The organism is Prevotella sp. P3-122 (assembly GCF_002251365.1).
Lineage (GTDB): Bacteria > Bacteroidota > Bacteroidia > Bacteroidales > Bacteroidaceae > Prevotella.
This window is the reverse complement of record NZ_NPJH01000006.1, coordinates 1-57,671: the sequence shown is the minus strand read 5'-3', so window position 1 is coordinate 57,671 and position 57,671 is coordinate 1. Positions and strand designations below refer to the sequence as shown.

Annotated in this window: 35 protein-coding genes, 2 tRNA genes and 2 pseudogenes (1 of these 39 running past the window's edge); 21 read left to right on the top strand and 18 right to left on the bottom strand. The window is 49.3% G+C overall.

Features of this window, described 5'->3' with window-relative positions; translation table 11 throughout:
- Nucleotides 1-1,614, bottom strand: the 5' portion of a protein-coding gene (locus CIL02_RS01050; RefSeq protein WP_170934974.1) for an AAA family ATPase. The gene continues 888 nt to the left of window position 1, outside the view; only the first 1,614 of its 2,502 coding nucleotides appear in the window; the start codon lies at nucleotides 1,612-1,614; its stop codon lies beyond the left edge, outside the window.
- 527 nt (nucleotides 1,615-2,141) lie between these two features.
- Between CIL02_RS01050 and pyrE the strand changes: the two genes are divergently transcribed.
- The 10 genes from pyrE to CIL02_RS01000 all read left to right on the top strand — a co-directional run bounded on the left by pyrE (nucleotide 2,142) and on the right by CIL02_RS01000 (nucleotide 11,040).
- The gene (gene pyrE, locus CIL02_RS01045; protein ID WP_094398633.1) at nucleotides 2,142-2,774 is read left to right on the top strand and encodes an orotate phosphoribosyltransferase; all 633 of its coding nucleotides are present in this window, start codon (nucleotides 2,142-2,144) and stop codon (nucleotides 2,772-2,774) included.
- 7 nt (nucleotides 2,775-2,781) lie between these two features.
- Complete coding sequence (locus tag CIL02_RS01040) at nucleotides 2,782-3,192, top strand: polyketide cyclase (RefSeq protein ID WP_094398632.1); 411 nt, start codon at nucleotides 2,782-2,784, stop codon at nucleotides 3,190-3,192.
- A gap of 27 nt (nucleotides 3,193-3,219) precedes the next feature.
- A complete protein-coding gene (gene argH / locus CIL02_RS01035; protein WP_094398631.1) occupies nucleotides 3,220-4,563 on the top strand; it encodes an argininosuccinate lyase in 1,344 nt (447 codons plus the stop codon).
- Nucleotides 4,564-4,587: 24 nt separating this feature from the next.
- Nucleotides 4,588-5,169 (top strand): hypothetical protein, encoded by a 582-nt coding sequence (locus CIL02_RS01030; protein WP_240513482.1) that lies wholly within the window; start codon nucleotides 4,588-4,590, stop codon nucleotides 5,167-5,169.
- 108 nt (nucleotides 5,170-5,277) lie between these two features.
- A tRNA-Gly gene (locus CIL02_RS01025) sits at nucleotides 5,278-5,350 on the top strand.
- Nucleotides 5,351-5,372: 22 nt separating this feature from the next.
- A tRNA-Leu gene (locus CIL02_RS01020) sits at nucleotides 5,373-5,458 on the top strand.
- Nucleotides 5,459-5,481: 23 nt separating this feature from the next.
- Nucleotides 5,482-7,158 carry a lipopolysaccharide assembly protein LapB gene (locus CIL02_RS01015; protein ID WP_094398630.1) on the top strand — a complete coding sequence of 559 codons (1,677 nt, stop codon included), beginning with the start codon at nucleotides 5,482-5,484 and terminating at the stop codon, nucleotides 7,156-7,158.
- 10 nt (nucleotides 7,159-7,168) lie between these two features.
- Nucleotides 7,169-8,170 carry a DUF4369 domain-containing protein gene (locus tag CIL02_RS01010; RefSeq protein ID WP_094398629.1) on the top strand — a complete coding sequence of 334 codons (1,002 nt, stop codon included), beginning with the start codon at nucleotides 7,169-7,171 and terminating at the stop codon, nucleotides 8,168-8,170.
- Nucleotides 8,171-8,240: 70 nt separating this feature from the next.
- Nucleotides 8,241-9,788 carry a YifB family Mg chelatase-like AAA ATPase gene (locus CIL02_RS01005; protein ID WP_094398628.1) on the top strand — a complete coding sequence of 516 codons (1,548 nt, stop codon included), beginning with the start codon at nucleotides 8,241-8,243 and terminating at the stop codon, nucleotides 9,786-9,788.
- A 241-nt stretch (nucleotides 9,789-10,029) separates the two neighbouring features.
- Nucleotides 10,030-11,040 carry a bile acid:sodium symporter family protein gene (locus CIL02_RS01000; protein ID WP_170934973.1) on the top strand — a complete coding sequence of 337 codons (1,011 nt, stop codon included), beginning with the start codon at nucleotides 10,030-10,032 and terminating at the stop codon, nucleotides 11,038-11,040.
- A gap of 150 nt (nucleotides 11,041-11,190) precedes the next feature.
- Here CIL02_RS01000 and CIL02_RS00995 read toward each other — a convergent pair.
- Nucleotides 11,191-11,432 (bottom strand): annotated as a pseudogene (locus CIL02_RS00995) (IS1380 family transposase); the annotation flags it as partial.
- Nucleotides 11,433-11,707: 275 nt separating this feature from the next.
- Between CIL02_RS00995 and CIL02_RS00990 the strand changes: the two are divergent.
- Both CIL02_RS00990 and CIL02_RS00985 read left to right on the top strand, forming a co-directional pair.
- Entirely contained in the window at nucleotides 11,708-14,533 is a 2,826-nt protein-coding gene (locus tag CIL02_RS00990) for an ATP-binding protein (protein ID WP_170934972.1), read from the top strand.
- A gap of 80 nt (nucleotides 14,534-14,613) precedes the next feature.
- Nucleotides 14,614-15,102, top strand: coding sequence for a hypothetical protein (locus CIL02_RS00985; protein ID WP_094398626.1), 489 nt, complete (start codon nucleotides 14,614-14,616; stop codon nucleotides 15,100-15,102).
- A gap of 62 nt (nucleotides 15,103-15,164) precedes the next feature.
- Here the strand turns inward: CIL02_RS00985 and CIL02_RS00980 are convergent, their stop codons facing one another.
- From CIL02_RS00980 to CIL02_RS00950, 7 genes are all read right to left on the bottom strand, one after another.
- A complete protein-coding gene (locus CIL02_RS00980; RefSeq protein ID WP_141210072.1) occupies nucleotides 15,165-17,771 on the bottom strand; it encodes a hypothetical protein in 2,607 nt (868 codons plus the stop codon).
- Nucleotides 17,772-17,785: 14 nt separating this feature from the next.
- Nucleotides 17,786-18,457 (bottom strand): hypothetical protein, encoded by a 672-nt coding sequence (locus CIL02_RS00975; protein ID WP_141210071.1) that lies wholly within the window; start codon nucleotides 18,455-18,457, stop codon nucleotides 17,786-17,788.
- Between the two features lie 35 nt (nucleotides 18,458-18,492).
- A complete protein-coding gene (locus CIL02_RS00970) occupies nucleotides 18,493-20,742 on the bottom strand; it encodes a hypothetical protein (protein WP_141210070.1) in 2,250 nt (749 codons plus the stop codon).
- A gap of 48 nt (nucleotides 20,743-20,790) precedes the next feature.
- A complete protein-coding gene (locus CIL02_RS00965) occupies nucleotides 20,791-29,649 on the bottom strand; it encodes a hypothetical protein (protein ID WP_094398622.1) in 8,859 nt (2,952 codons plus the stop codon).
- Between the two features lie 49 nt (nucleotides 29,650-29,698).
- Complete coding sequence (locus CIL02_RS00960) at nucleotides 29,699-31,441, bottom strand: hypothetical protein (protein WP_094398621.1); 1,743 nt, start codon at nucleotides 31,439-31,441, stop codon at nucleotides 29,699-29,701.
- 222 nt (nucleotides 31,442-31,663) lie between these two features.
- Nucleotides 31,664-34,600 carry a hypothetical protein gene (locus CIL02_RS00955; RefSeq protein WP_141210069.1) on the bottom strand — a complete coding sequence of 979 codons (2,937 nt, stop codon included), beginning with the start codon at nucleotides 34,598-34,600 and terminating at the stop codon, nucleotides 31,664-31,666.
- A gap of 61 nt (nucleotides 34,601-34,661) precedes the next feature.
- Nucleotides 34,662-35,135, bottom strand: a complete 474-nt coding sequence (locus tag CIL02_RS00950; protein WP_170934971.1) for a DUF1573 domain-containing protein — start codon at nucleotides 35,133-35,135, stop codon at nucleotides 34,662-34,664.
- 250 nt (nucleotides 35,136-35,385) lie between these two features.
- Between CIL02_RS00950 and CIL02_RS00945 the strand changes: the two genes are divergently transcribed.
- Nucleotides 35,386-36,273 (top strand): ISAzo13 family transposase, encoded by an 888-nt coding sequence (locus CIL02_RS00945; protein ID WP_170934970.1) that lies wholly within the window; start codon nucleotides 35,386-35,388, stop codon nucleotides 36,271-36,273.
- A gap of 491 nt (nucleotides 36,274-36,764) precedes the next feature.
- Nucleotides 36,765-37,019: pseudogene (locus CIL02_RS00940) on the top strand (hypothetical protein); the annotation flags it as partial.
- A gap of 494 nt (nucleotides 37,020-37,513) precedes the next feature.
- Here CIL02_RS00940 and CIL02_RS00935 read toward each other — a convergent pair.
- Nucleotides 37,514-38,161 carry a hypothetical protein gene (locus tag CIL02_RS00935; RefSeq protein ID WP_141210067.1) on the bottom strand — a complete coding sequence of 216 codons (648 nt, stop codon included), beginning with the start codon at nucleotides 38,159-38,161 and terminating at the stop codon, nucleotides 37,514-37,516.
- A gap of 195 nt (nucleotides 38,162-38,356) precedes the next feature.
- On the opposite strand from CIL02_RS00935, the gene CIL02_RS00930 reads away from it, so the two are divergent.
- Nucleotides 38,357-38,566, top strand: a complete 210-nt coding sequence (locus tag CIL02_RS00930) for a hypothetical protein (protein WP_094398617.1) — start codon at nucleotides 38,357-38,359, stop codon at nucleotides 38,564-38,566.
- Nucleotides 38,567-38,721: 155 nt separating this feature from the next.
- Complete coding sequence (locus CIL02_RS15955; protein WP_141210066.1) at nucleotides 38,722-38,889, top strand: helix-turn-helix transcriptional regulator; 168 nt, start codon at nucleotides 38,722-38,724, stop codon at nucleotides 38,887-38,889.
- A 210-nt stretch (nucleotides 38,890-39,099) separates the two neighbouring features.
- Here the strand turns inward: CIL02_RS15955 and CIL02_RS16190 are convergent, their stop codons facing one another.
- The 4 genes from CIL02_RS16190 to CIL02_RS00915 all read right to left on the bottom strand — a co-directional run bounded on the left by CIL02_RS16190 (nucleotide 39,100) and on the right by CIL02_RS00915 (nucleotide 43,662).
- A complete protein-coding gene (locus CIL02_RS16190; protein ID WP_170934969.1) occupies nucleotides 39,100-39,453 on the bottom strand; it encodes a hypothetical protein in 354 nt (117 codons plus the stop codon).
- Between the two features lie 171 nt (nucleotides 39,454-39,624).
- Nucleotides 39,625-41,259 (bottom strand): hypothetical protein, encoded by a 1,635-nt coding sequence (locus CIL02_RS00925; RefSeq protein WP_094398616.1) that lies wholly within the window; start codon nucleotides 41,257-41,259, stop codon nucleotides 39,625-39,627.
- A gap of 666 nt (nucleotides 41,260-41,925) precedes the next feature.
- Nucleotides 41,926-42,459 (bottom strand): hypothetical protein, encoded by a 534-nt coding sequence (locus CIL02_RS00920; protein ID WP_094398615.1) that lies wholly within the window; start codon nucleotides 42,457-42,459, stop codon nucleotides 41,926-41,928.
- 216 nt (nucleotides 42,460-42,675) lie between these two features.
- A complete protein-coding gene (locus CIL02_RS00915; RefSeq protein WP_094398614.1) occupies nucleotides 42,676-43,662 on the bottom strand; it encodes a hypothetical protein in 987 nt (328 codons plus the stop codon).
- Nucleotides 43,663-43,898: 236 nt separating this feature from the next.
- On the opposite strand from CIL02_RS00915, the gene CIL02_RS00910 reads away from it, so the two are divergent.
- Entirely contained in the window at nucleotides 43,899-45,878 is a 1,980-nt protein-coding gene (locus tag CIL02_RS00910) for an alpha-L-arabinofuranosidase C-terminal domain-containing protein (RefSeq protein ID WP_094398613.1), read from the top strand.
- 93 nt (nucleotides 45,879-45,971) lie between these two features.
- Here CIL02_RS00910 and CIL02_RS00905 read toward each other — a convergent pair whose 3' ends face one another.
- Genes CIL02_RS00905 through CIL02_RS00890 form a run of 4 tightly spaced genes read right to left on the bottom strand, consistent with a single transcriptional unit; the run spans nucleotide 45,972 to nucleotide 52,030 of the window.
- Complete coding sequence (locus CIL02_RS00905) at nucleotides 45,972-48,443, bottom strand: glycoside hydrolase N-terminal domain-containing protein (RefSeq protein ID WP_206073451.1); 2,472 nt, start codon at nucleotides 48,441-48,443, stop codon at nucleotides 45,972-45,974.
- A 58-nt stretch (nucleotides 48,444-48,501) separates the two neighbouring features.
- The gene (locus tag CIL02_RS00900) at nucleotides 48,502-49,419 is read right to left on the bottom strand and encodes a thioredoxin-like domain-containing protein (protein ID WP_094398611.1); all 918 of its coding nucleotides are present in this window, start codon (nucleotides 49,417-49,419) and stop codon (nucleotides 48,502-48,504) included.
- An 8-nt stretch (nucleotides 49,420-49,427) separates the two neighbouring features.
- Nucleotides 49,428-51,098: an ABC transporter ATP-binding protein gene (locus CIL02_RS00895; protein ID WP_240513485.1), complete on the bottom strand. Its 1,671-nt coding sequence runs from the start codon at nucleotides 51,096-51,098 to the stop codon at nucleotides 49,428-49,430.
- Between the two features lie 44 nt (nucleotides 51,099-51,142).
- Nucleotides 51,143-52,030 (bottom strand): NAD kinase, encoded by an 888-nt coding sequence (locus tag CIL02_RS00890; RefSeq protein ID WP_094398610.1) that lies wholly within the window; start codon nucleotides 52,028-52,030, stop codon nucleotides 51,143-51,145.
- A 111-nt stretch (nucleotides 52,031-52,141) separates the two neighbouring features.
- Here CIL02_RS00890 and CIL02_RS00885 point away from each other — a divergent pair, with 111 nt between their 5' ends.
- The 4 genes from CIL02_RS00885 (at nucleotide 52,142) to CIL02_RS00870 (ending at nucleotide 56,847) form a co-directional block, all read left to right on the top strand.
- Nucleotides 52,142-52,687 (top strand): DJ-1 family glyoxalase III, encoded by a 546-nt coding sequence (locus CIL02_RS00885; protein WP_094398609.1) that lies wholly within the window; start codon nucleotides 52,142-52,144, stop codon nucleotides 52,685-52,687.
- A gap of 34 nt (nucleotides 52,688-52,721) precedes the next feature.
- Nucleotides 52,722-53,390, top strand: coding sequence for a 2-C-methyl-D-erythritol 4-phosphate cytidylyltransferase (locus tag CIL02_RS00880; RefSeq protein WP_094398608.1), 669 nt, complete (start codon nucleotides 52,722-52,724; stop codon nucleotides 53,388-53,390).
- Nucleotides 53,384-55,483, top strand: coding sequence for an ATP-dependent DNA helicase RecG (recG, locus tag CIL02_RS00875; RefSeq protein WP_094398607.1), 2,100 nt, complete (start codon nucleotides 53,384-53,386; stop codon nucleotides 55,481-55,483). Before CIL02_RS00880 ends, recG begins: the two co-directional genes overlap by 7 nt.
- A gap of 410 nt (nucleotides 55,484-55,893) precedes the next feature.
- Nucleotides 55,894-56,847, top strand: coding sequence for a peptidoglycan DD-metalloendopeptidase family protein (locus CIL02_RS00870; RefSeq protein ID WP_094398606.1), 954 nt, complete (start codon nucleotides 55,894-55,896; stop codon nucleotides 56,845-56,847).
- The last annotated feature ends 824 nt before the right edge of the window (nucleotides 56,848-57,671 follow it).

Sequence of the window (57,671 nt, the reverse complement as noted above, 5' to 3'; positions counted from 1 at the left end):
GTTGATGTCGCAAGCCTCTATAGTGGTGAGCGCATGGTGGATGTCACCATTGGCCGTGAAGCAGGATGTTATCATCCTCTTGCGGAAGCCCTCCATGAGTGACTCTTCGACAAAGCGCACACAGTAGTCCGAGGTCTTGTTACCCAACAGTCCTGCCTCAGCCCTCTTCCGCAACCCACTCTCTATAGCTTCCGCAGCCTCTTCTGACAATGTCAGCTCACGGCTTTCAAGCTCTTGCTGTATGCCATACATAATCTCGTCTGCCGTCAGCGGCTCTATCTCCACCATGTTTTCTGCCGGCACCTTACCAGCCATGACGGGATATTGCTCCTTCAGCTGCTCTATCTCCGACCTGTTGCCGAGGAAGAATATCGTGGGCGCATCGCCGCTGACCATACACTCCTCTATGTACGCTCCAACCTGACGGCCTGCTGCCCATAGTAGCGAGCCGACACCATATATGCACAGCACATTGCCCTTGTCGCTCATCCTGTCGCGGACTTCCTCCATGGGGTCAGCAATATTCGACGACTGGGTAAGGCGTGGTGCGTCAACGCTCTTGAAAAACTTTCCAGGCATGGCAACATTTGCGAACCGCTCTATAGCTGTTCTCGTGGCCGCATCAGGCTCGCCAATTATGAAGTGATGGTCGCAACGCCTGATGGCAGCAACCTCGTGCAACCTTCTAATCTCGTTGTGAATGGCCATACGGCAATAGTCCAGAGCATGCCGTTTAAGCTGTCCGCAGCCTACGGTGTCCCTGAGTCTCTTCCACAGTTTGCTGTCGTGGGCATCCTGTATCAGCCTGCCTGCCATCACATGGTCGTGACTTCCGGGACTGATGCTCCCCAATCCTGTCACTCGGACATCCCTGCCGCCATGCACCGTCAGGTCTACCCTCGCAAAAGGCTCACCGTTATGGGTTACCAGACATGCGTATGCGCCATCAGCCCATGGGTGCGCAGCTGTCAGCACCACACGCAAATTCCTTCCCGCAGTACGTTTCCTCGGCATGCAACTTCCTTGTGCCACGAGCATGAGCGAGCCGTTGTGACAATAGATGTCGAAGACATCCTTTTGTCCAACACTCCATCTGCCGTCCATACTCAACACCAGTTCCCGACCATTGGCTATGGTTGCCGTGGCATTGGTGATGGCAGGATGGACGAGACTCTCGCCGTTGGCCAGTAAGGTGAAGGAATAACTGCACGAGCAAGCGTCGGACAACAGGCGGACATCGGGAGTGTCTGGCGTGATGTTCGACAACCGCAGTCGATAGATGCCTGGTATGAGCTTGTCGGCAATGTCATCAATGGTATGCAGGAAATAGTCGCCGTCAAAGGAAGGCGAGTATTCTGTCTGGTAGAGAGGGTCGGCGCTCCCACGCCGGAGCAGCTCTATCCTGAACGACTGACCGTCAGGCTCGCTTTTGCAACTTATGTTGTCAATGTCAATTACAATTGGGAGATTATCTTGCTGGAAGACATACGGCGGAGTGCTGCTCGTCTTCATGTCGGTGGTGCCGACAGTAATATTGATTTTACTGAATGTGAAATCTGACATATTTGGCTCCATCTTAGACGTGGAGCCTGTTTTCCTTAATATTTCAATCATGGCAATAACAATTAAATAATTACAGTTTCGCATATCTACGACATGCTGTTGATAGTCCACCCCGTCGCCACAACTGTGCTACGGGACAAACCTAAAAAGTGTGAGGCCACACGTTTCCCAACAAGATAATTGGAGTTCCGAAAAACTAATCAAGCCGCCTCCGGCTTGACATAATTGTATCATTAAGTCAAAGAACACATACGTTTACATCTGCATCGGGACAAGGGCTCCCGAGGCACCAGAGTGATAAACGTTTGTTTTCTTTGATTTGATGATAATTGTTGTCATTGTCGTGATTCTTAGGAACCGGCTGCAAATATAAGTACTTTCCTTCACATGGCAAAACTATTTGCCCGATTTTTTTCGAAGATAGACCAAATATCATTTTTTTGTTTTGTAATTCCGCTCATTTGCACTATCTTTAGATAAGATAGGCTGCACTCGGAAACAAAAAGAAAAACCTTTTTCTTTGTTGTTTCGCTCATTTGCACTATCTTTGCAGCTGATTACACTCAAAACATTATATTATGGACAGCTTGAAAAAAGAATTCGCCTCACGCCTTTTGAATGTAAAGGCCATAAAACTTCAGCCCAACGACCCGTTCACATGGGCAAGCGGCTGGAAGTCTCCTTTCTATTGTGATAACCGCAAGACCTTGTCGTTCCCTGAGCTTCGCAACTTTGTGAAGCTGGAGCTGGTACATGCCGTACTCGAGCATTTCGCCGACGCTGAGGGAGTGGCAGGAGTTGCCACAGGTGCCATAGCGCAGGGAGCCCTCGTAGCCGACGCATTGCACTTGCCATTCTCGTATGTGCGCTCAAAGCCAAAGGACCATGGACTCGCTAACCTCATCGAGGGCGAGGTGAAACCTGGCATGAAGGTTGTTGTCGTTGAGGACCTCATATCAACAGGCGGCAGCTCGCTAAAGGCTGTGGAGGCCCTGCGCCAGGCTGGCTGCGAGGTGGTGGGCATGGTTGCATCATATACCTATGGCTTCCCTGTTGCCGAGCAGGCTTTCGCTGAGGCTGGTGTTAAGCTCGTCACCCTCACCGACTACGAGCATGTGGTGGCCCAGGCTCTTGAGACAGGATATATCGCCGAAACTGATGTCGAGGTGCTTAACGAGTGGCGCAAGGATCCCGCAAACTGGAAAAAATAAACCGTGTATGGCAACATTTGAAAGTACCGTTAGACAAATCCCCTATTCCCAACAGTCGGTATACGGCATGTTGTGCGACCTTAATAATATTAATAAGGTGAAAGACCGCATCCCTGCCGACAAGCTCAACGACCTGTCGTTTGATGCCGACAGCCTGTCGCTGTCAACGCCTATGGGAGCGGTAAGACTGCGTATCGTTGACCGCGAGGAGCCGAAGTGCATCAAGTTCGCAACCGAGGAGAGCCCGCTGGCATTCAACTTTTGGATACAGATATTGCCAGTGACCGAGAGCTCCAGCAAGATGAAGCTAACAATTAAGGCCGAGTTGAACCCCTTCATCAAGGGAATGGTATCGAAGCCCCTGCAGGAGGGTCTTGAGAAGATTGCCGACGCACTGCAGATGATCAGGTACGAATAGGGACTGCACACTAACCACTATAACGACATGGCACAGAAACTCTGGGAAAAGAATTTTGAGATAAACAAGGAAATAGAACGCTTCACTGTTGGCCGCGACCGCGAGATGGACCTCTATCTCGCCAAATACGACGTCATAGGCTCTATGGCTCACATCACCATGCTGGAGTCGATAGGACTTCTCCAGGCTGACGAGCTGAAGCTGCTGCTCGCCGAGCTGCGCTCTATCTACGCCCTGTGCGAGAGCGGCGATTTCGTAATCGAGGACGGTGTGGAGGATGTCCACTCACAAGTGGAGCTTATGCTCACACGCAAGCTTGGAGACATTGGCAAGAAAATACACTCCGGACGGTCGCGTAATGACCAGGTGCTCGTAGACCTGAAACTTTTCACACGCAGGCGTCTGCGCGACATCGTCGTTGCCGTGAAGCAGCTCTTCGACGAGCTGATTGGCAAGAGCGAGCAGTACAAGGATATTCTCATGCCGGGATACACGCATCTGCAGATAGCCATGCCGTCATCGTTCGGACTGTGGTTCGGAGCACACGCCGAGAGCCTCGCCGACGACATGCTCTTCCTGCAGGCCGCCTATCGCATGACCAACCGCAACCCTCTCGGCTCGGCTGCCGGATATGGCAGCTCGTTCCCCCTTGACCGTTCCATGACAACCCGACTTCTGGGCTTCGACTCTATGGACTACAACGTGGTATATGCGCAGATGGGACGAGGAAAGACCGAGCGCAATGTGGCTTTCGCCTTGGCATCGGTGGCAGGAACGGTTGCGAAAATGGCCTTCGACGCATGCCTATTCAACAGCCAGAACTTCTCGTTTGTGAAGCTGCCAAAGGAGTGTACGACCGGCTCAAGCATCATGCCGCACAAGAAAAATCCGGATGTCTTCGAGCTGATAAGGGCAAAATGCAATAAGCTACAGGCGCTACCGCAGCAGGTGACGCTGATAATGAACAACCTGCCCACAGGCTATTTCCGTGACCTGCAGATTATCAAGGAGGTGTTCCTGCCCGCTTTCGACGAGCTGGCAGACTGTCTGCAGATGGCTGCATACATCATAAACCAGATGGAGGTCAACGAGCATATCCTCGACAATCCCATGTACGACCCGATGTTCTCTGTCGAGGAAGTAAACAAGCTTGCTGCCGCCGGCATGCCCTTCCGCGACGCTTACAAGACAGTGGGACTGGAAATTGAGGCCGGGACGTTCAAAGCCGACCGCAATATCCACCACACTCACGAAGGCTCCATCGGCAACTTGTGCAACGACAGGATAACGGCCCTGATGGAAGGCATTCTTGAGGAGTTCCATTTCCAGAGGGTTGACGAGGCAGAGGCTGCCCTGCTGTCATTGCCTTAGGTGAAAGGACAAGAAGATGTGGATATGAGAAGACTGAAAGTATACCATTGGACTATTCTTATTGTGCCGGCTATAATTATGGCCGGCATATTGTCGTGTGGCGACTCAGAGTTTGAGTACGATAGCTCTCCATGTTATCTGGTGTTCGATAACAGCGTACACCAAGACCCAACCCTGGCAAGTGCGCTCACTCTCTACTCGGGCACATTCGTCTCTATCACCACCTCGCAGAAATCGGGGGCACGCTATTTCGTATTCGAGAACAATCAGGGCAACCGTAGCGAGTCTATATTCAATGCCGTAGACGAGCGAAGGAGCCTCGTGCTTGGCAAGAACGGTGGACTGATTGTAGGCTACGGCAATTCCGTAGACGCTATATTGTACGCATACGACCGTGAGTGCCCCAACTGTTTCAGCCCAAATGCCCTTCCACTGAAAAGCTATCCCATCAGCATAAACACTGTTGGTGTGGGCACCTGCGGGAAATGCGGCAGGAAGTACGACCTCAATGGAGGGGGATTTATAATCGAGGGTGACAAGGGCAACAAGCTGACCAGATACCGCTGCTCCACAACAGGACCATATGGTATCCTCAACGTGAACTGATTATGGTCTGCTTTTCAGCCGCTATGACGCCAATTGTTAGTTAAATAGTGTAAATACATTTGGCTATCACGATAATTAGCCTTAACTTTGCAGTCAATATTCTTCTATGCGGAAATAGCTCAGTTGGTAGAGCACGACCTTGCCAAGGTCGGGGTCGCGGGTCCGAGTCCCGTTTTCCGCTCCTCTTAATAGTTAGCCCACCTGCCGCAATGGTGGAATTGGTAGACACGAGGGACTTAAAATCCCTTGGCCAGAAATGGCCGTGCGGGTTCGAGTCCCGCTCGCGGCACATTCTAAAACCTTTATTATATTATGCGCAAGAATGTAATTTTTATTCTGTCAGCATGTACATTGTTTGTACTATCATCATGTTCTAAATTAGGACCTCTGTCTGCTGACAATTTCACTGTTACCCCTGTACCTCTTGAGACACAGGGTGGAGAAATCCCTGCATCGGTAAGCGCCAGCTTCCCTGCCAAGTACATGAAGACCAAGGCTGTCATCACCGTAACACCTGAGTTGCGTTATGCCGATGGAAAGGTGGCACGTGGTGAAGGTGCAACCTTCCAGGGTGAGAAAGTTATGGGCAATGACCGCACCGTTTCCTACAAGGTGGGCGGACGCTACAGCATGAAGACCAACTTCAAGTATGCTCCCGGCATGGAGAAGAGCGACATGTACCTCTCCTTCGATGCAAAGTTGGGCAATAAGAAGGTTGACATGCCAGCCGTGAAGGTTGCCTATGGCGTCGTAGCTACTTCTGAGCTGTATCGCCAGACCCTGCTCAATGGCGGAGCATGCATAGCACCAGACTCTTTCCAGCGTGTAAGGGAGAAGAAGCAGGAAGCCAACATCATGTTCCTCGTCAACCAGGCCAACCTTCGTAAGAGCGAGCTTAAGAACAACTCTGTACAGGAGTTCGTCAACATGCTCAAGGAGATTAACGCCGACCGCGAGGGTCTGAATGTACGCAACATAGAAGTATTGGCTTACGCCTCACCAGAGGGTGGCTTCGACTTCAACGACAAACTGGCCAGCAAGCGTCAGGACAACAGCGAGCAGTATGTAAAGAAGCAGCTCAAGGAGACCAAAGTGGAGGCTCCTGTTAGCGCAAGATACACCGCACAGGACTGGGAAGGTTTCCAGAAGCTCGTGCAGGTAAGCAACATCCAGGACAAGGACGTAATTCTCCGAGTGCTCTCAATGTATAAGGACCCAGAGGAGCGCGAGCGTCAGATCCGTAACATGAGCGCCGTATTCCGTGAGCTTGCCGACGGCATCCTCCCAGAGCTTCGCCGCTCACGCCTCATCATCAACTACGAGACCATTGGCAGAAGCGATGAGCAGATTATGGAGCAGTACAAGACCGACGCCACCAAGCTCTCTGCCGATGAGCTGCTCTACGCTGCAAGCCTGCAGCAGGACGCTACCGACATGGAGGCTATCTACAAGAAGGCTGCCGAGCTTTACGACAAGGACTATCGCGCCTATAACAACCTGGCTGCCATCGCATTTAGCAATGGTGATAATGCCAAGGCTAACCAGTATCTGCAGAAGGCTTTCAACTGCAACACCAAGGCTCCGGAGTCTAACGGCATCCTCGCACTCATGGCTCTCCGCGACGGAGATATCGTGAAAGCTGAAAGCTCACTCAGTAAGGCTGTTGATGCCAACGGCTTCAACGACGTGCTGGGCAACATCAACATCGCCAAGGGCAACTACGCACAGGCTGAGCAGAACCTTGAGAACTCTATCTCAAACAGCGCAGCTCTGGCACAGATCCTCAACAAGAACTATGCCAAGGCTGTGGCCACACTCCACGCCATCAAGAACCGTGATGCCATGACCGAATACCTCACTGCCATCGTCAATGCCCGTCAGGGTAACGTGTCGACAGCTTCTGAGGCTCTCAAGCTCGCCATCAGCAAAGACCCGTCACTGGCCGCATATGCTGCCAACGACCTGGAACTGGTCAAGGTCAGCAAGTAAGCATGGCCGTATGATACGGAATTTTCTATATTCTATACTGCTCACCCTGGTTGTGTGTTCCTGTGGTGTCGACGGAAAGCATTTCAAGCTTGAAGGACGACTCCTGCACCTCAACCAGGGTGAGTTCTATGTGTATAGCACCGACGGCCTGCTCAACGGTATCGACACAGTGAAGATTGTCGGAGGAAGGTTCGCATATGAGATACCATGCACAGAGCAGGGCACGCTGGTCATCGTATTCCCCAACTTCTATGAGCAGCCCGTATTCGCAGCACCAGGCAAGAGCGTCAAGGTAACGGGAGACGCATCGCTGCTCAGGGAACTGGAAACAGAAGGTACTCGGGACAACGAACTGATGACGGCATTCCGCAAGCAAGTGTCTGGACTCTCACCACAGCAGACCATAGCAGCGGCGGCAGCGTTCGCACAGAAAAACGCCGACTCCGAGGCTGCGCTGTGGATAGTTAGGAAATACTTCGTCGCCACACCGTCGCCCGACTACGCACAGGCACGCAAGCTGCTTGCCACCCTGCATGACAGGCAACCACGCAACGGAAATGTGGCACGCCTTGCACAGCAGGTAAACGCACTCGCTGCTACGGTCAGCGGGGCTAAACTGCCGAAATTCTCTTGTACTGACACATCGGGCAATACCGTCAGCTCATCAGAAATCACCAAAGCAGCCGTAGGAGTCATCTACCTGTGGGCATCATGGAACTACGAGAGCACGGAGATGCAGCGCAGGCTCAAGCAGATGAAGGACAAAGCGGGCAACAAGCTCTGCGTAATAGGCTTCTCCGTAGATGCGGCACAGGCGTCTTGCAACTCATTCCTCGAACGCGACTCCGTGAAATGGAGTAACGTCTGCGATGGACTGATGTTCGAGAGCAAGACCGTCAGGACACTGGGACTGTACAGCATACCATCGAACATACTGCTGAAAAACGGGAAAATCATAGAACGCAACGTCTCCTCGCAAGAACTCATGCGCAAACTCGAGGAGTTGCTGTAATACAGAGCTAAACACCGTAGCTCCTGCAACTCCCCCCATAACAAACCAAACCTTATTCACCATTGCCACTATGCTCGTAAAGACATACAGCGCAGCCGTAAACGGACTGGATGTGAACACCGTCACCATAGAGGTAAGCATCGTCCCAGGCATCATGTACCATTTCACTGGATTGGGCGACGAGGCCGTCAAGGAAGGACGCAACCGCATAGCAGCAGCCATGCAGACCAATGGCTACGCTTTCCCAAGAAGAGACATCACCGTCAACATGGCGCCAGCCAACCTACGCAAGGAAGGCAGCAGCTTCGACCTGCCGCTGGCAATTGCGCTACTGGCTGCCGATGAGAAAATCGCCAGCGATAACCTCTCCTCATACATGATGGTCGGAGAACTTGGCCTCGACGGAAGACTGCAGCCTGTCAAAGGAGCACTACCCATAGCAATCAGAGCCAGGGCAGAGCATTTCAAGGGGCTGATAGTACCAAAAGCCAACGTTAGGGAGGCTGCTGTAGTCAACAACCTTGAGGTGTACGGCATGGAGACAATGACCGAGGTCATCGACTTCATCACCGGGCAGAGGGAGTTCTCGCCAATGGTTGTTGACACACGGAAGGAATTCTATGAAAGACAATACAAATTCGACCTCGACTTCTCTGATGTCCGTGGACAGGAGAACGTCAAGCGCGCCCTCGAGGTGGCAGCGGCAGGAGGGCACAACCTCATCATGATCGGGCCCCCTGGAAGCGGCAAGTCGATGATGGCAAAACGGTTGCCGTCCATACTACCCCCACTGTCATTGGCCGAGAGCTTGGAGACCACGCAGATACACAGCATAGCAGGCAAGCTGTCACAAGACTCGTCACTCATCTCATGCCGCCCGTTCCGCAGTCCCCACCATACTATCTCTGAAGTAGCTCTCGTAGGTGGAGGTACCAATCCCATGCCAGGAGAAATCAGCCTCGCACACAACGGAATTTTGTTCGCCGACGAGTTACCAGAGTTCAACAAGCACACTCTTGAGGTACTGCGCCAGCCCCTTGAGGATAGGAACATCACCATAAGTCGTGCCAAATACAGCATCTGCTACCCCTGCAACTTTCAGTTCATAGCCTCCATGAACCCCTGTCCGTGCGGTTACTATGGCGACCCCACTCATCATTGCGTATGCACGCCAGGCCAGATACAGAAGTATATGAACAAGATTAGCGGCCCACTGCTCGACCGCATCGACATTCAATGTGAGATAACGCCAGTACCCTTCAAGGATATTTCAAAGGCAGCACCAGGAGAACCCAGTGCAGCCATACGCGAGCGTGTCATAGCAGCAAGGAAAATCCAGCAGGAGCGTTTCAAGGAATACAAGGGCATACACTGCAACGCACAGATGACCGAACGCATGATTCATCAATATGCCGAGCCAGACACCCAGTCGCTCGACATGCTCCGTATGGCCATGGAACGCATGTCACTGTCGGCACGCGCCTACAGCCGCATACTGAAAGTGGCTCGTACCATCGCCGACCTTGACGGCAGCGACAATGTACAGCTCCCACACATAGCAGAGGCTGTAGGGTACAGGCAGCTTGACAGAGCTGACTGGGCAGAAAGAGGAAAATAACATTACATAAAGACTACATGTGCAAAACTTAAAAATAACAACAGGCTGTTGCAGGTCCCGTAACTTGCCGTTGTTCTGATGGAAGCCGTTAACATATTGTCCGTCAAGCTGGCCGACTCCGTTCCCGAAACCCTCTGGGTGTCAGGCGTTATACGGGGTCGCATGTTTTTTGTACGAAAAAGGCAGCCATATAGTTTTTATGATTAATCTTGCACTTCGAAATATTTAAAACCAGTCAACCATGATCAAAGTTATTCAGTCAATAAGCCGTCTGCTCACATCCCACTCTTCGGCTTTCGTCATAGCCGCCGCCATAGCGGCCTGGTGTTTCCCCATGCTCTTCACCTGGGTACGGGGTGATGTGTCGAGCCTCATCCTCGGATTCATCATGCTCACCATGGGCCTCACGCTCACCCATGCCGACTTCAGAATTCTGTTTAGCCGGCCACTCGACGTATTGGTTGGTGCATGTGCGCAATACAGCCTCATGCCCTTGCTGGCCTTCGCCCTCTCGCGGCTCTTCTCGCTCGACCCCTATCTCTCCATCGGCATCATTCTGGTAGGCTGCTGTCCTGGCGGTGTGTCGAGCAACATCATGTCTTATCTCTGTCGTGGCGATGTGGCCTTTTCTGTCGGCATGACCACAGCCTCCACCCTCCTTGCCCCGCTTATGACGCCTCTGCTCGTATGGTGGCTGGCCGATGCCCGCATCGAGGTCGACGCCTTAGGTATGTTTCGCGGCATACTTCTCATCACCATCCTTCCTGTAGCCGCCGGTTTCCTGCTCAACTACTTATGGGGGAGCAAGGGACGCTTTTGTGAAATACGCCAGGCCATGCCCGGCCTTAGTGTAGTGGGGCTGGCGCTGATAGTGGGAAGCGTTGTCACGCAGGTGCGACCACAGTTGGAAGCCAACGGCGCTGGGCTGCTACTGCTGATGCTCTCCGTCGTCTTTGTACACAACTCGCTGGGCTATCTTGCTGGCTATCAGGTGGGCCGCATTTGTGGTTTTGAGACACCCAAGCGGCGCACACTCTCCATCGAGGTAGGCATGCAAAACGCCGGCATGGCCACCGTGTTGGCATCTACCTACTTTGCAGGGCCCGAACAGCTTGCCGTGGCACCACAGGCCGTACTGTGTGTCGTGCCTTGCGCCATAAGCTGCGCCTACCACTCCATTTCGGGCACGCTGCTGGCTGGCCTGTTTGTGCGTTACGACCATTACAGGGACGGCAAAACAGCAGCTCGTTAATCTCAACCGTCACAACAACTGACGGCTCGGTGGAATAATTGCGGGGATGACTATTGGCTGATGATATTGTCACCGCTACCACCCTCATAAAATGGCACAGACGTATAATCCCCTTACCGCACAATGCGCCTTGAGGCAATACACAGCATCTGTCGGGTGGAGTGAAAGATGGCACATCAGATGAGTGGTGACATCTTCAATGCATGAGCCTCCACAGAGGTAAATGCTCATGAATGATAGGAAGATTTCACTATTTTGGTAGCCATGATACTTGCTTATAGTGCCAAAGTTATATCTATCGTATAAGAAAGCATAGGGATAAATTGTTCCATAATTGAAAATATGCTTCCAAAAGGAGTGAGTTTCTCGGTTTTTATTGCTATCTTTGTCATGTCAGATCAGGGTTTAGCTTGTCTTTAAACGCAACACAAAGTTAAGTAGAAATTCTGATATGGTAAAATCCTGAGCCGCTCGGCTTTGCCGCTTGCCATAAGCAAGAACTTTTTGTTGCCCAGGTACTTAAAAAGTTGAATTTATAATAGTGTTGCGGAATTTAGGATATACAAAAACAATGAATATAGCCTCGTTTTATCGCAAAGCCTTTCTGTTTTTTTCACTCGCCATGTGTTTCGGCAGTGCACTTTCGTTTGCAGGTTCAATCGAAAAGATGACAATTCCCGAACTGCTAAGCGAATTCGACAAAACAGACAGCAAAGAACAGCGCGTGTTGGCAAACCGCCTCTTCGACATACTCAACGAAGAAAACTTTTTCGATGAGCCTTTCACGATACCCGCCAAATGGCATGCCGATTCTGTCCGGGCTGAAGTGTGGTTGACTGCCACTATTTATTATTTCGAAAAACAACAGTTCCGCAAAGCGGTGAAATATGGCAATCGTGCGCTTCCGCTAATCATTAAAGGCAACAACACCCTCAAGATAACCGACTGCCTCAGTTATCTATCGGCATCCTATGCCCGAATATCCGACTATGTCAATGCAATTAAGCTCGGCAAGCGATTGCTTGAAATCGACCGTGCCTCGGGCGACAAAAGCGCCATTAGCAGCGATTTGAGCAACTTGGCTTTCATGTACACTCAATCGAAAAGGCCCGAAGATGCCCGAAAATACATTATCGAAGCAATCGACAAAAGCACCGCCGCCGGCGATTCGCTGAGAATGGCTATACAGATGGGCATCGCTTCTGAGATATTCCAGACTATTGGCAATAACGAGAAAGCACTTGAATACGCCACCAAAGCCTACGAAATTGACTTGCGTGCAGGACGCGAAAGCAAAGCGGCAATCCGGCTGTGCCAGATGGCTGCCGTGCAACTGGCTATGGGAAAGACGTCGAACGCTCGTGCCAACCTTCTCAAAGCCCTGCCTATTCTGCAAAAGACAGGCAACATTCAGTCATACAGCATCGCTTGCAACCAGCTTGGCTCAATTGCTTTGGCTGACAACAATCATGCTTTGGCTGCCGAGTATTTCAATAAAGCCCTCGATTTCTTTAGCCAAAGCGGCGACATGTTCAACGAATCGAAGAGTCGCATGGGTCTGTATGAAGCGCTCAAGCAATCCAATCCGCGTGAAGCATTAACCCAGCTTGAAAGAGCTGGTGTGCTCAAGGATTCGTTGTATCGCCGCGAGATTCAAAAAGCCACAAGCGAATATGCTGCGAAATATGAGAACGAGAAACTGAACGAGCAGCAACAGGCACTTCAGCGCACGCTGCAATATGAAAAGCGCCAGAACCGCACTGTAATCGTTAGCGCCGTGATAATTCTTTTGCTTGCCGCGTGTGCCATTGCCATGCTCGTTCGCCTCAACAAAGTGCGCCGTCAGCGCAACGAAATATTGCGCCGCGAAGAAAATAATCGCACAGCGTTTTTCACCAATATTACGCACGAATTCCGCACTCCACTCACCGTGATTCGCGGAGCCACAAGCCATGCGCTAAAACACATCGTGGACACCGATGTAATAACCGACGACCTGCACACTATTGCACGGCACGAAAACCGATTGCTGAACCTGATAAACCAACTGCTTGACATTGCAAAATTGTCGAACGGAGGAACGCAGAAATTGCCATGGCGCCATGGCGATGTAACCGGCTACATCACCATGCTGTGCGAAAGCTGTCGTCTGTATGGCGCCGACCGAAATGTCACGGTCGACTACTCGTCACAACCTAATTCCATTCAAATGGATTTTGTGCCCGAATACATTGAACGGATTGTACAAAACTTGCTGTCGAACGCCCTGAAGTTCTCTCACCCTGATGGCGTTGTGAGCATACACACCTCGGTGAACGACAACAATTTGAGGCTCACCGTGCACGACAACGGCGTGGGCATCCCTGCCGATGAAATCGACCATATCTTCAAGCCATACCACCAAATTGCCGGCGGAAACACTCAAGATGGCTCAGGACTTGGGCTTCCGTTAGCTGCGCTTTCAGCAAAAGCCATGAATGGAACCATCACTGTGGAATCGGAGCCAAATGCCGGCACTACATTCACCGTAATTCTTCCTATCCATTCCGCCGAATCAGCGAAGGAAGCCTTCGACATTAAATCATATCATCCCGCATTGCCCGATTACGGCAATTATAGCTCGCCTGTCGACGCCGCCAACGCCGACGACGACAGCGAATCATACGTCACACGCGTGCTGATTGTTGAGGACACTCCCGATGTGGCAAAATACATTGCCGGTCAAATGAATCCTGCATTCAGCTATTACTTCGCATCTAATGGCGTAGAAGGTTTTGCTAAGGCTGAACAACTGGTTCCCGACATCATCATAGCCGACGTCATGATGCCTGAGATGGACGGCTTTGATATGACTAAGAAGATTCGCTCGTCGCAGTTGCTCGACCATATTCCCGTGATTATGGTTACGGCACGCGCCACTCACGACGACCGCATAAAAGGACTTGAAGCTGGTGCCGATGCTTATTTGGAGAAACCGTTCCACGCCGATGAGCTCAACATCCGCTCCGAAAAACTCATGGAACAACGCCGCCTGCTCCAGCAGAAATTTGCTGCCACCTTGGAGAACCTTCCTGCTAACGACAGCATTGAAACTGCTGAAACAGAGGGCGAACTCGTAATTATTGAAGACTCTCTCACCGAGCGCGAGAAGCTCGACAAAGCTTTCGTTGACAAGTTTGTCGCCACCGTTCATAATGCAATGACTCTTGGCAAACTCGACTACGACGCAATAGCTGCCGAAATGTGCATCGGACGTGCGCAGCTCAACCGTAAACTCAAGGCTATCACCGGAATAACCACTAAAGAGTATATATTGAAGTTGCGTCTGCTAAAAGCGAAAAACCTTCTGATGACAACCGACCTCACTGTTGCCGAGATTACCTATCAATGCGGCATGGAGGACCCGGGATATTTCAGCACCGTATTCCGTAAAACAGTGGGTGTGACGCCAAAGGCATATCGCTCCGATTCCCGTAAAACCAATAATAACTGAAAACCATTATGCGAAATCTAAAATCCATTCTATGCCTGCTCGCAATCGTCGGCTGATCGTGCATTTCACATGCTCAGGATATGAACATTCAGGCGCCCGCTTGGGTTAACCCTAATACACCCACTTCCAGCATCAGCGATGGCGGATGCGACGTATACACCATCTCAACGCAAAACCCTGTATTTCAGTGGACTCCGCCTGTAGTAAGCGCTGCCCCTGCTGCCACTTTCATTTATGATTTGCGCATAGTGGAACTCATTGACGGGCAAGCTATTGACTATCTTATGGCGAAAGCGCCTGTTTTCTTCAAAAAGAATGGGCTGATTGTTCCGCAGATTATTCCGGCAAATGTTATCAAGAATTTTTGCCCCAGCCATCTTTATGCTGTTCAAGTCACAGCAAAACAAAGAACCACTGCCGCCCTGTTTGGCACAAAACCCGTGGCTATTCCTCCCATACCGGGTGCAATAATGATATTTCAAGTGCAGGTGTCCCCGGGTTATGCTTCGCCAAATGCGAGAGCGACAGCGGAGCAAAAATGCTCCATTGCCGCTCTTATCTTATATTGATAGATTAGTATGGCGTGAGTGTTATCTCGCCCGAGATGCCTCTCTAATGGCGGATATGCCGGTTAGTAAACAGTGCCTGTGGCATATCCATCCTTTTGATATTCTTTAGAATCTATAGCGTTTGATTCTCCATTAGGAACTAATGGGAAGTCGAATGTCTGTCTACCTATCTCTTGAAGGTTTTTTATGCCATAAGTCAAATAACTATACTTCGCAATAAATGTGATTTTTTTCACTGAATCCAGTTCGTCAGCAGGGAAATAAGCTAATCCTTTCAAGGTGCCAGCACGTTTCGACTGGCCGTCAAAGCACAGTGTCCCCTTCATAATCACTTCACCCTTATCATTAAGGCCCTGAACTTCAACCCACATCTTTTGGTCAGCGCGTCGTTTGTTATCTTTTTCCGACAAAAGAAAGTCTGCATCAAAGAGCACTCCCACAAAATTAGGTTTATTTAAGATACGTCTACCTTTTGGATAATTGAATTTTACGGCTGTATTTTCTCCATAAATTGTGTATGGGATGTCATACATATATGTCTTGGTCCATCCGAACTGGCTACTTGGGTTTTGGGGATTATACCATTCAACATACGCTGGAACAAGCTTGATTCCTTCGATAGCATATCGTTTGTTAAGTGCAAACTTAAACTCATAATCTTCCTTTGGGTAAATATCTTGATAGGCCTTTTCCTCCGGAATTATCTTGTTTGCAAATCCGGGTGCCGACCCCGAAGGTTCTCCAACAGCAATTACTTTATTATTCTTATCCAGAACCAACAATTGCAAATTGCTGAAACAACGATTAGCATAAAAATGGTCTGTTTCGTGAGTCTCATCAACGACATTTGGCGTAAGCTCAACTTCGTAAATTAGCTTATCATCGTACTCAAAATCTTCTAGACCTTCATCTACGTCAACATCTATATCATACTGAAATGTTGCATATTTTGATGAATGGGCACTCCAAATCTCTCCGCCTGCCGTTGGTGTGGAAAGAATGCTTCTTAATTTACCCAAAATACTATAAAATGTTTGAATATCTTTGTTTCCATACTGGTCCATCGTTGCGTCGGCAATCTCACCAGTAACAGAGCCTAAACCGCTTATTTGCAGGAATCGGGCGCCTGCTCCAAGCGAAAGACTTCTGTCGCGCCATGAGTTGCCACCGCATTTATATGTTCTGCCATTATATTCTATAGTAGAAGGACTTACTGCTGAGTTATCGCTGAAGTTGACGTCTTTATACGTAAAGACGAGTCGTATCACCAAAGGTGTAAAAGATGGCAACTGGTCACCAGCAATCTCCTTTGCACTTTCCTTTAATTTGCCTTTTAGGGTCGTCGCCGCCATTACATTTTTTACCTTTTCAACTGTGCTTCCGCCCGCTCCGAGGGAAAATCCTACATTTATCTCAAAGGTGTTGCGTGTGCCATATTTAAATTTCACGGTGCCATCATGCTCGTTGGTCTGGTGCTTTACTCCGCCCTTCTTTTTCTTAACCTTCGACTCCTTGTCAGTTGCTCCGAATTTAAAGTTTTCGTCGGTAAAACTGGTCTCAAAATGGAATTTCTCCGAACTATCGAGCTCAAATTTCATATCATTGATGACGCTGCATCCAACAGTTATCGTCATCGGAACACCGATGACAATGGGAATTGACAGAACGTCGGGAAGTTCAAGCATATATTCATATTTATTGAATGAATTAGCCGGAAAGAAACCGTCAGACTCAACATCCGACCCATCGGTACAAAAAACACCCATGGATGTTGTGCCTTTAAATTTCTTACCGTCTATGCCCAAAGCCGTCTTGACTTTACTCGTCAGATCAACTCTGATACCGGTAAGCGACAGTTTAACGGCAACGGTGAAATAAAACTGCTGTCCTATGAAATATTGACATTCAGAACCAGAAACTTCCGTTTTAATATGATTTGTCTTTTTTAATATATCTGCCGGTTTCCCCCAGGAGTCGGTATTCAATTCTTTAAAAATATCTTGCGGTGTAGTCTTTCTATCACTCGAAACGCAAACCGTTGCCATTGGAATGTCGCCGGTCAATATATCAAAATCTAAGCCACGCGTCTTCAAATTGCGGTAATATCCGCCTGCGATATGAGCTCCGACACCCGACAACTCGCCCGAACGAGTGTTGCCTATTGATGCACTGTCGCCATCAGCCACTATGTCTAAGATGTATTCACCCTCAAGCACCTTGAAGATTTTGTCAAGGGGAACCACATGAGATGTAACCTTATAGAAGTTTCCTTCGGTCTCTACAGCAATAACCTTGTCGCACAATGCGAAGTCAATCATCGGCACATTTTGTGTGCTTATGAGCTCGCCGCGCTGAGGCACCATATCCGCCGGAATGTTTTTGGCAAAATAGAGGTGTGTCTCGTTCAGAATTGTGTCGTTTTCCGAGCCTTTATATGCCTTAACCAAATATGGAAGGTATGACTCATCAATAATGCGCACTCCCTCGTTGTACTGATAGGTCGATTTTCCGAATTCGTTGATTTCGGTGCGTGGCGAGGTTATGCCGTCGCCGCTTTCTCCCGGTTCGGTAGCGTCGGGAGCTGGCGGCTCTTCAAGCATGAGCGTGCATGAGCATACTATTAGAGGCAATATTGTTGCAACGAAATATTTTGCTAAGAATTTTTTCATAATTTGCTATAAGTTTAGAAATTGACGGGATAGAGTTCTGATAGAGTGCCAAGCGTTGGGTCGACGCTGAAATCAATGTCGAGGGCGGAATACAGGCGGTAGCGACTACGGTCGTAGCATTGCAAGGTGACGATTCCCGAAAACTGGTCGGCATACGACCAAATGCGTATGCGGGCATACTTGATGCCATGGTCTTCGCGAGCCTCGGCAACACCGGCAATCTGTCCGTTAACAAAGGCAGCCACGGGTTGCGATTCGGGATTCCACCCTTTTCCTCCAACGGTAATGTTTGCATAAATCACCATGTCGTGCGTGTTTGAGAACTCAAGCCTGTCTGTATCCCAATGTTCGAATACGGTGACCCGAGCAGTGTCCTGCAGACGTCCGTTGTTCGACACCGCCACAAGCTGCAATTCGCCGGCAGTCTTGGCAAACAGAGTGTTATGTCGAACTTTTGCGATAACAGTGTCGGGGATAAACCAGTACACTGCTCCGCTGTCGGGATTTACGGGTGAGAAATCAACAAGAAGAGGCATGGAGTCGCCTTCCATCACATAGTTAGAGTCGCAGAGCACACGCATTGTAACGCCATCCCACGAGTCCGGTTCGTTCTCGAATACGTAGAAATCGCCGCATGCCGCGAACAACAGCATTATCAAGGCAATGGTATGTATTAAATACTTCATTTGTAATTGTATTCGACTTAAAGAATTAAAAAAAACTAATTATTATCGGCGTCTTTAGGCTTTGGTGCGGTTACCTTCACCGTGTTCGACGGTGTGGTGCCGCGGCCGTCCTTAAGACGGATAGTTACATAGTATTCGTTGGTTTCGCCGGCAAACAGGCGGTCGGTGAACAATCGCTCGGAGCTGTCGACATTGATAACATAGCGGAAATCGGCGCCGTCGCCTTCTTTGCGATAGATGCAGTAGTAATAAGGTGCGCCATCGGGCACTGCAGCGTGTTCCCAAGTCAGGCGAACTTGTTTGTTGCGAGAGTCGTAAGTGGCGAAAGCCTTTAGCCCAAGCCCCTCGATATAGTTGTCGCCACGCACACGCGCCAGCAGCGACGCCGAAGGCCCTGAACTTATATCCCAAAAACTAACGGTCTCCACCATGTATTCATATCGGTCGTTGCGGTTAATCGCCGGGCGGTCGGTATAGGTCAGATAGTACCCGGCAGCAGCCACGCTGTCGCCGTCGAACACTGCCAAAGTGGTCCACCGGTCATCGGGCTCACTTTCCATCTTGCGTTTGAGGTAGTGACGGGCGATGTATTCCTCACCGCCGACAGCCCAACGCATATACACCTCGCGGCGTGAGGTGTACGTCGAGTCGAGGTGCGCCGCAGTGGGAGGATTGGGGGTGGGGCGCAACACTCTGATAGTGTCGGAGAATGGTCCGATGTTACGGGCAAAGTCGCGTGCGCGAACGGTATAGTAAATGTAGCGCTGGTTGGCATTCGTGGATATTGTATCCTGCCAAGCGCGGCTGGTAATCATCTCATTTTCGGAGGCTGACACAAAATGGTGGCTCAAATCGTTGGCGTAGAACACCTCGTAGTGCTGCACGTCTACGCTGTCGGGCATATCCCATAATAGCAGAATTTCTCCGGTGATTTTTGTGATTGCCGTAAGGTTGACAGGAGCTTTTGGAGGATTGAGGTCAGCCACACGCAGCAGTGTAGGCATTGCGTAGCCCATGTTGCCGGCAGTGTCGACGGCAGCAATTGTCATCATGCCCGTAGAAACGTGTGTGACGTCGATGCGCATCATGGTGTCTTCAGGAGCAACGTATTTCTCGCTGAGCAGACGCCACGACTTTAGGCTGTCGCGTTCGTTGTAGTACATAGGCACATAACGCACGAAATCGTTCTCCATGGTGTCCTTGCTGAAATAGATGTTTGCCCACACCTCGGCAGAAGGGTCCTGACGGTTAGGACGCTCAATGACTATTTGAGTGATTCGCGGTGGCATAGGTGCCTGCAAGTCGCGGAAGGTGACGGCATGCGGGGCTGACATCTCGGTGAGGTCGCCAAAAGCATCGTGTGCCTGCACGGCATACTCGTAGGTGCCGAGTTCGGGCACCGAGTTGGAGAAGATGGCATCTTCGTTCTGAGACTCAAATTTGTAAGGTGGCAGATAGGGGCGCTCGTTGACGTGCGTCCACTCCTTATCGCCTTTGCGACGACGATAAATCTCGAATGAGCCGTTCTTTTGGTCGTTCCAGCGCAAAACCACCTGACCATGACCTACTACTGAATCACTGAGGGTGACAGCGTAAGGCTCAGGGCGATATTTTTCGTTTTTAAGCGCCATTATACGGTCGCTCTCAATGAGGAAAAACCCGGTTGTGTCCTCAACAGCCGGACGAATAATGTAAGTGTAGGTATGCCCTTTCTTTGCCGTACGGTCGACAATGCGCAAGCCAAGAGCATCAGCCAAGTCGGAGCGCCACTCCGAGACGAGGAAAGCCGTAGCAAGACGCATCTTCTGGTCCTGTTCGATGTCGACAAATGCGCCCATCGAGCCCGGTGTCCAAGGCGTCATGTCGGCGGTGAGGCTGCCGGTGCCATAGAGCGAACCCATGGCAAGCAAAGCCACAGAGTCGGTCTGCGAATAGCGTTGGCGCATCTGCTCCCGGCTCAAAGGCTTGAGTTGAAAAGCTATGGTGTCGATTTCGAGGCCTGCCGATGGCTCATAGCGGAACACGTTGACGCCGGTTTGGGTTAAGTATCGCCATTCCGGGAAGCCGTCAATTGCCCAGCGCAGAACCACGCTATCGCCGTAGGAGCGTGCCAGCAAGCGCATGCGCACAGGTGTAGGGCGCAGCTGCGGGTCGAGCGTGTCGGCGGCGGCTGATTTCACCTCCTTTGGAGCCGAATTTTGGGGCTGCACCTTCGCGCCCGTGCTCAGCGCCGCCATGGTTTGAAGTGCAGCCACCGTAAGAACTGCCACGACCAGATTTTTCATATTATTGTAATGCTTCATATTACTTACGAATTATTATCGGTTTTATATTTATTTCTTGAATGGGTCTTCAATAACTTTGGTGTCGCATAGAGCGGCATTAAACTTGCCGGCGGGCACCGAAACGTCGTTGAACGCCGTCCAAGTGTTGCGGCTAAAGTTCCAGGCATTGCAGCGGTAGCGCTTGAACGTCATCGACTTGATGTTATTAAGCGCTCTATCAGCAACATAATCCAGACCGCCGCCTACCATGCAGAGTCCATATAGATAAGGGGCATATTCACCCTTAATGATACGTTTGTGGCGGGTTGCTTCGTCGTTTTCCTTAACAGCCCGGTGTATCTCCTTTTTGCTACTTGGACTGCTGGTACCTATAACGCCATATTGATAGGTCGGGAAATAAATCTGGAAACTGTCAAATTGATTATCATACGAGTAGCGGTTATAACCGGCGGCGGCGTTAAGCCACCATTTACGTTCTTCTGTGGATTTCGCATCGAATTTAGTAAGAATATATTTCACATAGTAACTGAAAGACTCGCAGGTTCTGTTGACAAGGTTCAACCGTGCCTTATAGCCATTGGGAGAAGTGCAGAAAAATTCCTGAACACCGCTATTCATAAAGTAGGGTTGCTGCTCGGCGTAGAGATACACTGCCATAGAGTCGGTGCTCTGACAGTAAAGCGGATAGTAAATGTTTCGTTCTACAAAGTAGTCGTACTTAGGATAGAACAGTCGCTCTATTTCCGCCTCTCCGTCAGCAATCAGATTATACCGGTTCTTCTCTTTTTCAGCATACAATCTGCCCTGGAATGTACCCATCGACGAATCTATAAACAACGACTCGGAGGTGGTGATATCCAAATCGTAGCGACTGTAATTAACCGGATATCCGCCCACAAAGAAGTAGTTGCTAATGAAACTCAAATAAGTCTGAGGCATCGATGTCAGATAAGGTTGGTTCACTCCGTTCACATTACAATAGTGAGGTTTAGCTCTGTCGCCATAAACCGATGCGTCGCCGGTGAGTGCCAAATCATACAATCTTGTTTCGGCATCGGGTATGTTGATATCTGTCATTACTTCGCCTGCAAACCAGTCGCCGTAGTAACCGTAGCCGTAGCCATTAGCTCCGTAGCCTTTGCTGTTATCTACATAAATACTGTTCGGACCGATTTCGCTTATAGTGTTAACAACAGCCCATTGGTTGTAAAGCACGTTTTCAGCCTGTCGCACCACATCGCCTTTCTCATAATGGAGCACACGCACAATATATGGACTTCCGGAGCTTGTTGTTGTGCTTGCGCTACGCAAGCCGCCGAGTGACGATGCTGTTTTTCCAATTTGAGTCAGAGCCGGCTTCACCTCAATCTGAATGGAAGCACCTTTAAGGAGTGCCGCCAAGCCGTATTTCTGCTCTGCCCAGCTATTGGCATATTTTTCAGCAGCAGCTTTGTCGGCAAAGTTGCGTTGCACGTTGAGCACTTCGAACCAACCGGTAGTGGTCTCTAAACGGTTGTAGATATGCTTCAGCACTATGTTATATTGCCCATTGCGAGCGATGTTGAACTCACGTTCGGGAGTGAGGATTGACACCGAATCGTTCTCAATCCAGGTGTTAGGCACCGAATCGACACGTTCGCCACTGCGATATATCACCCACTGCAGGCTGCCATTCTTGAACATGCGGTCTTTGTATTTGCCGTCGAGCGAGATGACGGGGGCTTTGGCATCCTGTATAGGGCATTTGGGTATAAACGGTTTGCCTGCCGCCGGCTTACCGGTGATGAGTTGCGGACCATCGGTGGTGTAGTAGCATGGGAATGCCAACTTAGCCATAGGCTGCAATTCCTCAAGATTCTCGTAATACGAGTCGGGCAGCGGGTCGCTGGTCTTGAAGAAGAAACCGCGAGTTTGTCGCCATGGTTTATTCACATATTTATATTGTGTTTCATCCCACGTTTCCGGGTCGACGTATGTGCCACCGCGGAATTCCTTGGACGAACCAATGAACTCAATATAGTAGTATTTGCCGGGCTCGGGTTTAAATCCATCGAGAATGACTTTTTGACCCGAATAAGTGAGAGGATACTCTTTGTAAGTCTTGTGGTTTTTCGGTTTGAACACCTTGGTTGTGTCGTTGGCAACCGTTTCCCAAGTTCCCATGTTTTCATACGAGTCATACGTATAAACCGTAGCCTTCTGATTGACGCAGATGAACCTGAACTTGCGATTAGCACGGCTGTTCTTCTCCTCTTCATCTTCAATGTTCGAAGTGTTATCCACCATATCGAGCGCCGTAGGGTCGACAATGCTTATGTCGCGGTTGACTTCGGCATTGGTGATGAAATATGGCGAGGCGATTTTTTTGGCGTCGTACTCATAGGGGTTAGCTGACGATTCGTCAACGCCGGCATTGGCTTTTCCCTCGGCTTGATTTCGGCAAGCGTCGGCAAATTCTTCGTTGTCCTTGGTGCCAATCGACGGTGTCTCGAACAATTCGTAATTGTCGAGGGCATTACCCATGAACAGCTGGCAGTAGTCGCCACACTCAAATGTAAATTTTTTGTTAAGATTTACCAAGCCACCCAACAGACGAATCTTGATGCGAGCCTTACCCTCGAAGTAGTTAGGCGAAGGAAGTGCGCACTTGAGCACGCCACCGATTCCGCAGTCCACAAGGTCGATGTCGCCGTTCCAGAATCCGAGATAGATATGGAATCCGAATTTTGCGTAGAGGTAAGCATAGAGCTGACCGCGGGCATACCAGCGCGAGCCACCAGCACCGGTGAAACCAGGTGCTCTGCCAAGGTTTGTGCATGCTGCATTGCTTGCCAGTTTTGCCACAACAACATCAACGCCGGCTTCGGCACCGAGTTTTCCGTAGATGAGGCCCAAATCGAATTTAATCTTGCCCCAAACCGAGGCACCCAGCATTACGCCGCCACCCAAATCAATCGACATTGCATCGAATTTCTTCTTGATGTTGGCTTGTGCTTTGAGGGCAGCGCCTATGTCGTCGCTCTGTGCCGCGCCGTGCTGTCCACCGTCAAGGAATTCTGCAACATCCTCGGGGAGAGGAGGCAGCTGACCGTTGTTTGGCAATTCCGAGCCGAAGCAAACATAAGCGTCGGCACCGATGTCAACGGTGACGATGGCCGACTTGAAGTCGACAAACTTAAAGTAGCAACGCTTATCTTTATCGGGGTGACCTATCCAAACATACCAGTCGGGGCGCTTCAGGTCAAGTCCGTCTTTGCGGAAAGTAACCTTCAGCGAAAGTTCAATGTGCACCTTGCCAAAAGCGCAACTGGTCTTGTCGCCGCCTTTCACACCTTCCAGGCCTCCCGACCCAGAGGCTTTGTTCTTATTAGTATCGCCCATAACATTACCCACGGCATCGGCACTGAATTCGTTGATATATCCCTGGAACTGATTGTTTAGCTTCTGCAACTCGCCAGTGACGTTTTGCAAGCCCTCCAATGCCATACCTGCACCGCAATCGGCAGAGAAGTCGACAGTCACGTCAAATTTGAAGTATTTGTCAACCGGTGTGTTCTCGTATACGAATGTCACACCGGCATCGATGATACCGGCACATTTCACGTCGCCGGTAAACTTAAATGTGGCAAGCTTGCCCTTGTAGATGAGCACCGTAGACCCGAAGTAGCCGTCGAAAGTGGAGCCATCGCCCATCTTCACGCCCAAGCCAAGCACCACGCCGTTGCATCCCTTGAGGGGTTCAGCCGAGTAGTCGTCTTTGCTTTCGGTGTTCTTGCGGCGGGCATTCAGGTAGAAACCTCCCACCACATCATATAGTGTAACCGGCGTAAATTCCATCTTTTTGCTGGAGAGCACGAAGTATCCCCACGAGAACGAGCCTTCGCTACTCTTCTCCTCGTAGAAGCCTCCTTCGCCATTGAGGTGCAGCAGGTCCACAAGGTCGATTTTAAGCTTTCCGCCGTATCCGCTACGCGTTTCGGTATCAACGATGTCGAGAGTACCGCTGATTTCGAGCTGGTTGGTCTTGACTCCAAGACGTATTTGATTGAATTTAACGTCCTTGAAAGCGATTGATGCATTGCTGATGTCGTCAAGTCCGGAGATTTCCGATTGTATTTCAATAGTGGTTCCACCCTTGATTTCCAAACCGGCATCGAGGGTGATGTCGCCACCGAATACAGCCGAAACAAGTGCGCTTGTGCCGCTGCCCTTCTCAACCTTCAGTGCATAGTCGGTGAGGGTGAAGGTGAACGGGCCGATTTTTTTCTCGGGAGAAGCATAACCCCAACGGCCCCAGCTTAGATAAATCTTGTTCTTGTCGCCAAAGACATAGGTTGTATCGGTATTCCACCAGTGGGCAGTCATTTCGTTTTCCTTCTCGCGGCGCTTTTCCTGAAGCTTCAGGTCGTCATATTTTGTATTCCAATTCTCGTTGTTTGCCAGACGCATGCGGCAGAACTTGATGCCGGGCATGTGCAGGTCGAATGGGAGTTTTTTGAGGACGCTGTTTATCTTATCTGCGCCTACGATGTCAACCGTGCCGCCAACACACAGCTCTACGTTGGTGACGGTTTCTTCCTTGATGTCGCCATTATATTTGTCGTAGGCTTCCACGAGGAAGTAGGTAAGTGCATTCTCGAGCGTGAGTTCGCCGAGCATAAAGTCGAAATTGAGGTCCTCAATCTGACGGGTGCGGAGTACGTAAGCAAAACCTTTCTTTTTCTTGTCATTGTCCAGAACGCTGAGCGGGGCTATATTACAGTCGTAAAGTATTTCGCCCTTGAACAGCGGAATCTCGAGCTTGCCATCGAAGGCAAACTTGCGGAAGTCGTTCTGCTGTACTTTCACATATATGTGGTCCATCGAGAAGGCAAACCCGCCAATGGTGCCGTTGTCACCAGCCCTGTAGTTTACCAAATCCTCAAACCCGGCATTCATGGTTATACCGGATTTGTCGACAATCATATCAGTAATCGACATCTTGATGCGGTCCTTGCCGTTGATTGACATTGATTCGGGAAGCGACATTTCAATGCTTGGGATATACATACCCATCCAAGCGTTGATAGTGTTTCCTTCCAAACCGATTTCAGTCCATTTGTAGTCTTCAGGGAATACCGACGAGCCGCATTGCGGATGATTTTCGGTTTTCGAATAGTCGATTATTACGTCAGTGTCGCCAAACGTGAAGCCTGGAGCACCTTCAGCCTCAAACGTGTCGAGGTGGCCTTTTGCTGTCCAGTCGTCCCAGTTCTTTATTTTGGCTTGCAGTCGCAGTTTCGGGTTCTCTTCCGATACCTTGCCTTCCACTACCTTCTTGAGGTTTGGCAATGTCATCTCAAAGTCGGCGCTGAGGGCGGCAAACTCGCCACCGCTCCATATCACGAAGCAGCCATCCTGCGGCTCCACGATGTCGGAAGGTGCCTTGAATGTGAAGTCGAAATCGCTCTTGGGGTCCTTCACGGTGAAGTCTTTGAGCAACGCCACGGTGCCGCCTTCGGGAATCAGGCTTTCGGGGCTGATGCAAAGGCGTGGGGCACCGAACACCAGAATCTCGTTTTCGGTTACTTCGGTATCACCAATAACGAATGTGCCAATGAGGTCCATTGTGGCATATTCCGGGGTGAACTTCATCTTGGTGATTTGCATATTCACCGGCGAAGGATTGTATTTCTCGGGAATTTGCAACGGGAAGCCGATAGGACCACCGGTCAAGAAGTTTTCAGCCTTTGCCAAACTTTGGGTTACCTCGGAGTAATATTCGCCAATGTGAAGGCTTTCAGCCAGACCCTTGACGCGTTTGTCAGCCTCGCCCTGAAGTTGTTCGGCGTATGGGATGTTGGCATCGCCGATAAGGTTGTCGATACCCCAATCGGAGAATAGCTTGTCGACAACCTCAGTTGATGTCATCTTGTTGTTCGGTCCGCCCCAAGTCTCCACGAGGCCGGCAATCACTCGATTGTCGGTGTTTACAACGAGCGAATCGAACTGAACTTCAAGTTTCCAGTCGATGCCAATAGGCGACCATGGCACATGACCTTTGCCTTTGAATACACCCGGAGCCTTGTCCTCGAGCACTCCGTCGAGAACGAGGTCGTATTCGCCGATTTTAACGGTTGTGCCTTTCAAGTCGGCAGCCTTTCTTGTGGTGAGTTGCTTGTTAGTGAACTTCACTCGGCTCTGGCAGTTGTAGTAATCGCGACTGATGATGTCGGCAAGTGCAAAGGTGACTACATTTATAGAGTCGTTTTTGAATACGGTGGTTGTATCATTCGTTGCGTGTGGCACAACGCGAATCATACAATAGGAGTTGGTAACCACCTTATCCTTTATGTCATCCCAATGAATGGTGTCGTTCAGCTCGGTTATGTTGCCGATCTTGTGCACCGGCTCTTTTTCGAGCATTTCACTGCGCGAGCAGTAGCCATCGGCAGCGTAGAATTCCACATCGTAGGCAAATTTCACCGAATCGGCATCGATGGCGCCGAAGCCACCGAAATAAACCGGGCGGCGCCAGCTCACTGCGATGTCGGAATTGATGAACTTCTTGCGGCAGCCTTCCTCGTCGAGGAACGCGGGGTCCACCAGACGCGGATTCTCGAAATTGTTGAGAGTGTCGGAATATTCAATGCGGCCCATCGAGCCGGAGTTGGTGAAAGCAACCACCGACGGCACCGAACGTCCGTTGTTGTCGTAGACGTAGTTCTTGCCAACAACCGTAGTGTCGGGGCAGGCATACACGCGCATCACATAGATGCGTGTGGTGTCGATTTCGTCGGCAACTTCATGAGGCAGCACAAATCGGGTGCCGGCGATGCCTTTGCGCTCGTAAACGGCAGGAAGTTCCTCCACGGCTCGCTGCACGTCCTCAATGGTATTCTCGTAGTCCTCGTTTGGTTGCACTATCTTGAGGTCGTAGGAGAAGTCGACAGCCTTGTCAGTCTCGCCGCTCATCGACGGGGCTTCCCAACGAATCATTGGATACTGCAACTCCACCAGTTCGGCTCGGCTCTTCACCAGCTGTGTTTGAGGCTTAGGCTCGAGGAAGGCAGGAGCGGAATAGGTGGTTGGGCGGCTGCCTGTCGACAGGCGCACAAGGGCGGGTTTCGATTTGCCGCCGTTGCTGAGCAGCACCTTTTCCAGCTCGTCCTGCGGGCCTACAAGCTTCATTTCAACCTGCATGAGATACACCTGGTTGTAGTCGCCTTCTTTAAACAGCCTGCTTGGAACATTGCAACTCGTCTCCGACATATTGCCCCAGTAATGCTCAGGCTCAAGTTCGTCGAGAGCATCCTGCATACCTTTCAGCGTATGAGGATATTCGGCAGTGGGTGCCACAATCTTCACGTTGTAGGTTACACGCACGCCTTCGGGCATCCTGCCTTCGTCAACCGAATATGGCGACCACGTTATTGCAGGCGACTCCATATAGAGAGTCTCAACCTTGTCGCCAATCTCACCGTCGATTTCGGTGACAGGTTTTGGAGAGGTGAATTGAGGTGGTCGGACAATCGATTTCGACACAGTGAACAATAACGGTTTCGAATGTCCCTCGTCTTCAAATTCAAAACGCTTCCAGGCGTAGGCTGCGGTGTCGGGACACGCCACAACCTCAAGCAGATAAGCCTTTCCGTTCTCAAACTTCTTGATATCTTCGTCGGGGATGCTGAATTCCGAGCCCGTTAATGCATAAGCTCCAACAATGGCTTCGCTTTCCCGGAGGGCGGCACGCATACCTTCCTCGGTCATGTCGTAGTTGTTCAGGAAATCTACGATGCGCACATTGTACTTGAAATTCACTCTTTTCGACACGTCGCCCGAGCGCACAGGCGCTTCCCAGCGCACAGTGGGGTCGAGAGGCGAAATCATCGACAATTTGTTGAGAGCGCCTATAGGCTCCGGCTTCACGATTGTCGGAGCTGAATAATGCGTTTTTATTACGTCACCTTCATAGAAGTCGGTCATTTGAAAAAGGCGAATCTCGCTTTTGCCGCCGTTTTCAAGCTTAATAAAATCGAGACTACCCTCCTGAGTGGCGTTGGAATGAACCGTAACCTGTGCTGCGTAGGTTGTTCCCTCGCAGAAGTATTTTGTCACGTTAATTGGCAAGACGCACTGAGGCGAAGTCAAGCCCTTTACCTCATAAAATGTAGGGCCATACTCCATCAGGTAGTTTGGGTCCATACCTGCCGGAGCTTCAATCACCTTGAAGTCGTAGGTATAGCTGCGCGCCTGTGGATTGCAGTTGACCACCGGAGCCATCCACTGAAACATAGGCGATTGTGCCGAAACCGTATACACCAGTGCACCATAGCCTGCGTTCATGCCGCTGTGAGTGAACGGATTAACCCACATTGGTGCCGAAGCATTGTAGCACACTTGGAAGGTGCACTTGCTCAGCGTAGGGTTATTAATGATTTGCGGAGACGAAGTCAAGGGGTCCCAGCGATAGATGTGCAGCGTGAGTTCATACGTTCCCTCGGGAAGCAAGCCAAATGAGTTGCTCAAAGCATTGTCAAACATCGACTGCGGCATCGAGATGGTGTTGAACGGCACATGATTGAACAATGTGCGCATCTCCACTGCGTTCAACGCCTTCATCTGACCCGGATTGAGAACCATCGGAGCCTTGGGGATATACGGCGTGCCGGGAACATATATTTCAAAGTTGTCGGAACTTGACAACTGTGTGAGTCGCACACCGAAATAAATGTTCTGTTGCTCTTGAGTGTTGTTTTGAACAGAGATACTGAAATATCGCCCTGGATTACTCAAATAATACGCTACATGAGGCGGCAATATCTGCCTCATGGGGTTGACATTGACCGATACCTCTTGTGCCCTTGTCGACAACACTGTCAAAAAGGCTGCTATAACGATTGAAATATATTTGATTGACTTCATCATAATGTTGTCTTTTTTATCTGGAATAGTTTTTCAGTGAATCTCAGTTTATTTATTTCTTGGCTTTCTTCTTGAGATGAAGAAGTTGGAAAGTATATACATAGTTTAGCGACAAGCGTATGTCGGTTGCGTCGAGGCTTGAGCGCGTCTGCGTGGGATTGACATCGCCATATTTGCTGAACGATGCCGACGCGCTGAATGTGTGGGCTTGCTTTAGCGAATATGACGCATTCAGGTCGAGCGCCATCGACAGGCTCTTTGATGTGTATTGCACATGATTGTAGCACAACGACACGCTTGCCGACATGTTCAGATTCTTGTCTTTCAGGAATCCGCGCCCGGTGGACAGCGATGTGACAACCGATGTGTATTTTGAATTGAATCCTTTTGACTGTTGCATGCTTGACGACAACCCGAAATCCATCTCCCATGGCTTGACACCAAGATTATACGATACTCCGAGTGCCAGCGTCTGCACATCGCTCATTCCGATGTTAAACCGGTTGTGGTCGATGTTTTCGGTGTAGTTTGCCGACAACGACACCGAATGGTCGAAGTTCTCGCCGGAATGCGAATATGATGGCATGATTGTCACGGAGCGCAGTTCGCGATTTACGCGAGTTGTGTCGTTCACCACTGCGGCTCCATCGTCCTGACGTTGCAGATAGCCATTAAACATTCCGGAGATGCTAAACCCGCAGGTGTGGTTATACGATGCCATTGCCGAGTAGACGTATCCGTTGTTTGTGTAAAGTTGTTTTTTCGACAAATTGTCGTTCTGCATCGAGAAATTGCCCGACAAACTTATTCGCCTAAAAAGCATGGTGCTCAGCGACGCGCCCAGGCTCTGATAGTTGTTTGATGTGTAATAAGTGCCCAGCGACACGTAATCGGGCTGTATAATCTTATAGGATATTGAACCGTTAACAAACGGGAACGAAAATCCCAGCGACGCATCGCCGGCGAATCGTATGCGTGAGGTGTAACGTGCATCAAATATCTTATCGAAGCGGGTGGCTTCGCCCACCTCCACTTTAGGCGATTCGCGGTCGGCAGTGAAAGCCGATGTGGCGCCGTTGACCGTGAGCGACAAAAACTTCTTTAGGCTCACTCGTCCCTTGATGCCCACCAACAGGTTCTCTTGCGGACGATTATCGCGCTGCCAATATTCGTCGATGGTGTTCGGACGGTCGTATGCACGCAACAGGTAGATGTCAATGGTATTACCGCCCTTACCGTAACCGACACTGAAGCCCCAGCCTACGCGTTCATATTGCGGATTGCGCGGATTAGGGTCCTCGGGATTGTCGTTGATTGCCTTGCGCAATATGCCGTAGAAGGCTGACGTACGGAACTTGGGACCATTATACTCCAATCCCACACCGTTGAACGACATATTAAGGATGTAGGAATTGAATGGCATTGTCGACCTGCCCAAATGCGCCTTGAAATATTTATAGCTAGGCGATATGTTGAATGAAATTTGAGGATAGCTGAAACTCGTGTTGTTGTTTGAGTAATAAACAGCAAACGGAAACGAAAATCCGTGGATATTAATGTTCATATTGGCAAAAAAGCTATTGCTCAGAGGCGAAGCATAGCCCGACCCCATCGAGGAATGATAATAGGTGTTGTTGGTTCCTATCGAACCCGAAATAATCAGTGGGTCACTCTTGCCTATTTGTGAAATGTCCTGTGCATAGATGGTAGCCGTTCCGCATAATGCCACAATAAAGACTGTGGCGACAATGCGCTTCAGATACGAGGTGACACTATGTGGATTGCGTTTTCGCATTGTGATGTTTGGATATATGTTGTTTTGCCAAAGGCGAATTTTCTGAATTTGGGGCTTAAAAAAAAGCGGTAGTTGCTGAACCAATTGTTCAGTGTGTTGATGGAGAGGTTTTTAAGGAGTATATATTTTTTGTATTCAGTCTTTTGTTCTTGATGAAAGAAACACCATAGCGCCGCACCTCGATTGAGCGGGCGCCATGGTGTGATATAGATGATTATAGAATTAATTCACAAATACCTTCTCGCCATTGATAATCAACAGACCACGAGCATCCTTGCTTACGCGGCGTCCTTGCATATCATATATTACAGGGTCGCTGCCGTCGTGATTGTTTTGGTCGATAGTGATACTTTCGATGCCGGTGGTGGATGTGCCCAATACTACCGGAGCCTTAATAGAACCTTCCATCATGCTGAATGGCATCTTAACGGGCGAATTTTCATATTCGCCTGTCTGGTTGTCGAATATGCGGAACGAAACCTGCTCGCCTTTCTGTCCGTGCACAGTGATGAAGTAACGGCCGTCGACAAGCTTGCTCTCTCCGCGACATTCTTCGCCTACGAATGGAACCACTGTGTAGCATTCCGAATCAATGCCCTCGGGCAGACTTGCGATAATCGACATGTTATCGGCAAAGCGACGTGGATTGTAGGTGAGTTCAGTTCTGTTGGCTCTTGCATTTGCCATCAGTGTGCGCGACTGAGTTGTTTCAGCTTCATTCGAGGCTACGAACTCCGACATAAATCTGTCGGGCTGTATGTTAAACGAAATGTTTTCAGTGCCCGGATTATAAATCAGATAACCCTCGCCGGCATTAATCGATTCTAACGAACCGCTCCATTGACCTTCTGCGTATGCCATGAAACCAGTGAGTGCAACTACGCTACTGTTTTCGGGAAGTTCTGCTTTACTAAAGATTTCATCAAACGAATGGTTCTTTGCACATGGGTTGTTTACCCAGTTCCATCCCGGCTGCAAGGTAACGGTGGTAACGTCATTGCTGTACAAACGAGCATTATCGGCAGTATAATCGAATGTCACACCCTCTTTCACCTTAACTTTATAAGCCGAAGTGCCATCCAAAGTGTTGAGGTCGCCGAAGAAGCCATATACGGGGTCGTTGTAAGTAAGGGCTGCTTGCGAACGGGCTTCCAATACATTATTGGCATTATCGGCACTGAGTGATATTTCACCTGCATAGGTTGAAATCCACGACCAGCCTTCAGCAAGGTTCAGGTGTTGCGAGATAGTCACGGTTGCTTCGTCGTTGAAATCGCCATAGTTTACAGTCAAAGCGCCCGAACCCGGATAATCAGGAGTAACCTTCCAAGTGTTAGTGCCCTCAACACGTTCAAGGCTTAAGATTGGGGTCTGGTCAGCAAGCGACGGAATGCCGAACGAAATCTCGGCATCTTCGAGAATAATGCCAGCCGGGTCGGTTGTTACTGTAAGTATTTGGTCCTTGTCCTCGCAACCGATTGTGAAGCCTTCGATGCTAATGCCTGAAAGACCTTGCACGATTGTCACATCAAACATGATGTTGCCGGTTTGTTCCAACTCGGCTACGAAGTTGCCTTCGGCATCGAATCCGCAAGCGGTGACCGTCTTTGAACCAGATATAGTGGTCATGCCATAACCGGCAGCAATAAATCCGGCAGCTGTCTCAGCTGGCTTAACCACTGTAGTAACCGACGATTCCCATGTGAACTCGCTCCAGTCCCATTGTAGTTTTGAATACACACTTACGTGCTTTTTAAGGTCGTCAGTAATATCCAAATTATCCAATTGTTCTTTTGGAACACTGATTGACAAAGGCTCAAGCACGCCTTCCTTAGGTCCGGGAACGCCCTTAATTACATTCACAGGAATTGACAATGATTCTTCTATATCAGGGTGCTTAACAGTGATTGTGCCGGAACCTATATTGGCTGCGGTGGTCACCAAGCCAATACCTGTATAATCAAGTGTGCTAAAAATTTCGCTGCCATCGTCAGTAGTGCCGCTAAAAGTATATGTAACAGTTGATTTGTCGTGAGTTGCATCGGCAGGCTCAATGCGATAGAGATGTTCAAGGTAATCATTCATTTGAGAGCCTTGAATCACCGTAATACCGTTAGGATATAAAGCAGACAAACTGGTAGCTAGTTGGATTACGGTCAACGTAATGTCAACGCCAGTGAGAGTGCCAGCTTCGTTATTGGCGGTTAACACGTATTCACCTACTTTGACGGGTGTTACTTGTGTGCCACCTTCAGCCAATTCAATGCCGGTTTCATCGCCGCTCTTCAGAGACCAAATCACCTGACCTGTATAATTGGCTTCGGCATATTTACCTGTCACATTGATAAGAGTAGCAAGTTTTGAAGTGGTTTCGCTATCGTTCAGAGGCACCGTCAGAGTGTTGGTGCTGCCATCTTTAAGTGTAATAGCTGCAATCGGGTTGCTAATTGTAACCGGTATATCTGCATACACATAATTATTAGTAGCATTGGTGCTGAACGAAACAGAAATATTCTGGTAGAACTCGGCGGGTTGATTGGGTTTCAATGCTGTCAGCACCCCGTTCTCCACCTTCATGTTTTCAATATAATTGCCCACACTTACATCATAGTTGTCGGGGACATTGGCGCCTTCCGGCTCAAACACGAGCACATCTGAGAGAGTAACGGTGTTATACACATCCATCTCGATTACACCATCGCCAGCAGCTTTCACATTTGTTGGAGCTGTGAAAAGCAGCTTGTGGCTACCCGAAGGATAACCCACAGTCTGGTCGCCGCCGGTGAGTGTGATGGGGTTGCTTCCGCTGGCTTCGCTGAGAGTATACTCAGTGTTGCCGCCAACCAAGAGCGCAAAGTCGACCGTCTTGTCGGCATCGGCTGAAGTTACGGGGATACGGAAAACGAATACGCACGATGATGTAGTAGTCCCTGTAGTATACTGGGCTGTTCCCAAACCACGGCATACTCCGTCAACAAAGGCTCCCAATTGAAAATCATTGGCTAAAGGATTAACATTTGTTCCGCCTTTGTCCTGTAGAGTCACATAGAAAACCGCCTCGTTAGAGGAGCTTACCGACGAAACCGTCCATTCTCTCGCTGAGAGTGTTTGCCCTATTACCATGAATGTAAAGGCAAAAAGAAGTAGTATTCTTTTCATAATAGTTCGTTTATAAAAGATTATTTTGACCTTATTGTTTACAATTATTTGTAATTTTTTTCTACGGATTAGATTGCAGTGTTTCAGCGCCATTTGCATCGGAAACAACATTGCCCTTCACAAACAGATAGCTGATGCGTGAGCGAGAGGTTGTAATTACCGCCACGCGCTGAATGAAAGTTCCTGAGCGGTTGCGCGGATAGAATGTAACGAGCACCGACGTTGTGTCGCCCGGCGCTAACACCTTTGGAGCGAACTTTGCCTCGGTGCATCGGCAGCGAGGTGCTGCACTCACTATTGAGAATGGTTCTTTGCCGCCGTTGCGCATTACAAACCGGTGGTTTACCATGCTGTCTGTTTCCAAAACATTCCCGAAATTGTGTTCGCGCCCTTTCAGCCACTGGATTTCCGACTGGGCTGTTGCGGTGCTAATTCCTGCGGATATCAACATATCTGCAAGCACCATCAGAATAGGCAGACGGTTCTTGATTAAGCAGAAAAACTTATTGTATTTTAAGGCTTTTTTAATTGACATCCGTGAAATATTGTTAGTAATCGTAAAAAAAATAACTTGGTACAATTTCCGCTCAGTTGATGCGGTATGTGATACATAAAATTTGGTCTTTAAAACATCTATCATATTCTATATGCATTTAGTTTATAACTTATTGATTATTAACGTTCTATATTTCTTAAATCTGCTGAAAATTCGTACCTTTATAACTGAATTCCAAGTAGTTGTGCAGGTCACGAATAATCCTGCAGATATAGTAACGGATAAAGAAATGGAGTACCTCAGAGACGCAAATGAGAGACAGGCGAGACAGTTCGTCGCTATCATAGCAGAAAGGCTTGGCAGGCATGGTGTCAACCTTGTCTGCAATGCCCTTGATATGTCCCGTAATACCGTCTACAGAGGTCGTCATGAGGTTCAGGCAGGAGAGCACCTCGAAGAGGGCAGAGTCCGCAAACAGGGAGGTGGAAGGAAGAGTACGCTCTCCAAGCATCCCATATTCAGCATGGACACGAAGAAAAAGGAAATCCTTGGCCCGTTCAGACGTGACAACGGAACAGCCTACTGCACTGAACCCGTCAAGGTGAACGACCATGACTATTCCACGTTCTCCAACGGCAAGATGGTGCCGCACGGCATCTACGATGTCATGAGGAATACCGGCTATATGACCTTTGGAGTGAGTCACGATACTGCGGAGTTTGCCTGCGATTGTCTGGTGGAACAGTGGGAGAAACACCTCCGGTATGTATATCCAAGTGCAAAGTGTATCTGTATCCTTTGTGACGGAGGAGGTTCCAACAATGCCAGAAGCTGGCAGTTCAAGTGGTGCCTCATGGAAACAGCCAAAAGACTGGGTCTCGACATTAGGATTGCCCACTATCCGCCTTACTGCTCCAAGTGGCATCCCATAGAGCACATGCTCTTCTCGCAGATTTCCAGAGTATGGAGTGGAGCCGTCTTCAACACCATCGAGGAGGCTAGCGATATGGCTGCCAAGACAACTGCCAAGACGGGACTCACTGTATTTACGACTATCAACAGAAACATTTATGAGACAAAGAAAGAACGCAACCCGCTCTTTGAGAGTGAGTGTGACAGGCATATCGTCAAGGACGAAATTCTGCCCAAATGGAACTATCTTGTCAAATGCAACTGATGACATATGAATTGTACCAAGTTATTTTTTAACGATCACTTAACACGGCAAAGTTACAATTTTGAAGCAATTTGCAACTTGAAATTAGGAACATGCCTCGGGCAAAATAGTTGAAAATAGGAACATAGTCACTAAATTCCAGTATTTCAGGCGAATTTATTCAGGTATTCAAATTATGAGTCCACTTTAAAAAGTCGGACAGTTTATTGTTAATACTTGTTTGCCACTCTCAAATAGCAGTCTAATTATCCTAAAATCCGCAAGCAATCTCAATGGCAGTAAAGAGCTTGAACACTATGCATCATGATAGTATGAGCGTGAATTTTGTCCGATTTGGGCACACCTTCCCCTTACCCCACAATGCGCCTTGAGGCAATACACAGCATCTGTCGGGTGGAGTGAATTATGCAGAAGAAGCGGATGCGGAAGACCTGAAATGGCTGGAGGATTTGCTGAATCGAATTAATAATAAGGAATAAATTGAAATCAATATGACAAAACACGAAGTGCCAAAACTGTTTGAAGACAGAAAGATTCGTACCGTATGGGACGATAAGGAAGAGAAGTGGTACTTCTCTATTGTTGAGGTGGTTGGTGTGTTGACAGATCAACCAGATATCGAGCACGCCCGAAACTACTGGAAAGTGCTGAAACATAGACTGAAAAAAGAGGGAAATGAGTCGGTTACAAATTGTAACCAACTGAAATTACGCTCAAGTGATGGTAAGAGCTATAAAACTGATTTGAAGAGCAGAGGCCTAATAAAGAGTTAGAAGATGGCGAAGAGAAGGAAGAATAAATCTTGAATGTGAATTTTCAAAATAAAGGGTTCATCCGATATTTCGAGTGATAACCATATAGCAGTGTGGTCTGTATTTGTTACCTTCATTGCCGCTAAGGTTATAAATCTTGTCTGTGGCGTATTCATATTTGCGATTCATGCTATATCTCGAGTGACAATATATTGTTGCGTGGTCTATGCATATATATATAATTGCCGATAAGGTTAATAACCTTACGCCTGCAAGGTTAATAACCTTAAGGCCGTAAGGTTATTAACCTTATCAGGGTTGCAAACGTATTCATATCCTTTGGCAAACGGTTTCACCCACTTCATTTAATAATATACTTCAAGAATAATATATTATTTCGGTTCGGCCTGTCGCATGTTAACGAGAGTCGGTGCATCCTACACAGATGGAACGATAACAAGGAAATGTTGTGAGTGAAGTTAGCGGTGCTATCCTTCCTCCACATCATTGAAACAAGGGAAAGCCTCGCCCTTTGTCAGCCATGATAAACCAAAGAGATGCAAGAGGATTATCTCGATTATCATGACGGTATAGCCTGGAGCATCACACAAAGAGAGTATGGCAAAGAGAACCTCAAATAACAGCATGCCTCCACCACAGATGCGGTAAATGCGGTTGCGGATAACCTTACGCGATGTCATCACGCCAGCACTCTTAGTGAAAAGGAAATAACTGTTGAATGCAATTAGCAGGAAGAAAAGTGATGCACACCCGTTATGCAGATACTGGGATATCTCAATAGGTATCTGGAAGAATCCGACGGGTGTCCCTTCGGGTATCCATGACACACTGCACGGGAAAAGTACTACGCCCAAACCAAACACACCACTCAAGCTGGTCACCCAGTTGTCCGTCTTATTATACCCTATGTAGGATATAAGTACCAATGATGCGGGACACAACACTCCGACCAAGGCGGGAGACTGATAGTACGTGGCAGATATGCTCCACCACCATTCGGGACTGGGATGAGGCGTCAGACCGGCAGAGAATAATGCCAGCCATGGCAATACAACACCGAGCAAACCGCAGACATTGCGGATGCGCATATACATCTTTCGTTCTTTGCTTTGCATTTCCATAATTAATTGTTTGAGAGATTTTTATAAATTCTGCCCCACTTTAGTTTGATTATTTTTATAAGTTCCTGAGCAACAAAAAGCTCTTGCTTGTGGCAAGCGGCAAAGCCGAGTGGCCCAAGATTGTGCCATGTCAGATTTTTCACTTATCTTAGTGTTGTAATTCAAAGCAAGTATAAATCGTAACAAGACATGGCAAAAATAGCAATAAAATCTGAGAAACTCTCTCCTTTTGGAGGAATATTTTCAATTATGGAGCAATTTGCCCCTATGCTTTCCTATACGATAGATATGATGCTTGGCCCGACAGATACTGCGTATTGCCTCAAGGCGCATTGTGGGGTTGCGTATTGTGCTTATGTGTCATTATATGAGGGCGGTTGCGGATTTTACCATGAGTGACGCACATATATCACGGAAAATTTGCTAAAACTAAGTTAGTAAATGGCGGAAACAACTTTTTTTTGTGTTTGAATATCATTTTTTGCTAACAAACGGTCGTTCTTTTATGCGTTTTAATTTTGCACATATATAATTTAAATAATTGACTTACGTATATGGAAAATAAACCTCAAAATCGCATAATGGTATTGATGGCTGAGCGTATGGTCACGAATAAAGACCTTGCAATGATGATGGATACAGATGCTGCAACTGTGAGCATGTGGGTAACAAACGCCTCACAACCTACTCTTGAGAATCTTATTGAGGTAGCAGCTGTCTAAAATGTGAAATCAACATTTGGTTCGCTTGGGGGGAACCATAAAGATTGACAAACCAGAATAAAAGAAGGCAAAAAAATACCAGGCGGAAAAAATAGACTGGTCATAGGCTTATTGCTTATAACCAGTCCGTTTTTTATTTTGCAAATATATTTCCTGTAGATAGAATAAATCCATCTGAATTGTGAAGTTTTTGTTATTTGTCCATATCTTCTAATTGCAAACTCGCTTTATTTCGCAATAATCTAAATACAAGAAGAGAAACAAGTCAATAAGTGCTGCAATGATTGTTGTTCCATCTATTAGTGGTATGTCTTCAGAATTTGCAAAGTCGATAGTGCACATTGTAATTACAAAAATATCAATTATTTTGTTGCCAAAAGGTTTGTTCTTATAGTATCTGCATAGATACACAAAGAAAGCAAAAGCAGAAAATAGCGTTATTAGTGATAATACATTTTTTCCATTTGTATATCCCTGATAAGACAGACTACATATAAATGCAGTGATTGAAATTTTGTCTAAGAGGCATAATACATTTGTTAATGCTTTCATTCTTTCGTTCATTTTAATTTGATTTTTGGTTTTGTGTTACAAAGTTACTCCAAATCAGCTGTACAACCAAGGAAACGAGGTCTAAACGATAAAGCACACAAAACAAATATAAATATCTGCATGACATATAGTTATACCTCCCCCTGCTATTCCACAGAGGTCTAAATCACACTTTTAGAGGTACTAAAATGTCTCAACAAATGCTCTTAGAGACGTTTTTTCTCCCTCTAATCCGACCTTTTCTTTGTACAGATACAGCTTCTGTTTTACAGCTTTTTCTGAGATGCAATATATGGATGCAATCCTGTTAGTAGGTATTTGCAGTCTTAGAAGCATGAATAATTGTACATCTTTATCGGTTAGAAGTGGAAATCGTTCCTTTATTCGGCTGACAAACATGTTGTCAACACTATTGAGAAAAACCTCCAGTTCTTCCCAGTCATCCTCTTGCAGAATTTTCCTGCATTCTGGAGTTTCCTTTATCTGCTCAATCTTCTGCGCTATAGATATTTTCTTCAGAAGGAAATCTCGCATCACTCCAATTTGAATGTCTCTATTTGAGATTTCCTTCTCATGTATGGCGTTCAGATACTCCGTTTCCTTTTTATGCAATTCCTGTTCATGAGCAAGCCTCATACGATTCTTTTCCTCTTCGTTTTTTAGTTTAAGATCAGTTTGTCTTTTATGTGTATTGTAAACGTAAAGTAAGAACACAATGGCGATTACTTCAAGAAGTATGATTAGTCCTCGATTCTTTGCCAGACGCTGAGCATCTGCTTTCTTCTGGGTCTCATGTATGACGTTTTGGTAGTATTCGCTTTTTGCATCTAGTTCTTTGCTATACATTTTCTCTAAACAGAGGTATGCGGAATCTGCAAACAGTACAGCCTTGGCTTCATCTTTCTTCTTGATTGAGAGGATATGCTGCTTATAGAGTTTTGAATATCGTCCAATGTCGTTAGTAGGGTTGAGTTTTGATAGCTCATCCTCAGCTTCATCAATAAGATTGTTTGATAGCAAAGCATCAACCAACGCCTGTCGACATGAAATATTTGGCTGTGATTGATAATCACATGCTTTGCGAATAGTACACAAGCAACTATCTCTCTGACCGCAGAAATTGTACAGAACAGACAAATCCTGATATGATGAGGATATTAATGTGGAATCATTGATAACTGTCGAGAGATGTAAGGCTTCTTGCATCTTGTCCTTCGCTTGCATTCTGTGATTGTTCTGCATGGAGCAGTAACCAGCATTGAGCAAGAGATATACAAGATTCACAGAATCCCTGCAATCAAGTTTGTTATAACAATCAAAGGCTCTTACTGCATACTGTTCCGCTTTATGAGGGGCATGATCAGCCATGAGTCTTGAAAGTTTCTCATACGAAAAACTTTCTGTTTTATAGTCTTTCTGCTTTTCTGCTGATTCGGCAGATAGATTGAAGCATTGTTCTGCTTGCTCTATACTATCCACCAGTGTATAGTATTTACCCATATAATACATGCACCTTGCATGATACTTGTCTTTGTCATGTACATTATAATATATGTACGCGTGACGTAATAGACTGTCATTGCCAACGTCATTACCTGATTTGTCCAAAGCCCATGTAATGCTAAGAGCATATTTCGCAAAGTCCTCGTCATCAAGATCATTTACGCTTACGTTTTGTAGAGTGTATAACACGCTATCTGGATATGCATCCACAATATCAAGCATAGTGTCCATGTTGACTGTTGGTGCCTTGCTACAACTATAGGCTGACAACAGGACAACTACAAACAAAAGAGATTTATTGAAGATTCTTCTCATTGCTGAATGTTTTTGGCTGTAAAGTTACTCAATTATATTGAGTCTTGCTCAGAATATGGGTCTAATTCGTAGATAGTAGCACAAAATCTAAACTATTAATAAACAATATGATATGATCTAACAAGGCGGATTGTAGGTCTAAATTTTGACATGTATAGTACATAAGTAGAGCATAAAAGGAGTTGAATTTGCGATAAATGTTGTCAGTTGTAATATTCTTATCGTCAAACTAGCATACACTTTGAAAATATTAAAAGGGCACTCCAACAATGTGTGTCAAAGTGCCTGTTTTTTCTTATGCTTGCGACATGAACGCTGATAATTAGCGCTCGTAACCGTTTGTACATTTATGTATTTATGAACGCCCATGCTGATAAGTTGCAACCGACATTTGGTGATTGTCAGTTCAACAATTCAATGAGATCGAAATACATCAGTTAAGTGTTGATTGGTCTATCTGGCTTCAAATCACGGAACTCTCGTTCTTGTTCCTCAGAACTGAATAGGAATTTAAAGCCGTTGCGCTCATAGAACTTGAAGTTCCTTGAATGTTTTTACGAATCATCGGGGACAGGTTCATCGACCCTAAAGAGTGAACCAATGTACCTGTCCCCATGACCCCCACGAACTTACTAATGTTCGATTTACCATCTCTAACGAAGTAAATTACTTTTTGAAGATATACTGTTTAATCAGTTTCTGGATCCTCTCGGGTGAGGTCTTGGCAGCCTTGCACTTCTCCACTACATGCTGTGTCAGCTCTTCAGGCATATCGACAACCTTCTTCCACTCGTCTATACGGTTGAACCAGTGACCTCTCGATGTTACCTTGTTGACCCACTCGTACTTGATTGCCTTGCGACCCATCTCGCTGTACATGCCGTTCTTGAGTGAATATGTGCCGTACTCATGAGGAAGAATGACATAGTTGCCCTGCTTGTCCTTAACGATTTCTGCACACGCATACTCGCCATTTGCGCGATAAACCTTAATCTGGTTGTAGTCCTCGTTGATGTGGTTCTTGTTCTCTCCCTCCCACTTCATCGAGGTCATAATCCACACACCAACGATTTCCTTGTCAGCAACCTTTGCCTGAGCGAAAGCTGATGTAGCATTTGCCAAAGAAAGGAACACGAGTGCCACGAATACTGCACATGCCTTTACCGAAACAACGGCTGAAAAAATAAACTTGTTCTTCATAATTGATGAAAATTTGAATTGTAAAGAATCGATTTCCATGTCAGGCAGCAGCAAGTCTGTAACTGCACGTCCCTGAAGGATTTCGACAGCAAAGGTAGAGCACAGCCATTACATTACGAAGAAATCGGGTTTGCAATATGTTGGCAAATGATTTACGAGGTTGTATTTTACTTTGCAAAAGGTTTGCAAAGAGTTTGCAAACCTCTGCCAACGTGCTTATAATGAATAGATAAACTCATCCCAATCCTTACTACTGCCCTTCTTGTCAAAAACTTTAGAATAGAGGCGGCTGCGTATGCTGCTGATACTGCTCTTGTCCTTGCAGAGCACGGTGGCAATGTCCGACGGCGACACGTTCAGCTTGAGAAGCTGGCATACCTGCATCTCTATCTCCGACATGTTTCGCAGTGTAAGCAGCGTGCTGTTAAAACGAGGATACACTCTCTTGAAGTGTTCCTCTATGCCGTTCCAATCGTCCTTGTTCAGGCGCTCTCCCCTTGAAATCTTCTTGCGCAGAGAAAGGTAAAACTCGCTCTGGTGAAAATCATCCTCTACGCTGTTCATCGCCATACGCACAGGCTCAGGCAACGACTGCCTCTCCTGCTCAATAAGTTTCAGTTCGTTCTCGACACGCTTCTTGTTCCTGTAAAGGAAATACACATAGTTCAGGAACATCATAAATGCCACACCAATGAAGATGAGCGTGTATACGAGAGTATGATTTACACTCTTCAGATGACTCTCGGCATACGAGAAGACATATCTATGAGGGGCTCTGGAACCGTCGTTGACATCGTTCCTGACAATATTGGTAATCTCAGCCACTGCTTCGTCACTGTAGGTGGTACAAACCTTCCATGTGTACTTTCGTCCAACCTCCTGAATGACGATGGTAGAGTCGTTGACGACTGTAAGAGGAAAATTGTTATCCTCCTGAAGATAGAGGTAATTATTCTTTCCATGGTCTATCAGGGTGTAGTGCTCCCTAATGCCAGGCACCGCCAACTTTCCACTTGGCGCCACCAGTATGCGGCACTCATAATAGCAACTGTCGTCGTAGATGCGAAGCAAGGTCAAATCGTCCTGATTATACTGATAGGTCTCTCCGTCAGGATAGACTACACATTCCAGCTCCCAGGTTCCATTCAGCACAAAAACCTCTTGTCCCTTGTCTTTGGAACAGGACAAGAGCAGGAATGGCATAATGAATAAAATGATATAAGAGACTCTTCTCATAATATATATAAATAATGTATAGGCGGAACCCAGTTGAAACATCTGCAAAGATAATCATTTTATGCGAATAATGCAGCGTCTCCGAGGCATCTGTTTACAGATATTGCATAAAAAGTTGAGGTAACAATAGACATTATGAACAAAAATTAGTAACTTTGCTCCAGATACATAACTTTATTTTCTAACGAATATTACTTTTAAAGATGATTAGACAAACTCTGACCGGTGCACTGATTCTTGCATCGACACTCAGCGTAAACGCCCAGAAGCCCATGCAGGCTCCACAAGGCGGCAAACAAATCAGTGACGAACTGATTGGTATCTTCTTCGAGGATATCAGCTCCTCTGCCGATGGCGGACTGTATGCAGAGTTGCTGCAGAATGGCTCTTTCGAGTTCAATCTTGCAGAACGTGACGGATGGGGACCAGGCACGGCATGGAGGGTGATACGCCCCGGCCACTCGCTCGGTCTTGCTCAGGCTCTACAGCAGGACCCTATACACCCTAATAACCCCAACTATATGCGCCTGACCACAGAACGCGTGAGAGAGTTCAAGGACTACGACGGATGGAAGGGCTTCGGACTGGAGAACCACGGCTTTGACGGCATCAGCGTGAAGGCGGATGCCTGCTACGACTTCTCGTTCTTCGCACGCAATGTCGATGGCAAGGACAAGCAGGTGAGGGTATCGCTTGTAGAACCGGGCAAGAAGGGCAAGGTGCTTGCAGATACCGTGCTGACGGTAAATGGTCAGACGTGGACTCCATATACGGCTACGCTACGTGCCAATGGCGACTGCCGCAATGCGGCCTTGCGCGTGCTGGTGCTCACTCTCGGTGTTATGGATGTCGACCAGCTGTCGCTCATGCCTCAGGATACCTATAAGGGACACGGACTGCGCAGGGACCTGGCTGAGGCTCTTGCGGCTCTTAATCCAAAGTTCTTGCGTTTCCCTGGCGGATGCGTGGTGCATGGTGGTGGCGACGGATTCTGGAACACATATCGCTGGAAGACTACCGTTGGACCAAAGGAGCAGAGGCGACAGCTGAAAAACACATGGGGATATCATCAGTCGATGGGACTGGGTTACTATGAATATTTCCAGATGTGCGAGGACATGAACATGCAGCCTGTGCCAATACTGCCATGCGGAGTGAGCTGCCAGGGTGCCAATGGCGGTTGGGAAATGTGGCCGACACAGGCACAGGAGGTGGTGCCCATGCAGGAGATGGACGAATGGGTGCAGGATGCACTCGACCTCATAGAATGGGCTAACGGCGACGAGAACACCAAGTGGGGTAAGGTGAGGGCTGCTGCCGGGCACCCCAAGCCTTTCGGACTGAAATATCTCGGCATAGGCAATGAGGAGAAGATATCGCCCGAGTTTGTTGAGCGCTTCAAATATATGTACGCTAAGATTACGGAAAAGCATCCCGAGATTGTAATCGTAGGTACGGCCGGCCCAGGTTCTCATCCCGGTAACCCCGACTACGAGGCGGGCTGGAAGCTGGCACGCGAGCTGGACATGCCAATCCTGGACGAGCACTACTATGAGAAACACGACTATTTCGAGACCAGCCGACAGTATGACAGCTATCCGCGTGAGGGTAAGACAAAGGTGTATCTCGGCGAGTATGCGTCAAAGGACAAGAAGATGCGTGATGCCCTGGCCGAGGCCCTCTACCTGCTGCACGTGGAGCGGAATGGCGACATTGTCTGCATGACAAGCTACGCACCATTGTTCGCACGCAAAAATGCAACTAACTGGAACCCAGACCTGATATATTTCGACAACGAGCGCCCGTTCCTCACCTGCAGCTACTATGTGCAGCAGATGTTCGGACAGTCATCGGGCAACTACTACTATGGCGACTGCGTGACTTTCGAGGGTGAGAAGACCAACATGCAGGAACAGTCGGTAGTGCTCAACACCAAGACGCGCCAGCTGTTTGTGAAGGTGTGCAACGCTGCCGCCGACGCACGAAAGGTGAACATCGACCTCTCACGCTTCTCTGGACTGAAGAAGAATGCCGTTAAGACCACTCTTGCCGGTGAGCCTGACCAGGAGAACAACTTTGACGCACAGCCTGTAGCCCCCGTAAGGGAGAACGTGAAGGTAAGCAAGAAGATGACGGTGGATATGCAGCCCCATTCCTTCGTGATGTACACCATACAGCTATAATTGAACACAGTAGTTTAAACATATGCGTCCCGTCGTGCCTTCACGACGGGACGCATAAGTTTTGAGTAACCGTTTGTGTATTCTGCGGTAGCCTTATTCCGCTTTTAGGCAAATGATGTCGCCAGCGGCGGATGTCGGGATAGAGAAGCTGCCATCGCCATTGTCGGTAATACCGACCTCGGTTCCGTTGACAGTAGCAGAGAGCGACGCATCGGCAGGTAGCAGTCCTACCGTCACGGTGAGTGGCATTCCCTGATGGTTGACTATCCTTGCGCGAGTGAACTTGCAATCCTTCCACTCCTGGTCTACAGTGAAGTCACCCACCGCTTTCAGTCCCCTGATGCTTCCATCCGTCCATGCCGATGGCACTGCCGGCAGCAGATGCACGTTGCCGTCATAGCTCTGCAGGAGCATTTCGGCCACGCCTGAGGTATATCCGAAGTTGCCGTCTATCTGGAATGGTGAATGGGCGTCCCACAGGTTGTAATAGCATCCACCCTGTCCAGCCATGGCGATGACATAGCTTTGGCTGTGCTTGAGCATGAGCGCAAATATCTCCCGTGCCTCGTTGCCCATGAGTGCCCTTGCAAGGAGGTTTACCTTCCATCCTCCCGACCACCCTGTAACGTCAGTGGCATTGCGCACGAGCAACGAGTTGACAGCTGCGTTAAAGAGATGTTTTCCGTTAGCATCATTGGCAAAGCCAGATACCTGGCCGTAGGGGAACAGAGCCATGAGGTGGCTCAGGTGACGGTGGTTGCTTGCATCGTTCTGCGAGTTAAGACTTAGCTCTGCCCATTCTTTCAGGCATGTCTTTCCGTTGTATTCCTCGGTGTGCAGTCCACGGTCAAGCACATTCCAGAAGTCGCGCATCTCCTGTAGCTCATCCTCCGCCACAGGTGATTCCTTGCCCAGAGCCTCGGCTCCCTTTATAACGCTGCTTACCACCTCTGCTGTGTTCTGTTGTGCAAATGCAGTGGAATATCCCGCCGGACCATGCTCTGGAGAATACTCATCTGCCACAAACCACGTGCCGTTATCAGCCTTGGTGCTGATATCCTTCAGGAACTGGGCCGAAGCGAGCATTGCCGGCAGCGCACGCTTTAGGAAGTCACGGTCCAGGGTATAGCGGTAATGCTGCCACAGATGCGAGCAGTTCCATGCCGCCAGAGTCTTTATCTTGTCCCACTTCCATTGCGACGTGCCTCCAAAGATGTTGGTCTCCGTGGGCACCATCCATCCACGGACACCACTCTTGTACCTCTGTGCCACCGTGTGGAAGTTGTAGCTGTCACCGGCAAGGGTGATGATGTTGTTCAGGAATGGCAGGTGCATGGAGCTGAGATTGGTAGTCTCTGCTGGCCAGTAGTTCATCTGTACATTGACATCCGTGTGGATGTCGCAGTGCCAGAAGCGGGTATTGGAGTCGTTGTTCCAAATGCCCTGCAAGTTTGCTGGCACATTAATCAGTACATTGTTGCAGCTGACCATCAGGTAGCGTCCGTATTGGAAGTACAGCTGTTCGAGGAACAGCCCGTCAGCCTTTGTCCTGTTGTCGGCATTGGCGTAATAGTCTACCAATGCCTTCGTTGTCATTGTGCTGGCGGCATCGCCCAGTTGCAGCTGCACACGTCCCATGAGTTCCGAGAACTGTCCCACATGGTCATGGTGTACTTTCTCCCATCCGTCCGCACATGCGGTGTCGAGTAATTTGCTGTTGCTGGCAGCTATTTGCCCGCGTGTGCCGTTGACAAACGAAGGAGTACTGTCGTCGAAATTGGTGGCTACGGTCATAAAGAGAGTGACATCAGTGGCGCCATGGACCTCGATGCCCTGCTCAGATGTGGTCACTGTTCCGTCTGCTGCAACAACTCTCATCTCGGTACTGTAACAGACGCATTTAAGTTGTCCGCCAAAGGTTGCACGGCCAGCGTTGTAAGTAACCTCCGATGCCCCGATACTGGCATCAGGGTCATAGGAGAACCGCAGGTGCAGCCGGTCCTTACCCTCAGCCTCATAGTGGGCAGCCATGACGCGATGGGGAGCCGACACTAAATAGCGGCGCGTGAAGTGTGTATTGTCAGCGTTGCTGAAGCTCACGCCTGCCACCCCCTGCTCTATATCCAGGAAACGCACGTAATTGTTGATAGGTCTGGTATCGTCAGCGACAGTTGCCATCCCGCTTATGTCATCAACCAATATCTTGCCCAGACTGGCGTATGTGCCATGCTCGCCCCAGTCGGTCGGAGAACCATTGTACAGGGTCTTTTCATTAAGAATTATCTCGTCCTGCCGCACGCCACCAAGAAGCGTAGCGCCAATCTGGCCGTTGCCAATAGGCAAGCCGTATTCCATCCAAGGGTTGTTGGAGCCGGAGGTGGTAGAGGGAAAGTCATACCATAGGCAGAGGTTGCTGACATCCGATGGGCGTGTACCGCCATTAACCTTATAGTATTCCACTCTGGGTGCCGATGACATACTTTGGTCATTAGCGGCTTCTGTTGTCCCCATGTCTGCAAGACACAGGAACGAGGCGAATGCCATACGGAAAAACCTGTTCGTCATTATGCTCATATATAAAAATGTTGTTATATTGGTGGTTTCGCTATACTCCTACATCCAGTCAGTCGTTGGTGTAGTGTATGCGGAAGTTGATGGGCATTTCGTATTCCACCCTGACGGGCGTGCCGTAGCGGAGGCCGGGTTCCCAGTTGGGCATTTCCTCTATCACCCTGGTGGCTTCCTTGGCAAAGGCGTCGAGTGCCTTCTGCCTGACGACGTTCTGCTCGTCGCCCTGCAGCTTGCGGAATGGCAGCTTGTCCTCAACGGTGATGCGATTGTCCTTCACGGTGACGTTAGATATGGAGCCGTCGCGCTCTATGGTGAACCTCATGGTGGTGACACCCTCCAGACCGTAGTTGTTGGCTTCGCGTGGATAGTCAATCTTGTGCGAGAGATAATATCGCAGGTTGCGCTCACCACCCTGAAAGCGAGGATTGCGCGACCGCTTGTTCTTCGGTATGCTCAGCTTGGCGTAGTTGAGGTATTTCAGCCTTTCGGCCAGTTTCTCCACCTTTACTGTGCGCAGCATAACCCTTCCCTCGGGACTAACGAGGTACATGGCGGGTATCCATTTGATGCCGAAGAGGCTGTATGTCTGAGTCTCTCTCATTTTCTTCAGCTCCGACACCTGCAGCCCGAGCATCTTGTTGTCCTCTATGTATTTCTGCCATACGGCCTTGTCGGTATCGTAGGATATGTGTATGAACACCACGCTGTCGGAGGAGTATACGTACGACAGCTCGTTCATGGCCGACATGTCCTTGCGGCAGTCCGGACACCATGATGCCCAGAAGTGGAGCACCACGTAGCGGCCTCTTAGTGAGCTGAGGCTGATGTTGTGAATGCTGTCTATGACGATGTCGGGCACCATTGTGCCTATGGACAGCATTGATGGAGTGTAGAGAGAATCTGTGTCCTCGGCCTTGGCTGAGGATGCCGTGACTATTAGCATGGCGAGAGTAATGAGCAGTTGTTTCATAATGGTTGTCAGTTTACGTTCCTGTCTACCCTCAGCGTCTGGTGGCAGTATTCCACCACCGCTTGCCTGTGGGTGACGAATATTATTGTTTTGTCGTTGTCGGAGAGAATGTTCCTGAGCAGGTCGCGCTCAGTGTCGGTGTCGAGTGCGCTTGTAGACTCGTCGAAAATCATAATTGGCCTGTTGCGCAGCAGTGCCCTTGCTATGGCAATACGCTGTGCCTGTCCCTCGCTGAGTCCTCCTCCCTTCTCGCTGCATGTGGTGTCGATACCGTCGGGCAGTTCGTAGACAAATCCGGCGCAGCTCTTGTCGAGTGCCTCTGCCATCTCGGCTTCCGTAGCATCGGGCTTGCCCAGCAGCAGGTTGTCGCGTATGGTACCGCTCATGAGCGTGTTGCCCTGCGGCACGTAGACGAGGTTGCAGCGGTGGCGTGGCGTTATGGTGCTGGCGTTGCTGCCGTCGTAGATAACTACCTGTCCCTGTTGCGGACGGAGCAGTGCGAGAATGAGCCTTACGATGGTGGTCTTGCCGCCGCCCGTCTCGCCGAGCACCGCCGTGCATGTGCCTGGCTTGAAGTCGAAGTACATGTTGTCGACGACGTTATGGCTGCTGTCATCGTATGCATAGGTAATATTCTCAAGCCTTATTCCGCACGGCTTTCCCATGTATAGCGGCTCTCCCTGCTCCTCAAGCGGCTCGTCCTCCAGTTCCATCAGCCTCTCTGCTGAGGTGAGCACAGAGACGAATGCCGGTACCAGCTTTGTGAGGTTGCGTGCGGGACCCTGTATCTTGTTGACGAGTTGCAGGAATGCCGTCATGCCTCCAAAGGTCAGCGTGTGTTCGGACATACGTATGGCAGCCCAAAGGAAGGCAACGAGATATCCGGCCGAGAACCCGACGTTGAGAATCAGGTTGCTGACCACGGAGAAGGCGGTGCGCTTAGTCACATGCTGCCGCAGTTCCGTCTGTGTGGAGCCGAGCTTGCCCACCATGGTGCTGTCGCCCTCAAGAGTCTTTATGAGCATGCGGTTTTGTATGGTCTCCTGCAGTACGCTCTGCACCTTGGAGTCGGAGTCGCGCACCTTGCGAGTGAGCTTCCGCATCTGTCTTACGTAAACCTTGCTCAGGAGTATGAACACAGGGATGATGGCGACGACGATGATGGCCAGCAGGCGGTCCATGGAGAATAGGTACAGAAAGGCACCTATGAACATTGCCAGGACAGACAGTGTGCTGGGAATGGTCTCGGCCAGGAAATTTACCACTACGTTGACATCCGTCTCAAGCCTGTTGAGCACGTCGCCCGAATGTCGCGCCTCCCTTCCGTGCCACTCAGAGCGAAGCATACGGTCGAGCAGTTCACGTTGCATGCGGTTCTGTGCCTTGATGCCAAGCAGGTTTCTCACCCATATCGAGCTGATGCTCAGGGCGAAGTCGGCGAGAATGAGTAGTCCGAACAGTCCCACCGACAGCAGTATGGAGCCAGGCACCGTACCTGCCGCCACGTCGATGGCGTGCTTCACCGCCCATACCTGTCCGAGGCTTACGGCCACGTCGCCCAGTCCTATTACTGCATTGAGCGTTGCCTGCAGCCTGTTGGCACGCCATGCCCTCCACAGCCACCCTACGATGTCGGCGATATCATAGCGTGGCTGCGTGGCCGATGGTCTAAGCTTCAAGAGAAGCCAGCCCAGGCCGTTGCGTAGTGGTGATACTAATGCTGTCACTCTCTCTGGTCGGCTCCCCACATCATTTTCTCTCTGAGCGTGGAGAAATACCTTTGGTTATGGCGTTTGACAATGCGTATGCTATGAGGTGCTTTCCTTATGGTGAGCGTCGTGCCCTCGCGCAGCTTCTCGCTCCTGCCGTCTATGGCAACGAGGAAGTTGTGGCTGCGGCTCCCTACCGACAGCTGTATGACATTGTCATCATTGATGGCTATGGGGCGTATGTTCAGACTGTGTGGCGCAACAGGCGTGAGGCACAGTATGCCCGCCTGAGGCACGATGATTGGGCCACCGTTCGACAGACTGTAGGCTGTGGAACCAGTCGGGGTAGAGACAATCAGTCCGTCGGCCTGGTAGGTCACAAGGTATTCGCCATTGATGCTGGCACGTATGGAAATCATCGAGGCGTTGTCGCGCTTCAGCACCGCGATGTCGTTCAGTGCGAAGGGATTGCCCTCTATGGGTTCGCCGTCGGCCTCCACCTGTATCACGGCGTGCTCCTCTATGGCAATATTGCCACTGTATATCTCGTCGAGAGCCTCGTCGACCTCACTCGGCAGGATGCTTGCCAGAAAGCCCAGCCTTCCCATGTTGACACCGATGATGGGTGTGCCCTTTGCGCCAACTTTGCTGGCAGCCTTCAGGAACGTACCGTCACCGCCAAGCGAGATGACGTAGTCGACGTCGAAGTTGTAGCCGTCGAAGATGCCCGTCACAGAGATGGGCATATGCTGCACGTTCACGAGGAAGTTGTAGAACGGGCGGTCCATGTAGGTCTCGGCTCCCCTGGCAGCGAGAAATGCCAGTATCTTCTCTATGGAGGCCGACTTCTTGGCTTGGTATTCATTGCCGAAGATGGCAAATCGAAGTGTCTGTTGTGTCATGCCGTGAGTATTGCAATTTTCTGCAAAGATAGCAAAAAATCCCTCTACACTGATAAGTAAACACAAGTTTTTTACTATCTTTGCATCACGACAACAATTCAGTAAGCTATTATGATATACCAATTTCTCGCCAACGGCTTCGAGGATATCGAGGCTCTGGCACCAGTTGACATCCTCCGCAGGGGAGGTCTCGAAGTGAGGACAGTGAGCATAACAGGCTCGGAGTTTGTGGAGTCAGCGCATGGCGTGACGGTGAGGGCCGACGTGACCTTTGAGGACGCTGGCGATTTTGCCGATGCCGACATGCTGCTGCTGCCTGGAGGCATGCCGGGCTCAATGAACCTGAAGCTGCACGAGGGCGTCAGGGCGGCGTTGCTCGCACAGGCCGGTAGGGGAGGACGCATCGGAGCTATCTGCGCCGCACCTATGGTGCTCGGCTCGCTCGGACTCCTTGATGGCAGAAAGGCAACATGCTACCCTGGCTTTGAGAGCCACCTCACAGGTGCCGACTATACCTCCGAGCTCGTTACCGTCGATGGCAACATCGTCACAGGCAAAGGCCCGGCAGCGGCATTCCCATACGCATACACCATTCTCTCGCTCTTCGTTGACGACGAGACCGTGAAGGGCATCAAGGAAGGCATGATGTACGTTTAATGCGCAAAAACCATTCATGTATCAGTAAATCAACATGGACTACATTATAATAGTAGCCGGAGGCAAGGGGCAACGCATGGGAACCGATATTCCCAAGCAGTTCCTTGAGCTGGCCGGCCAGCCCATTCTCATGCGCACCATTCAGCGCTTTGCCGACTACGACCCCGCCATGCAGATAATACTCGTGCTCCCACGCGAGCAGCAGGACTATTGGCGGACGCTGTGTGAGAAGCACGATTTCACCGTTCCGCACACCATTGTCGATGGCGGTGCCACACGGTTTGAGTCATCTCGCAACGGTATCATGGCCATTCCTTCAGATGTTACAGACGGAGTGGTGGGCATACACGACGGCGTGCGTCCCTTCGTCTCGGCAGAGGTGATAGAGCGGTGCTTCGAGACCGCCCGCGAGGAGTTCGCGGCCATTCCCGTCATGCCCGTTGTCGAGACGCTGAGGTATGTCGACCGTCACGGCGGAGGACATAACGTCATGCGTGATGACTACAAGGTGGTGCAGACACCACAGACCTTCGACCTTACACTGCTGCGCAAGGCTTTTGAGCAGCCATACCAGGATAATTTCACTGACGACGCGTCGGTGGTAGAGAATCTGGGATGCACCGTGCAGACGGTAGAGGGCAACAGGGAGAACATCAAGATTACGACACCATTTGACTTGAAGGTAGGCGAGCTGCTGTGTTAGACATTCTCGAACAAGACATAATGTTTCTGCAAGGCGTAGGGCCAAGGCGAAAGGAGATACTGAGCAAGGAGCTCGGCATCAGCACATGGCGTGACCTGCTCGAATACTATCCATATAAATATGTGGACAGGAGCAAGGTATACAATATCTGCGACCTGAGGGGCGACATGCCTTTCGTGCAGGTGATGGGGCGCATACTCAGTTTCGAGGAGTTCCCCATGCAGGCGCGCAAGGTGCGCATAGTTGCTCATGTCTCCGATGGCACTGGCGTTTGCGACATTGTCTGGTTCAATGGCTCCAAATACATATATAATAATTATAAGGTGGGCGAGCGGTATGTCATCTTCGGCAAGCCTGCACCTTATGGCGGACGCTATCAGTTCAGTCATCCCGATATGGACAAGGCTGACGACGTGCAGCTCTCTGAGATGGGCATGCAGCCACACTATGTCACCACAGACAAGATGAAGAAGACGGGGTTGATGTCGAACGCCATTGCCAAGCTGCAGGCTACGCTGGCCACGAAGCTGCCGTCGCCAATGCCCGAGACGCTGCCCCCCGACATGACTGCCAGGCTGCACCTTGCCCCGCGCGATGAGGCCCTGCGGCTAATCCATCACCCCAAGACCCTCACCGATGTTCAGCGTGCAACCCTTAGGCTAAAGTTCGAGGAGTTGTTCTACGTGCAGCTAAACATCCTGCGATACGCCAATGACAACAGGCGGAAGTACCGCGGATATGTGTTCCAGAAGGTCGGGTCGCTCTTCAACGACTTCTACAGCCTCCACCTGCCCTTCGAGCTTACCGATGCGCAGAAGAGGGTGATGCGCGAGATAAGGGCCGACATGAAAACTGGCCGGCAGATGAACAGGCTGCTGCAGGGCGATGTCGGCTCGGGTAAGACACTTGTGGCCCTGATGACGATGCTTATAGCCCTCGACAATGGTTTCCAGGCATGTATGATGGCACCCACCGAGATACTTGCCGAGCAGCATTTCGCCACCATCCGCGAGTTTCTTGGCTCGATGGACGTAAGGGTGGAGCTGCTCACGGGTACTGTGAAGGGAAAACGGCGCAAGGAGGTGCTGGAGAGCCTCGCTGCTGGTGATGTAGACATCCTCGTGGGTACTCACGCCATAATCGAGGACCCTGTGATGTTCTCGCATCTCGGAGTGGCAATCGTAGACGAGCAGCACCGCTTCGGTGTAGCACAGAGAGCAAAACTTTGGTCAAAGAGCGATAATCCTCCCCACATTCTCGTCATGACAGCGACGCCTATACCGCGCACATTGGCCATGACCATCTATGGCGACCTCGACGTGAGCGTCATCGACCAGCTGCCGCCAGGCAGAAAGCCCATACAGACCATACACAAGTTCGACAGTCAGACTACCAGTCTCTACGAAGGCATACGCAAGCAGATAGCCCAAGGAAGACAGGTGTACATAGTGTTCCCGCTAATCAAGGAGAGCGAGAAGTCGGACCTGAAAAACCTTGAGGACGGCTACGAGACTCTCTGCCAGGCATTCCCCGACTGCAGGCTTAGCAAGGTTCATGGCAAGATGAAGCCGGCAGAGAAAGAGGCCGAGATGCAGAATTTTGTAAGCGGCACTACCCAGATACTCGTTGCCACCACTGTCATCGAGGTTGGAGTGAATGTGCCTAATGCGTCGGTGATGGTGATACTCGATGCACAGCGGTTCGGCCTCTCACAACTGCACCAGCTGCGCGGAAGGGTAGGGCGTGGGGCAAAGCAGAGCTACTGCATACTCGTAACCCCATATACCATCACCACCGAGACACGCAAGCGCATCGACATCATGTGCTCCACCAACGACGGCTTTCAGATTGCAGAGGCAGACCTCAAGCTCAGAGGGCCGGGCGACCTGGAGGGCACACAGCAGAGCGGAATGGCATTCGACCTGAAAATTGCCGATATCGCACGCGACGGACAGATAGTTCAGATGGCACGCGACGAGGCACAGCGCGTCATAGACACCGACCCCCATTACGAGAAGCCCGAATGCGCAATCTTCTGGAACAGACTCAGGGAGATAAGGCAAACAAATGTTAATTGGGGAGCCATCAGCTGACATAGTCTTCATGATATTTCTTGATGTATGTCAAGACAACGCGAAGTACCGTCTATACGAGCGTTGCCGAAGTTTTAACAGTGGCTGACACCCCGTTTTGCAAACACTATATAGCAAACGGCGGTGTGTTAAAAGATGAATAAAAACTGTTAATCGTGCAACTTCTTTGCAAATATTTTACTAACTTTGCAAAGTCTTTGAAAATCAAATGACATAACCTTCGATACTCCGCAAGGGAGGGCATTAGGTTGATGGGTAGGCGTAAAGCTGTATTTACCGGTTGGCAACAATCATAATCCTTCAGCCCCCAACAACATAAGGCACGCACCGGACGGACAGAAACTTATTACGGACACGCGGGGCACGGATACTACTGCCGGACTCAGCGCAACCCGAAAACAAAAATTGACATGAACTTCAAAAGACTGATAAAAGCATTCGCACTACCATTGCTGCTGGCTATGTCGGCAGAGCCTGTCGTGGCACAGGACCTGCTCGCCCGACAGGCACCAGTTGACCGCAAGGCACGCAAGCTCGACACGCTGGCACTTCAGAACATCATCTATAGAGAGAACCTTGAGTCTCCGGCCTCCGAGCTCTACGAGGACTGGAACAACACATACGCACACAAGGCCACCGAGGTGCCCGACTCTTTCCGCATTAACCTCAAGCATTTCTGCATGCCCACGCAGAGCAGGGTGGTGACGAGCAATTTCGGACCACGATGGGGAAGACAGCACAAGGGACTTGACATAAAGGTTTATATTGGCGATACCATCAGGTCAGCATTCTCAGGAAAAGTACGCATCGTCAGATACGAGGCTGCTGGCTATGGCAAGTATATCGTCATCAGACACCCCAACGGACTGGAGACCATCTACGGCCACTTGTCGAAGCAGCTCGTTGACGAGAATCAGGAGGTAAGGGCCGGTGACGTCATCGGACTTGGCGGCAACACAGGAAGGAGCACGGGCTCGCATCTTCACTTCGAGACCAGGCTCTGCGGAGTGGCACTTAACCCTGCGCTGATGTTCGACTTCAGAAACCAGGACGTCACAGGCGACTTCTACACCTATAATAAGCGCACCTATGACAGGGAATCACGTGAGGCTACAGCCGCAAGAGGAAAAATCGGCAACGGAGGATATACCCGTGACGAGGTTCGGGGTGGCACAGGCTCTGACAACATCCTTGCACAGACTGGTGCTGCTGAGGCTGAGAAGCTCTATCACAAGGTTCAGTCTGGAGAGACCCTCTCGTCAATTGCTGCTAAGCGTGGCGTAACCATCGACCAGCTCTGCCGCCTGAACCACATAAGGAAAAACATGAAGATAAAGAAAGGCATGATCCTAAGATATTCATAACCCTGTACGCGCTGTTGAAGCGAATTTATAAATTTCCACAGAATCACAAAAAATTAGGATATTTCCAAAGAAAATCCCTGGAGCGGCTGCTCCAGGGATTTGTGTTGTACGCTCGGCATGAGCATTGTCTAACGGGTGCAAGTCCCGAGTGAGCCCTAATAGCGGGAATCACATAGCCAAGGGCAAGGGTGTCCATCGCGAGGTGGAATCTGAAGGAAGCCGGCGGCAAACATCTGGCCTAACGAACAGAAACTTCATGCAAGGCATATGACCGTGGGTTAGGTTGCAACACAAACCAAAGCCCGATAGCTATTCGGAACGGTCGGTGTAAATGAAGTAGGCATAAGATGGAAAGACAATGCCCTTATCCGAGGAGGTCTCACGGACGCATGGCGAAGATGTACCCATTCGATGTGCCCTGACGGAGTAAAGCTTGCCGTGAGAAGTCAGCAGAGGTCATAGTACCTAAGACACGTGTGTCTATGGGGAAGGACCGAATCGCGCAGTGCAATAGTAAATGACTGCTACCCTTGCGACTCTTTTGTAGTCAGATGTCCGAAAGGAGCTTCCCTACTCACCACGATAGGACGGAATCCGACAATAGAGTAGGAGTGACGCTAGTCCGAGGGATGGCTGAAAACAACTTGCCACACATCGTGAGATGAGAAAGCGCGAAACCGCCGTATGCGGAACCGCTTGTACGGTGGTGTGTTATGCGAATTTCCATTTTATGCGAACTTCTTGTTGTTTCCATATATAATAGTGCTGGTTAGATTTGTAAATGTTCGCATTAAATATTATATTGCTTTTGGTTGAAACAAATA

Excerpts from the sequence above, each read along its gene's own strand:
- CIL02_RS00935 (WP_141210067.1), bottom strand. The coding sequence starts at position 38,161 with ATGCAAAGCAAAGAACGAAAGATGTATATGCGCATCCGCAATGTCTGC.
- CIL02_RS00885 (WP_094398609.1), top strand. The coding sequence starts at position 52,142 with ATGATATACCAATTTCTCGCCAACGGCTTCGAGGATATCGAGGCTCTG.
- CIL02_RS00950 (WP_170934971.1), bottom strand. The coding sequence starts at position 35,135 with ATGTCAATTAAAAAAGCCTTAAAATACAATAAGTTTTTCTGCTTAATC.
- CIL02_RS00905 (WP_206073451.1), bottom strand. The coding sequence starts at position 48,443 with ATGACGAACAGGTTTTTCCGTATGGCATTCGCCTCGTTCCTGTGTCTT.
- CIL02_RS00930 (WP_094398617.1), top strand. The coding sequence starts at position 38,357 with ATGGCAAAAATAGCAATAAAATCTGAGAAACTCTCTCCTTTTGGAGGA.
- CIL02_RS00990 (WP_170934972.1), top strand. The coding sequence starts at position 11,708 with ATGACAATTCCCGAACTGCTAAGCGAATTCGACAAAACAGACAGCAAA.
- pyrE (WP_094398633.1), top strand. The coding sequence starts at position 2,142 with ATGGACAGCTTGAAAAAAGAATTCGCCTCACGCCTTTTGAATGTAAAG.
- argH (WP_094398631.1), top strand. The coding sequence starts at position 3,220 with ATGGCACAGAAACTCTGGGAAAAGAATTTTGAGATAAACAAGGAAATA.
- CIL02_RS00955 (WP_141210069.1), bottom strand. The coding sequence starts at position 34,600 with ATGAAAAGAATACTACTTCTTTTTGCCTTTACATTCATGGTAATAGGG.
- CIL02_RS00890 (WP_094398610.1), bottom strand. The coding sequence starts at position 52,030 with ATGACACAACAGACACTTCGATTTGCCATCTTCGGCAATGAATACCAA.
- CIL02_RS16190 (WP_170934969.1), bottom strand. The coding sequence starts at position 39,453 with ATGAACGAAAGAATGAAAGCATTAACAAATGTATTATGCCTCTTAGAC.
- CIL02_RS00870 (WP_094398606.1), top strand. The coding sequence starts at position 55,894 with ATGAACTTCAAAAGACTGATAAAAGCATTCGCACTACCATTGCTGCTG.
- CIL02_RS00985 (WP_094398626.1), top strand. The coding sequence starts at position 14,614 with ATGAACATTCAGGCGCCCGCTTGGGTTAACCCTAATACACCCACTTCC.
- CIL02_RS01030 (WP_240513482.1), top strand. The coding sequence starts at position 4,588 with ATGAGAAGACTGAAAGTATACCATTGGACTATTCTTATTGTGCCGGCT.
- CIL02_RS00900 (WP_094398611.1), bottom strand. The coding sequence starts at position 49,419 with ATGAAACAACTGCTCATTACTCTCGCCATGCTAATAGTCACGGCATCC.
- CIL02_RS01015 (WP_094398630.1), top strand. The coding sequence starts at position 5,482 with ATGCGCAAGAATGTAATTTTTATTCTGTCAGCATGTACATTGTTTGTA.
- CIL02_RS01040 (WP_094398632.1), top strand. The coding sequence starts at position 2,782 with ATGGCAACATTTGAAAGTACCGTTAGACAAATCCCCTATTCCCAACAG.
- CIL02_RS00920 (WP_094398615.1), bottom strand. The coding sequence starts at position 42,459 with ATGAAGAACAAGTTTATTTTTTCAGCCGTTGTTTCGGTAAAGGCATGT.
- CIL02_RS00970 (WP_141210070.1), bottom strand. The coding sequence starts at position 20,742 with ATGAAAAATCTGGTCGTGGCAGTTCTTACGGTGGCTGCACTTCAAACC.
- CIL02_RS00975 (WP_141210071.1), bottom strand. The coding sequence starts at position 18,457 with ATGAAGTATTTAATACATACCATTGCCTTGATAATGCTGTTGTTCGCG.
- CIL02_RS00910 (WP_094398613.1), top strand. The coding sequence starts at position 43,899 with ATGATTAGACAAACTCTGACCGGTGCACTGATTCTTGCATCGACACTC.
- CIL02_RS00960 (WP_094398621.1), bottom strand. The coding sequence starts at position 31,441 with ATGCGAAAACGCAATCCACATAGTGTCACCTCGTATCTGAAGCGCATT.
- CIL02_RS01005 (WP_094398628.1), top strand. The coding sequence starts at position 8,241 with ATGCTCGTAAAGACATACAGCGCAGCCGTAAACGGACTGGATGTGAAC.
- CIL02_RS00945 (WP_170934970.1), top strand. The coding sequence starts at position 35,386 with ATGGAGTACCTCAGAGACGCAAATGAGAGACAGGCGAGACAGTTCGTC.
- CIL02_RS01000 (WP_170934973.1), top strand. The coding sequence starts at position 10,030 with ATGATCAAAGTTATTCAGTCAATAAGCCGTCTGCTCACATCCCACTCT.
- CIL02_RS01010 (WP_094398629.1), top strand. The coding sequence starts at position 7,169 with ATGATACGGAATTTTCTATATTCTATACTGCTCACCCTGGTTGTGTGT.
- CIL02_RS00965 (WP_094398622.1), bottom strand. The coding sequence starts at position 29,649 with ATGATGAAGTCAATCAAATATATTTCAATCGTTATAGCAGCCTTTTTG.
- CIL02_RS00925 (WP_094398616.1), bottom strand. The coding sequence starts at position 41,259 with ATGAGAAGAATCTTCAATAAATCTCTTTTGTTTGTAGTTGTCCTGTTG.
- CIL02_RS00880 (WP_094398608.1), top strand. The coding sequence starts at position 52,722 with ATGGACTACATTATAATAGTAGCCGGAGGCAAGGGGCAACGCATGGGA.
- CIL02_RS00915 (WP_094398614.1), bottom strand. The coding sequence starts at position 43,662 with ATGCCATTCCTGCTCTTGTCCTGTTCCAAAGACAAGGGACAAGAGGTT.
- CIL02_RS15955 (WP_141210066.1), top strand. The coding sequence starts at position 38,722 with ATGGAAAATAAACCTCAAAATCGCATAATGGTATTGATGGCTGAGCGT.
- CIL02_RS00980 (WP_141210072.1), bottom strand. The coding sequence starts at position 17,771 with ATGAAAAAATTCTTAGCAAAATATTTCGTTGCAACAATATTGCCTCTA.